The sequence below is a fragment of the Streptomyces sp. NPDC054961 genome, assembly GCF_053609145.1.
Window position 1 is genome coordinate 28,516 of sequence record NZ_JBSGWY010000026.1, and the last position, 54,450, is coordinate 82,965.

Genomic DNA, 54,450 nt, shown 5'->3' on the forward strand with positions numbered 1-54,450 from the left:
CCCCTCTGGCTGTGGTTTTTCCCTCTGCACCTCGGGTCCCCGGGTGGGGGGGGGGGGGGCCCCCGCCCCCCCCGCCGCCCCCCCCCCCCACCCGGCGGCCGTCAGCGGCCGTGGCGGCCCGGCGTCGCACGGCGGCGGGCCAGCCCGAACAGCACGGCCGCACCGACGGCCAGGGCGCCGGCCCCGGCGATGGCGATCGTCGGGGTGGCGCTGTTGCCGCCCGTCTCCGCGAGGTTCACCTCGCCCTGCGGGGTGACCGGGGACGGGGCGGCCCCGGCGTTCGTCTTCGGGTCGTTGTCCCCGTGGCCGTTGTGCTCCACGGTCGACTTGTCCGAACCGGCGGCGATCTGCTGGTCGGTGGGGGCCGAGGGCTGGTCCGACGCCTGGTCCGAAGGCTGGCCGGAGGACGGGTCCGAGGGCTGGCCGGAGGGCTTGGAACCCGGCTTCGTGGTCGGCTTGCCGTTCGCGCCGCCCGTGGTGGCGCCGCCCGCGGCCGCGCCGCCCGTGCTGCCCGTACCGCCCGTACCCGTACCGGCGCCGCTCCCGCCGTTGTCCTTGCCGAAGACCACGTCCGAGCAGGTGTAGAACGCCTCCGGGCTGTCCGAGCGCTGCCAGACGCTGTAGATCAGGTGCCGGCCGGTCTTGTTCGGGACGGTGCCGGAGAACACGTAGTCGCCGTTCTGCATCCCCGGGTCGGAGACCTTCACGAACGGCGCCGGCTCCAGGTCCGACCACTTCAGCGGCTTCGAGGGGTCGTAGCCGTCCTTCGTCACGTACAGCTCGAAGGAGCCCTTGTGCGGGGCGGTCCCCTTGTAGCGGAAGGTGTGCGCGCCCGGGGCCAGCGGGCTCGCCGGCCAGTCGGCGCGCGCCAGGTCCAGCCCCTTGTACTTGCTGTTGCCCGCCGAGCAGAGCTGTCCGTCGGGGATCAGGGACTTGCTCTGTCCTGCGGCGTTGGCGATGTTCACCGCGTTCCAGTCGTAGAACGCCTGCGTCCCGCTGGCCGCGACCGCCGCCTTGCAGGCCGCCGACTTCGGGGCCTCGGGGCCCTCCGCGTAGCACGCCGCCACCCGGCTGACCGGGTCCGTCATCGAACCGTGGGCGGCCGCGGGCGAGACGGCGTACGCGGCCACCGCGAGCGGGGCGAGCCCGATGGCGACACGGCCGGCGATACGGGCGGCGGTACGGCGTGCGGGCATGGTGGATCTCCTCTGGGGCACGGCACAGGGCAGCGCGAGTCGGGGGTGCACCGGGGGGCCGGGGCGGTGCGGCGCCGCCCCTCACGGGTTCGCGGCGCCGCCTCCGGCCCTCCCTGGCTCAGCCAAACTAACCGCCCCCACCCCGCGTTTCGCCGGCTCGGGGCCCCCGGAGCCGATCCTTAGGGCCCCGTTAAGGACGAGGTAAGCGGGGGCTCAGGAAGCGGGCCCACGGGGGGCCCTTCCCGCCCGAGGGCCCCTTCCGTGGGCGCCGCACGCCGCGCCCCGGCAGAAAGAATCGGGGGGCCCTCTGGCCGCCGGACCCGGCGGACTCGTAGGGTCCCCAGCCATGGAATGGACTTCGTTGGCCGCGACGGCGCTCGGTGCGGTCATCGGGGTGGGCAGCACGCTCACCACGGACCGGGTGCGATGGCGCCGGGACACGGGCGAGCGTGACAGGGAGACCCTGCGCACGGTGTCCGCCCAGTTCCTGGAGGCGCTGACCGAGGCGCGCGACGCGATAAGTGACGCCAGCCGCTCGGGGCACCTGCCCGTGGACGAGCGGGCTCGGCTCGCCCGCGCCAGCATCCTGGACCACGGCGTGCACGCCAAGCAGTACCAACTGGAGCTGCTGGCCACGCCGGAGGTCGCCCGGTTGGCCGGCGAAGCGGCCCACGAACTGCTCCGCTACCGGGACGCGGTGGTCGCGGGCCACACGCGCGACGATCCTGAGTGCGCGCAGGTACGACGCGCCTTCCGGGAGGTGCGCCAGAAGCTGATGGCCGCCCTTCGGGCGGCACTGGCACGGGACTGAGAGCGGCTCCCCCTCTGGCTCCCCTTCTGGCCCGCCTCTGGCTCCCCCCGCGGCTCACCGTGCCGGCGAGCCGCAGACGGGCCGGCCGCGCGCACCGGCGGACCGGTCAGGTCAGCAGCGTGCCTAGTCCCGCCGTCGAACGGGCCCGGGCCTCCAGGAAGTCCAGCGCCCGTACGGCCTCGGCGGCCGCCCCGGGGTCGGCGGCGGCGAGGCCGCTCTCGGCGAACTCGTCCTCGTCCAGGCGCAGCACCGCGGAGCCGTCCCCGGACACCCACAGGTCCAGGTCCAGGTCCTCGACCAGGATCGCGCCGTCCGTCACCACGGCGGGCCGGGTCACGTCGCAGTACCAGCCCTTGAGGACGCCGTCGCCGGTCCGCACCTCCTTGACCGCGTACCAGCGGTCGCGCCAGTAGTGCTCGGTGAACACGTCGCCCGGCTCGAAGCGCACGAACCCGAAGTCCCGTACGTCCTCGGCCGCCCAGGGCGCCCGTACGGTGATCCGGGTGCCGGTGTCGGCCACGAGTCCGGCCGGATACGTGATCTTGGTGCGTCCCGCCTTGGTGAGGGTGACGGTGACTCGGTCGGTCATCGGGGTGTGTCCGCTTCTCTCAGTCGTCGGATGGGGCGAACCGCTTGGTGAAGCGGGTCTCGGTGGCGCAGACCGCGTACCCGAACCAGGTGTTGACGGCGAGCATCGGAGCGTTGCCGGTGTCGTTGCCGGTGAACGCCTCCGTGTAGCCGGCCGCGCGGGCCCGGAGCAGCGAGTCGGTCTTGGCGAGCTTGGCCAGTCCCCGGCCGCGGAACGCGCGCAGGGTGCCGGTCATGCCGGAGGAGTAGCGGGCCGCGCCGTCGGTGTGGGCGGCGGTGAAGGCGGCCACCTCGCCGTTCACGAGCACGACGGTGGTGAGCTCCCGGTCGAGGTACGGATGGTTCCAGGTGTGCCGCAGCCAGTCCTCGTAGTCGTCGAACTCGGTCGGCACGTCACCGGGTTCGTCCAGCGTGGCCGCCGCGTCGGCCTCGAAGAGCGGCCGCGGATCGGCGGCGAAGACGTCGCCGGGGAGCAGCTCGACGCCGGCCGGCAGGGTCGCGGGGAGCGCGGGCAGCGCGGCCGAGGCCAGGTCGAGGCGCAGGAAGTGCGCGGAGCGGGAGGCGCGGTACCCGTGCCGCTCGGCGAAGGCGCGGTGGGGCGGCTCGTCGAGCACCCAGGTGTACGAGTCCTTCGCGCCCTCGGCGGCGAGGTGCTCCTCGGCGGCGCGCACCAGGGCGCTCCCGGCGCCGAGCCCGCGCCGCGCGGGGTCCACGTAGGCGTTGACGAAGCCCTGGCCGGGCACGGGACTGTCGTGGACGATGCCCACCTGCGCGGTGCCGATGACCTGGCCGTCGGCGGTTTCCGCGACGAGGTGGCGGTAGCGCTTGCCGGGGTGTGCGGAGGCCAGCTCGAAGCCGACTCCCCGAGCGGTGCTGATCATGAAGGGCAGGGCGGCGCGGCGCACCCTCACGACGGACTCGGCGTCGGCCGGGTCGTTCGGGCGCAGGTCGCGAATGCGGGGGCTCATGTGCGTGACGGTAGGCGCGGACGGGGGGTGCGCGCCTTCGAATTTCGCCGCGGCTGCCGTCGGCGACGGGGCGTTCGCGGGCCGGTGGGGGACAATCGGCCGCGTGACCTCGACTTCCACGAACCTGAAGATCCGGATCGACGGCGCGCCCGGCGCGGCCGCCCCGTACGAGCAGTTGCGCGCCCAGATCGCGGAGGGGGCGCGGGCGGGACGGCTGCCGGCCGGCTTCAAACTGCCCACGGTGCGCGGACTCGCCGAGGAGCTCGGGCTGGCGGCGAACACGGTCGCGAAGGCCTACCGGGCGCTGGAGTCGGACGGGGTGATCGAGACGCGGGGCCGGGGCGGCAGCTTCGTCGCCGCGGCGGGCGACGGGGCGGCCCGGGAAGCGGCCGCCTCCGCGCAGGCCTATGCCGAGCGGGCGCGGCGGCTGGGCCTGACCTTCGACGAGGCGGTGGCGGCGGCGCTGGACGCGCTGCGGGCACGGTACGCCGGCTGACGCCCGCCCGGCCGGGGCCGCGTCCGCAGGCGTCCGCCGGGTCAGCCCTCGCGCCGCAGCAGCCGGGCCCGCAGGTGGTGGTGCATGGGCTGTCCCACCGCGGCCATGTCCTGCACGATCGTCAGCTCGCCGTCCTGGAGGGCGTACCGGCGCCGCATGCCGGTCACCACCTTGGCCCGGGGGGTCATCGCCACGGTCTCCGTCTTCATCTCGACCTCCGTGCCGGACACCCGGCCGACGTACGTCTCGACGATTCCCGTCGGGTGGGCGAGCGTGGCCTCGATGGAGGCGTCCGGCAGGATCCGCCACCACCCGGTCTCCCGCCCCGCCGGGCGCAGCGCCTTCCCGGACCCGTCGACGAGCCAGGCGCGCGAGGTGTAGCAGAGGAAGGGCCTGCCGTCGTGGCTGAAGGTGATCTCCTGCTCGTACCGGAAGTCGTGCTCCAGGGTCGGGTACTCCCCGCTTCCCCGCCCGTGCCAGCGCCCGATGAGGCCCAGCACCGGCTGGAGTTGCGGATGCGGCTCGGGACCCTCACCGAGGACGTGGCTGTCGGGGTAGGGGTTCTCCTGCGCCGGTTCGAGCACGGTGCGTTCTCCTGTTCGTGGGCCCCGCGGGTGTACACGGCCGACGGGGCGGGCCTCCGGCCGCGCCCCCATTGTCGTCGCCGTGCGCGCGCCCCGCGCCCGCGCCCCGCATGCCCCCCACGACGGGGTTCCCGCCGGCCCTCCGGGAGGCCTACAGGTACAGCCCCGCCTCGGTGTCGTGGCCCTGCGGCGGCAGCAGGGCCGCGGGGCCGGTCGCGCCGCGGCGCAGGGCGTAGAGCTCCGCCAGCGTCGCGCCGTCGCGGGAGACGCCCTCGTCGGTGCCGAGCCAGTCCACCGCCTCACGGTGCGTCAGCCGGCCGACCTCGATCCGGGCCAGGCAGCGGCCCGGCCGGACCACCGCCGGGTGGAGCCGCTCCAGGTCCTCGTTGGTCGTCACGCCCACCAGTACGTTGCGCCCCTGGCCGAGCAGCCCGTCCGTGAGGTTGAGCAGCCGCGACAGCGCCTGCCCGGCGGTGTGCCGGGCCTCGCCGCGGATCAGCTCGTCGCAGTCCTCCAGGAGCAGCAGCCGCCAGCGGCCCTTCGCCGTGCCCTCGTCCTCGCCGATCGCGATGTCCATCAGGTAGCCGACGTCGTTGAACAGCCGCTCCGGGTCCAGTACGCAGTCCACCTGGCACCAGTCCCGCCAGGACCGGGCGAGCGTCCGCAGCGCCGAGGTCTTGCCCGTGCCCGGAGGCCCGTGCAGCAGGAGCAGCCGGCCCGCGATGTCGTCCGGGGTGACCTTCATCAGCCGGTCCATCGCCCCGGCCACCGGAGCCGTGTAGTTGGGCCGCACCTCCGCCCAGGTCCCGGCCGCGATCTGCCGGGTCGTGCGGTACGGGCCGCGGCGCGGGGAGACGTACCAGAACCCCATGGTGACGTTCTCCGGCTGCGGTTCGGGCTCGTCCTGCACCCCTTCCGTGGCTTCCCCGAGCACCCCGGCGGCGAGTTCGTCGCTGATCGCCGTGACCGTGATGTCGGCGCCCCGGCTCCAGCGGGAGACGAGCATGGTCCAGCCCTCGCCCTCGGCGAGCGTCGCACTGCGGTCGGTGTCGCGCGCCGAGCGCAACACGGTGGCCTTGGGGGGCAGCAGGGTCGCGCCGGCCTTCACCCGCTCGATCGAGACGCTGTGCGAGTAGGGCTGCTCGCCGGACGCGAAGCGGCCGAGGAACAGCGCGTCGACGACGTCCGACGGGGAGTCGCTGTCGTCGACGTTGAGCCGGATCGGCAGTGCGTCCTGCGGGTTGGCTGGCATGGCGCCCATGATCCGGCACGAACTCCGCTCATGCACACGTGTTTCGCCGGAACGAGTGGCGGAGTTCCCTCTTCAAACGCAGTGCGGGTGAAGATTCGGACCACATGTCCACTCCGAATATTCTTGACATGAACACTTACAGCGAGGCTCCGCTCCTTGTATCACGGACTGAGAAGTAACCCCCACAAGGAGCCGCATACATGAGCATGAGAATGCCGCGCTTCGCAGCCCTCGCCTCCGCCCTGTTACTCGCCGCGGGCGCCGCCCTCTTCGGCGCGGGACAGGCCTCCGCCGCGGCCGACTTCGGCTATGTCGCCCTCGGCGACTCGTACTCGTCCGGAGTCGGCGCCGGCAACTACGACAGTTCCAGCGGCAACTGCAAGCGCACCACGCGCGCCTACCCAGCGCTCTGGGCCGCCGCCCACGCCCCGCAGACCTTCTCCTTCGCCGCCTGCTCGGGCGCCCGTACGGGTGATGTGATGAGCGGCCAGCTCACCCCGCTGAACTCCGGCACCGATCTGGTCAGCATCACCATCGGCGGCAACGACGCCGGATTCTCCGACGTCATGACGACCTGTGTGCTCCAGTCCGAGTCCACCTGCGTCAGCCGCGTCAACCAGGCCAAGGCGTACGTGGACGCCACCCTCCCCGGCCAGCTCGACACGGTCTACGACGCCATCCACAGCCGGTCCCCGGGCGCCCACGTGGTCGTCCTCGGCTATCCCCGCTTCTACAAGCTGAACGGAAACTGCATCGCCGGACTGACCGAGGGCGAACGCACGGCCATCAACGGAGCCTCCGACTACCTCAACGCCGCCATCGCCAAACGCGCCGCCAACCACGGCTTCACCTTCGCCTCGGTGGCGGGCACCTTCACGGGCCACGAGATCTGCTCCGGCAGCGAGTGGCTGCACAGCCTCAACTGGCTCAACATCGGCGAGTCGTACCACCCGACCGCCGCCGGACAGTCCGGCGGCTACCTGCCCGTGCTCACCAACGCGGCCTGAGGGACCGACGGCCCGGCCGTCCGGCGGCCCCGGGCCGCCGGAGGGCCGGGCACGCTCAAGGGCTGACGGTCGGTCCCGGCTCCGCAGACGGGGAGCCGCTCGGTCCGGAGGCCCCGGGGGAGGGGGCCCCGCTCGTCGGGGTCTCCTCCACGCACGTCACGGAGTACTCGAGCCAGGCCGAGGCCGCCTCCCCGGGGGTCCGGATCTCCAGCCGCACCGCGTCCTCGAAGGTCGCGTCCGGATAGGACGTCAGCTCCGTGTGGTCCAGCCGCACGCTCCCCGGCCCGCCCGCCGGGTACGTGACGGACTGCCAGCCGGGACCGGAGGTCTCCCCGCTGCGCGTGGCCCAGCGGTACTCCAGCACGGCCGGGGTCCGGTCCACCGCGACGGTGGCGGTGAAGGCGGGCGCTTCGGCGGCGGGCGCCGGGCAGGTGCCGCGGTAGCCGTCGCGGACGGCCTGGACCGCGGACAGGGTGAACTGGGCCGCGGGAGGGGCCGAAGGGGGCGCGGACGGGCTCTCGGGCGGGCTCTCGGGCGGGCTCGGGGAGGGGCTGCCCGGCGAAGGCGGGGCAGCGGCGCTCGTGGCGGGAGTCGCGGGAGGCGCGGGGTCGTCCCCGCCGTCGCCCCCGGTGGTGCGCAGGTCCTTCCACAGCAGCCAGCCCAGCAGGACCACCACGACCACCAGCAGCACGATCCCGCCGGTCAGGACCGCCCCCGCGCGGCCCGGCCGCCGCGGTCCGCCGGGCGCGGGGACGGGATGCGTCGCGGGCGTCGGGCCCGGCGGGGCGTGCGGGCCGCGGCGGCGCCGCGCCATGGAAGCGGGCGTGTCCGGACCCACCGTCGGCCCCGACGCGGCCCCCGCGGGAAGCGCCATGGTCGGCCCGGACGCGGTCCCGCCGAAGGCCCGTACGGTGCCGCCCGCACCGATGATCCGCAGCATCCTGGCCACCTCCACCGCGGGCAGCCGCTGCTCGGGATCCTTGACCAGCAGCCCCTCCAGTACCGGAGCCAGCGCCCCGGCCCGCGCGGGCGGCGGGAAGTCCTCGTCCACGATGGCCCGCAGCGTGGCCACCGAGGTGTCCCGGCGGAACGGCGAGACCCCCTCGACGGCCGTGTACAGCATCACCCCGAGCGCCCACAGGTCCGTGGCGGGGCTCGGATCGTGCCCCGACGCGCGTTCCGGCGACAGGAATTCGGGGGAGCCGACCACCTCGCCCGTCAGGGTGATGGCGGTGGAGCCCTCCAGGCTCGCGATCCCGAAGTCGCCGAGCACCACGCGGCCGTCGTTGGCGATCAGCACGTTGCCCGGCTTCACGTCCCGGTGCAGCACCCCCGCCTCGTGCGCGGAGCGCAGCGCGGACAGCACCTGCTCGCCGATGTGCGCGGTCCGCTGCGGGGTGAGCGGCCCGTCACACTCCAGGACCTCCGCGAGCGAGAGCCCCCGTACGATCTCCATCACGATCCACGGCCGGCCGTCGTCGGTGGCCACGTCGTAGACGGTGACGACGCCCCGGTGCGAGACGCGGGCCGCGGCCCAGGCCTCGCGTTCCAGGCGCCGGTACATGCGGTCCACCTCGGAGGGGTCCATGCCGACCGGTGCCCGCACCTCCTTGACGGCGACCTCGCGGCCCAGCACCTCGTCGCGGGCCCGCCACACCGTCCCCATCCCGCCCTGCCCGAGCGGGCCCAGCAGGCGGTAGCGTCCGGCGACCCTCTTCTCCGGGACGTCGTCCGGTGGGATCCCCGGGGCGTTCCCGTCATCGTTCGACGCGGACTCAGTCACCGCAGGCCTCATTCACGTGCGCTCCCGGCAGAGTTACCGGGCGATCACTCCAAGTTAGCGCAGTGCGCGCGGTGTGGCTCCCGTCACGCCGTGGGCGGGAGTGACGGCTCCGTGCGTTCCGCGCGAGCGGCCCGCGCGGAGGTGTGGAGGGCCGCGGGAGGCCCCAGGGCCCGGGGGCGGCCCTCTCGAGGCCCGCGCAGGGCCGCCGACTTGTGCGGAGAGTGACGGTCGACTCCACTGAGTAATCGTCAACTCCCGCTCGCCGCACGGGCAATTCACACCACCGGGATACCCGAGCGCGACGCGGGGGCGGTAGGGTTAACCTGCCCGGTGGGCCGGGTGCCCTCGTACGGGTGGGGAGAGACATGGAACAGATAGCAATGCGCAGCAGGCCGCCTCGCGTGCCTGCCATCACCTGCGGTAGCGGCGCGGCCAGTTCGCGCCTCGACCGCCACCTCGCCGTGCTGGGCGGTCCCGCCGTCCCGCACCGCGAGGCAGCCGAGGCGACGCTGCTCATGCGTGAGCTCACCTCGCGCGACCACACGCACCGCCTGCGGAGCCGGAGCGCGCGCGTCTCGCTCTTCGCGCCGCTGCGCCGCCTGCGTCGCACGCTCTTCGGCAGCCGCCGTTCGTAACCGTCCCGTTCCAGCAGCCACGCCGCTTCGCTCCCGGCCCGGCCGGCGGCCCGATCGACCCTGCCCAGTCAGCGAACCACGCCGTCCCGGCGCAATGCCGAGATCTGTTCGCCCGTCATCCCCAGGGCGCGCAGAAGGGCTTCGGTGTGCTCGCCGAGCGCGGGCACCGCACCCATGTGCGCTGCCTCGCCGCCGGGGAGCCCGATCGGCGGCAGCAGGGCCCGCAGCGGTCCCGCGGGCGAGTCCACCTCCCGCCAGCGGTCCCGGGCCGCCAGTTGCGGGTGCGCCGCGAGCTGGGCCACCGAGTTCAGCCGCGCACAGGCGAGGCCCGCCTCCTCCAGGCGCCCGAGGGCCTCGGCCGCGCCGAGCCGGCCCAGCGCGTCGGCCACCACCGCGTCGGTCTTCTCCCGGTTCGCGGTGCGCGCGGCGTTCGTCGCGAAACCCGGATCCTCGGCCAACTCGGGCCGCTCCAGGACCTGTTCCGCGAGCCGACGCCATTCCCGGTCGTTCTGCACCGACAGCAGCACCTGGTCCCCGTCCGCCGTCGGGTAGGCGTCGTAGGGCGCGATCACGGCGTGCGCCAGGCCGGTCCGCACCGGCTGCTCCCCGCCGTGCATCGTGTGGTGCAGCGGATGCCCCATCCACTCGGCGAGCGCGTCCAGCATCGACACCTCCACCCTCCCCCCGCGCCCGGTGGTCCCGCGCCGCAGCAGGGCCGCGAGCACGCCCGAGAAGGCGTACATGGCGGCCGCGATGTCCGCGGCCGGGATGCCGGCCTTGACGGGCCGCTCGGGCGTACCGGTCACCGAGACCAGGCCGGCCTCGCACTGGACGAGCATGTCGTAGGCGCGCTTGTGGGCGTACGGGCCTTCGGGTCCGTAGCCGGAGACGTCCACGGCGATCAGCCGGGGGTAGCGCGCGCAGAGCGCGGCCGAGTCGAGCCCGAGCCGGGCGGCGGCGCCCTGCGCGAGGTTCTGCACGAAGACGTCGGCCCCGTCGAGCAGCCCGTGCAGGAGCTCACGGCCGCGCGGGTCCTTGAGGTCGAGCGCGATCGACTCCTTGCCCCGGTTGGCCCACACGAAATGGGAGGCGAGACCGTGGGCGGCGGTGTCGTAGCCGCGCGCGAAGTCGCCGCCGTCGGGCCGTTCGACCTTGATGACCCGCGCGCCGAGGTCGGCGAGCTGGCGGGTGGCGAAGGGGGCCGAGACGGCCTGCTCCACGGCGACGACGGTGATCCCGTCGAGCGGGAGCGGCTCGGTGGCGTGCGTATCGGGTTGCATGGCCCTCTGCCTACCGGCCCGGAGGCGATCTGTCACCCTCCGGGCCCGCCCGCCGCCGTCGGGCCCGGCCCAGTTCCCGCTCCCGTTCCCGTTCCCGCTCCCACTTCCGCTTCCGTTCAGTCGCGGCCGCGTGCGTACAGGCGGGTGGCCGCCGGTACGAAGAGGACCAGCAGGACCGACGACCAGAGCAGCGCCCCGGCGACCGGGTGGGCGACCGGCCAGGCGGCGCCCGCCGCCGCCTCGTCACCCGCGATCCCGCACAGCGTGCGCACGGCGGTCGCCACGGCGCTGATCGGGTTCCATTCGGCGACCGTGCGCAGCCACCCGGGCAGGCCGGCCGTCGGCAGGTACGCGGCGGAGAGCATCGGCAGGACGAAGGTGGCGCTCCCGAGCTGGCCCGCCGCCTCCTCGCTCTTGCTCAGCAGGCCGAGGTACGTCCCCACCCACGCGGTGGCGAAGCGGAAGAGCAGCAGGACGCCGAGGGCTCCGAGCGCCCCCGCGGGGCCGTTCTCGACCCGCCAGCCCATCGCCAGCCCCACGAGCATCAGCGGAACCATCGAGGCGGCGGTGGTCAGCAGGTCGGCGGCCGTCTGCCCCAGCGGAACGGCGGTCCGGCTCATCGGCAGGGTCCGGAAGCGGTCCGTCACCCCGCGGTGCGCGTCCTGCGCGGCCGTGAACATCCCCGTCATCAGGCCGTTCGCGGCCGTGGCGGCGAGCATTCCGGGGACCAGGAACTGCCGGTACTCCTGGCCGGGCATGGCGAGCGCGCTGCCGAAGACGTAGCCGAAGAACAGCAGCATGGTCACCGGCATGGTCTGGGTGAGGATCAGCAGAGCCGGGGCGTGCCGGGCCTTCTGCAGCTGGCGGACGAGGACGGCGCCGCCGTCGGACAGCAAGGTGCTCATGCTGCCTGCTCCTTGATCTCGGTGGGGTTACCGGGGTTGCGGGGGTCGGGGCTCTGCGGGGCGGGGGCGGCCGGGGCGGCCGGGGCGGCCGGGGCGGTCCGGGAGGCGCCGGTGAGGCGCAGGAACACCTCGTCGAGGGTGGGCGGGCGCAGGCTCGCGTCGGTCACGGCGATGCCGGCGGCATCGAGCGCGCGGACGATCCGCGGCAGCGTGAGTCCGGAGTCGAGCACGGTCACGCCGACGCTGAGGCGCTCCCGGTCCAGGGCGGGCAGGCCCCCCGTCAGCTGGTCGAGTACGCCGGCCGCGCCCCCGAGCGCCTCGGGCTCGCCGACGGTGACCTCGGCGTAGGAGCCGATCCGCGCCTTGAGTTCGGACGGGGTGCCGGTGGCGGCGGTCCGGCCGTGGTCGACGACCACGATGTCGTCGGCGAGCCGGTCGGCCTCCTCCAGGTACTGGGTGGTGAGCAGCACGCTCGTCCCCTCCCGCGCGAGGTCCCGTACGGCGGTCCAGATCTGTTCGCGGGCCGCCGGATCGAGGCCGGTGGTGGGTTCGTCGAGGAACAGCACCCGGGGTCGGGTGACCAGCCCGGCGGCCAGGTCGAGGCGCCGGCGCATGCCGCCCGACCAGGTGCCCGCCACCCGGTCGGCGGCCTCGGCGAGGCCGAAGTGGTCCAGCAGCTCGTCGGCGCGGGCCCGGGCGGCCCGGCCGCGCAGTCCGGCGAGCCGGGCGAACAGCCGCAGGTTCTCGCGGCCGGTCAAGTCCCCGTCGACGGAGGCGTACTGACCGGTGACCCCGATGGCCCGGCGGACGGCGGCCGGGTCGCGCACGACGTCGTGGCCGGCGACGAGGGCGCGGCCCGCGGTGGGCGCCGTCAGGGTGGCGAGGATCCGGACCGCGGTGGTCTTGCCCGCGCCGTTGGGGCCGAGGAGGCCGCAGACCGTGCCCTCGGGGACGGTGAGATCGAGGCCGCGCAGGGCGTGCACCTCGCCGTAATTCTTCTCGAGGCCCTCACTAAGTACAGCGTACGTAGTAGTCATGCGGTGCACCCTACCCCACTACGTACGGTGTACGTAACTACGATGGTGAGCGATGGACGAGGTGATGAGCGATGACACCCAGCGGCCGCTCCGCTGAACCCGAAGTGATCTGGGCCCGCCCGCAGCGGGCCGGCCGCGGCCCCCGGCCCGCGCACAGCCGCGACTCGATCGCCGCCGAGGCGGTGCGGATCGCCGACGGAGAGGGGATCGAAGCCGTCTCCATGCGGCGCGTGGCCGCCGGTGTCGGCGCCGGGACGATGTCCCTCTACAACTACGTGCCGCGCAAGGAGGACCTGTACGAGGTGATGGTCGACGCGGTCAGCGGGGAGTACGAGCTGGCGCCCCCGACCGGCGACTGGCGGGCCGACCAGCTCGCACTGGCCCGCCAGACCCGGGAGATCATGCACCGGCACCCGTGGCTGCCCCGGCTGCTGAGCCCGGCCTACGGACTGGGCCCCAACGCCCTGCGGTACCTGGAGCACAGCCTGGCCTGCCTGGCGCCGCTCCGGGCCACGGGCGGGGAGAAGCTGGAGCTGATCGCCGCGATCAACGGGACGGTCGCCACGTTCGTCGCGAGCGAACTGGCCCTGGCCGAGCGGGCCCGCCAGCTCCCCTGGAGCGAGGCCGCCGAGCAGGGCGTGCGGGCGGCCTGGCTCGGCTCCCGGCTGGCGACGGGCGAGTACCCGCTCCTGGCGGGCGTCCTCGCGGCCGCGCCGGGCGTCCCGGGCGAACTGCCCGAACCGGCCGAGGTGTTCGACCGGTCGATGGTCCGGCTGCTGGGGGCCTGGGGGGACTAGACCGGCCGCGGTGGTGCGCCCCGGCCGCCCGCAGCCGGTCCGGCGCGGCTCACAGGAGCGCGAACTGCCCTCCCGGGCCCTCCTCCTGGTGGTCCAGTACTGAAGCCGGGCGCCGGGCCCAGGAAGGCGGGGGCAGGACCCCGGCCGCGCGCGGCCCGGTGGCGTCCAGCAGCGGTCCGGGCTCGAACGCGGCCCGCTCCGGCGCCAGGTCCGCCAGCAGCGCCAGGGTCGTCACCAGGGCCAGCAGCTCCGAGGTCCAGTCCTGCGGCCACTCGGCCGGGCCCAGCGCCTCCAGCCCGTCGGCCTGCGGATCCCGGTGGGCGAGCCGGGCGCCGAACCACGCCTCGAGGACCCGGACGCCCTGGACCTCGTACTCCCACGCCCCGGCGGGCACGGGGGAGACGGTCCCCCCGCCGATGCTCAGGGTCTCGCTCGGCGGGTCGTACGCGAGCTCGCGCGGCCAGGCCGGCAGCGCCGAGCGGACGTAGGGCCGGCGCCCGCCGGGCAGCCGGGGCGGCTCGCCGCCGCGCGCCCCGCGCAGCTGGACCGCGAGCAGCCGGTGGCCCAGCTCCAGCCCGGCCCGCCAGCGCTCCGGGTCGGCGGTGAGCGGGACCTCGTACCCCTGCGGACCCGGGCGCCCGGCGGCGAGGATCCAGCACAGCACGTCCTCGGGGGTGACCCAGGTGCCGTAGTGGTCGCCGAGCAGCGGCAGCAGGCCGGGCGCGAGATTGGGCTCGGCGCCGCCCGGGCGCCGGTGCAGGGGGCGGATCCGGCCGAGCCGGCCGGCCGGGAGGCGGGCGGTGACCAGCAGCCCGGCCGTCTGCGGGGCCTCCACGGTGAACAGCTGGTGCTCGTCCAGCACCCGCCACAGCTCCGGGCGGGCCCGGTCGATGAGCCGCTGGTCGGGCAGCAGCCACTGCTCGTCGAAGGGCTCGCGCAGCACCCGTACGGGGTCGGGGCAGGGTCCCGGCGTGTCCGCGAAACGGGCGGTGGAGCCCGCGCGCTGGCCCGGCAGCGCGGCGGCCCCGGCGGCGGGGGTCCGGGCCCGGGTCGGGCGGAAGAGCCGTTCCCGCTCCGGACCTGTGGCGCCCGCCAGCGTGGCCCAGCGGGCGCGCAGGATCGCCGGGTCGGGGGCCGCCACCCAGGCCCGGCCCAGGCTCAGGGAGCCCACGGCCCAGGGCATCAGATCGTCCAGCAGCGGATTCCGTGGAGGTGCGTCAGCGCTCACCCGGCCGATGGTAGCGATGCCGTCCGGTGGCCGGGCCGCGTCCAGGCCGGAGCGTTAGGCTCCTTGTGTAGGGATCCGCGCCGACCCGGGAGGCCGTGCGGACCCGCGAGAACGAGGAGGCGGTCATGAGCCAGTACGACGAGTACTCGACACCGTCCCAGGCCGAGGGGGAGCGGCTCGACGAGGACATGGACGAGGCGCAGAAGAAGCAGCGTCACGCCCAGACGTCGCGGACCACGCCGTCCCAGGCGGAGGGCGAGCGCGGTACGGACGACGAGGAGAAGTAGGAGCGGACCTCCCCGGGCGCGCCGGCATCGCACGCAGCGCGCGCGACGCCCGCGTCAGGAGGCGTCGACCGTCACCGTGAAGGAGAAGCGGTCGCCGCGGTACCGGATCCGCGCGACGTCGACCACCCGGCCGTCCTTGTCGTACGTCACCCCCGTGTAGTGCAGGATCGGGCTCAGCAGCGGTACGTGGAGCAGCTCGGCCGTCACCGGATCGGCCAGCCGCGCCTCGACGGTGTCGGTGATGCGGCTGATCTCGACCTTCGCGACGTCGCGCAGCACCTTCGTCATGGGCCAACGGACCAGATCGGCCAGGTCGATGAACTCCGCCAGCTCCGGACGGACCGCGTTCTCCGCCCAGTTGGTCGGCTCGCCGCTCTCCCGGTCGTGGCGCAGCCTGCGGTACGTGACCACCTCCGGCGTCTGCGGAAAGTGCGCCAGCAGCTCCCCGGCGACCGGCGTCCGCTCATGGCCGAGAATCGTCGTACGGTCGCCCGACTGCTGCGCCACGATCGCGTCGACCGACCCCAGCAGCCGGACCGGCGCGCCGCGCATCGCCGCCGGTTCGATGAAGGTCCCGCGCCGCCGGTGGCGGCTGATGAGGCCCTCGGTCTCGAGCTCCTTGAGCGCCTGCCGCATGGTGAGCACGCTCACCCCGTAGTGCTCGGCGAGCTGCTCCTCGGTGGGCAGCCGCAGCGAGGCGTCCGCGGTGCGCCCGAGTATCGAGGCGCGCAACGACTGGGAGACCTGGTACCAGAGGGGCAGCTTCCGGTTCAGTACCAGCGAGTCGGGGGCGAAGGCGGTCACGGGTGATTCTCCGTACGACGGGGTGGGCGTGGGAGCACTGCCGCGCCGTGACGCGGGAGCATGGTGACGCGGTCGGCCGGGCGCGGCAGTGCTCGTGATATTAGGCGCGGAAGTGCCGCTGGAGCCCCTGCCAGACGTCGTCGTATCCGCTCTGGAGGTGGTCCGCGCCGGCGGCCTGGGCGGTCGCCGTGATGGGCCAGCGGGTCTCGAACATGAAGGCCAGGCCGTCGTCGATCTTCTGCGGCTTCAGCTCGGCGGCGCTCGCCCGGTCGAAGGTCTCCCGGTCGGGTCCGTGCGCGGACATCATGTTGTGCAGCGAGCCGCCGCCGGGGACGAAGCCTTCGGCCTTGGCGTCGTAGGCGCCCTCGATCAGGCCCATGTACTCGCTCATCACGTTCCGGTGGAAGTACGGCGGGCGGAAGGTGTCCTCGCCGACCAGCCAGCGCGGGGCGAAGACCACGAAGTCCACGCCCGCCAGGCCCGGCGTGTCGGAGGGCGAGGTCAGCACGGTGAAGATCGACGGGTCGGGGTGGTCGTAGCTGATGGAGCCGAGGACGTTGAAGCTGCGCAGGTCGTAGACGTACGGGACGTGCGTGCCGTGCCAGGCGACCACATCGAGCGGCGAGTGGTCGTAGGTCGCGGTCCAGAGGTTGCCGCAGAACTTGTTGACCACCTCGGTCGGACGCTCCTCGTCCTCGTACGCGGCCACGGGCGCCCGGAAGTCCCGCGCGGAGGCGAGGCCGTTGGCGCCGATCGGGCCCAGGTCGGGCAGCTCGAAGGGGCGGCCGTAGTTCTCGCAGACGTAACCGCGCGCGTCGGCGTCCAGGAGCTCCACGCGGAAGCGGACCCCGCGGGGGATGAGGGCCATCTCGCCGGGGCGGGCGCTGAGCAGGCCGAACTCCGTGCGCAGCAGCAGGCCGCCGCGCTCGGGGACGATCAGCAGCTCGCCGTCGGAGTCGCTGAACACCCGGTCGGTCATGGGGGAGTTGGCGGCGTAGAGGTGGATGGCCATGCCGCTCCGCTGCGTGGCGTCGCCGTTGCCGCCGAGCGTCCAGAGGCCGGCCAGGAAGTCGGTGCCGGGGGCCGGGTCGGGCAGCGGGTTCCAGCGCAGCCGGTTGGGGTCCGCCGGGGCCTCGGTGAAGGGGGCGGTGCGCAGCGCGCCGTTGTCGGCCCGGGTGAAGGGCGGGTGCGCGGCGGAGGGGCGGATCCGGTACAGCCAGGACCGCCGGTTCAGGGCGCGCGGCTCGGCGAACGCGCTCCCGCTGAGCTGTTCGGCGTAGAGGCCGAGGGGGGAGCGCTGGGGCGAGTTCCGGCCGATCGGGAGCGCGCCGGGGACGGCCTCCGAGCTGTGCTCGTTGCCGAACCCGGTGAGGTAGGCCAGCGCCTCCGCCGTCTTGCGGGCCTGTTCGCTGCCGCCACCGTTGATGCTGCCGCCGCCACTCATTGCACGCTCCCGGTCTGCCGAAGGAATCCTATGGCTGACAGTAGGATTCCGTGGGCGGTGCGTCAACGGGAGAATCCGGTCAGGGGCAGGTCAGGGGCCGGTCAGGGGCCGGTCAGGGGCTGGTCCGGGGCCGGCCAGGGCTGGGCCCAGCCGGTGAGGGGGCCGGTCAGGGGCCGGTCACGGGCCGGTCGGGGGTCGATGGGGGGCCGGTCGGGGCTGCCCCGCGCCGCCGGGCGGGCTGCGAGGGGCGAGGCCCCGGTGAGGGTCGCGGTCGGTCCGTGCCCGGAACGGCGCGCGGTGGTTCGTCCGGTCGGCCCGGCTTCCGGATCGGGGTGGAACAGCCGGTATGGGGCGGGTTGTCGCGGCCCGGACGGCGGGTTCGGGGCGTCGAGTCGCCCGGGCCGACGCCGATTCGCGCGAGAGGGGATCCTAAAAGATGAACAATGCTCTACTCTCACGCGCATGTCGTGGACCCGCAGGTTCCCTGCCGTACCGGCGGCGCTCCTCGCCGCCCTCCTAGCCCTTCTGTCCCTCTTCGCCGCCGCGCCCGTCGCGAGCGCGCACGAAGAGCGCCCCATCGAGCTGCCCGACGGCACCGGATCGGTGCCCCAGTACCGCGAGGGCGAGCCTGACCTCATCGTCTGCAAGACGGACCGGCCTGCCTTCGAGCGCCGGATATCCGCCTTCCCCGACGCGCTCAAGCAGCGCAACCTCGCCCTCTACGAGCGCTGCGAGACGAGCGGCTACCGCGACCTCCAGGCCGCCGTCGACGCCGTCGACCGTCCGGGGATGAACATCGCGATCCTCCCCGGTCTCTACGAGGAGGAGCCCTCGCTCCCCAAGCCGACGGGGGAGTGCGCCTCGCTCAAGGCGTCCAATTCCTCGCTCGGCTACCAGATCCTGACCTACGAGCAGCAGGTGGCCTGCCGCCACAACCAGAACCTCGTCGCCATCCTCGGCAAGACCGACCTGCAGATCGAGGGCACCGGAGCCTCCCGGCAGGACGTGGTCATCGACGCCAAGTACCAGAAGCTGAACGCGATCCGCGCCGACAAGTCCAACGGCATCTACTTCCGCAACTTCACCGCGCAGCGCACGACCTTCAACTCGCTGTACGTGCTCGCGGGCGACGGCTTCGTCATCGACGACGTCCTGACCCGCTGGAACGACGAGTACGGCTTCCTGACCTTCGCCAGCGACCACGGCCTCTACAAGAACTGCGAGTCGTACGGAAACGGCGACTCCGGCATCTACCCGGGCAGCGCCTCGAACATCAACGACGGCCGCGGCTACGACGTCCCCCGCTACTCCATCGAGATCACCGGCTGCCGCAGCCACCACAACATGGTCGGCTACTCCGGCACCGCGGGCGACTCGGTGTGGGTGCACGACAACGAGTTCGACCAGAACATGGGCGGCGCCTCGATGGACAGCGCCTTCCCCGGTCACCCCGGACTCCCGCAGAACCACGCCCACTTCGAGCGCAACCTGATCCACGACAACAACGCCGACTACTACCACTTCGTCGCCGACGGCACCTGCGCCAAGCCTCCGATCGAGCGCGGCTACGAACAGGGAACGGTCTGCCCGCAGATCTCCATGCCCCCCGGCACCGGCATCATCACCGCAGGCGGCAACTGGAACCTCTACGAGAACAACTGGGTGTACGGGCACCAGCGCGCGGGCTTCTTCCTCTCGGCCGTGCCCGCCTTCATCCGCGGTGAGGAGAAGTGGTCCAAGCAGACGGACACCTCCCACCACAACCGCTACGCCGGCAACATCCTCGGCAAGGACAAGGCCGGCGCCTCGCGCCCCAACGGCATGGACGTGTGGTGGGACGGCCAGGGCCGCGGCAACTGCTGGCAGCAGGGTCCCGACGGCTCCACCCCGGGCACGCTCCCGGAGTGCGGTGAGCGCCGCGGCTCCGTCTCCGGCGGCTCCGCCCGCCTGGCCGGCGAACCGGCCAAGCTCGCCCAGCTCCTCGTCTGCGCCGACTACAGCGTCCAGGCCCGCAAACTCCCGGCCGGCTGCGACTGGTACGGGGCCCGCGGCCTCCAGCGGGTGGAGGCGCAGATCGCCCTCGCCGTCGCCGCGGTCCTGTTCCTGGTCGGCGGCCTCCTGTGGTGGCGCCGCCTGCGCACCTCCCGGCTGGCCACGGCGGCCACCCTCCTCGGCCTGGTCGGCCTGGCCCTGGACGTGGCCGGCTCCACCATGGGGCTCGTCGCGACCTTCGTTCCCGCCCTGGCGCTGCTCTGCCTCGGCCTGTGGTGGACCGGCATCGGCCTCGCCCTGCGCCCCGACCGCCCCTGGCTGGCCCGCCTCACCCTGCTCCTCGCCGCGCTCACCCTCCTCGACGCCTTCGACAAGGCCGTCCTGATGATCCCCTGGATCCCCCTCAGCCCCGCCTGGATACGGGCCCTCGTCGCCGTGCTCTGGACCCTGTGGGCCGTCATCGCCGCCGCCCGGCCGGGCCCGCGGGGCGCCGAGCCTGCCCGCCCGACGGGACCGGGCGGCGACGAGGCGGGCGACCGCGTCCCCGTCCCGGCGGGCCCGGACGCGGCCTCGGGTGCGGAGGCCGTCACGGAGCCGGAGACCGGTTCGGCCGGCGGGGAGCGACCGTGACCGTGTACGAGACCGAGCGTCCCGCGAGCCGCGTCCGCTGCGACGCCTGCGGCCCGACCGGCCTGCCGCGCAGGCCCCGGCGGACAGGCCGGACCGCCGCGCTGCTCGCCCTGGCCCTGCTCCTGGCCGGCGGCGCGGTCGCCGGCTGCGGCGGGAGGGCCACCACCCACCACAAGCCGGGCACCAGCCACGAGCAGGCCTCCGGGAACGCGGGCACCCTGCTCACGGCCGACGACGGCGCCGGCCACCGGCTCCGCGAGGTCCCGGCCGAGGGCGCGCCGGAGGTCCAGCTCACCGCCCGGCCGGACTCCGAGGACGGCTGGAACCTCCAGCTGGCGGTGAAGAACTTCCGGTTCACCCCCGACAGCACCGGTGGCGCCGCCCTCCTGGGCGCCGGGCACGCGCACCTGGAACTGGACGGCCGCAAACTGGCCCGCGTGTACGGCCCGTGGTTCCACCTGCCGGCCGCGCAGGTGCCCGAGGGCGCGCACACCCTGACCGTCCGCCTCTACGCGGACGACCACACCGCCTGGGCCGTCTCCGGCAAACCGGTCGAGGGCACCGTCCAGCTCACCGCCACCCCCGGCCAGACCGGCCACACCCACGCCTCCACGCCGCCGCCCACGTCCCCGTCCCCGTCTCCGTCCCCGGAGGCGGCGCAGGCCGACCGCACGGTCACCATCACCGTCCGGGACGGCAAGGTCACCCCCGCCCCGGGCCGCGTCGAGCTGGCGCGCGGCGAACGCGTGGCCCTGCGCGTCACCAGCGACCGCGCGGACACCCTGCACGTCCACGGCTTCGACAAGGAACTCGCCCTGCCGGCGGGCCAGGAGGCCACCCTGGTCCTGACGGCCGACCGCACGGGCCTCTTCGAGGTCGAGACCCACGAGTCCGACCTCGTCCTGACCCAACTCCTCGTCCGGTGAAGCCCCCGCCCCGGCACACGCCGAAGCGCACCCGCCCGGGCCCGGACATGGGCCCGGCCATGGGCCCGGGCGGGGTCCGCGACCGAAGCCCACGCCTGGTCCCGGACCGAAGCCCACACCTGAGCCCGACTCCGGGGCGGGGCCCGCGCCGGAGCGGGGCCCCGGGTGCCCCGTGGTGACCCCGGCCGTCGTGGCGGCGGCGCCATCGGCCTGGCCGGTGGTGACCCCCCCCGCGCCGGGCGCCCCCGTGCCCCTGCCGTCCGGCGGCGGCTACGGCCAGGGCGTGGTCCCACACCCGGCCGATGCGCTCACCGTGCTCGCGCACGGCATCGGGTCCCAGCACGATCTGCCCATCTCTCCCTTCTACGCCTTCGCCGGCGCCTTCACCGCGCTCTTCGTCTCCTTCCTCGCACTCGCCCTCCTCTGGTCCGCCTCCCGCTTCCGCGGCGACCGCTCCGGCATCGCCCTGCCCGCCGGGTTCCAGCGGGTGGCCGACGCGCCGGCCACCCGCACCACCCTGCGCGGGCTCGGCCTCGCGGCCGCGCTCGCCGTCCTCCTGTACCTCCTCCTCGGTCCCGACGATCCCGCCCGGAACCCCGCTCCCGGCGCCGTCTACGTACTCCTCTGGGTCGGCCTCGTCCCCGTCTCCCTCCTCCTCGGACCCGCCTGGCGCCTCCTCAGCCCGCTCCGCGCCCTGTACCGCCTGCTCTCCCGGATCGGGCACCCGGTGGCCCGCCCCCTCCCCGTCCGGCTCGGGCAATGGCCCGCCGCCGCCGGGCTGTTCGCCTTCACCTGGCTCGAACTCGTTTCTCCCGACCCCGCCTCCACCACCGCCCTCCTGATCGCCCTGACCGGCTACGCCGCCGTCCAGCTCCTGCTCGCCGCCCGCTTCGGCGAGCGCTGGTTCGCCGTCGGAGACGCCTTCGAGGTGTACTCCGCCCTCCTGGCCGCTCTCTCCCCCCTCGGCCGCCGCAGCGACGGCCGCCTCGTACTCCGCAACCCCTTCCACGGACTCGACGCGACGCCCGAGCGGCCCGGACTCGTCGCCACCGTCTGCGTCCTGCTCGGATCCACCGCCTACGACGGCTTCTCCGACAACCCCTCGTGGATCAACGCGATCCAGACCTCCCCCCTCGGCCGCACCCCCGCGGCCACCCTCGGACTCCTCGGTTCCATCGCCCTCGTCGCCGCCCTCTACTGCCTCTGCGCGGCGGTCACCCGCCTCGTCTGCGGCCCGCACCCCGGCCCGCTGACCGCCTTCGCGCACTCACTCGTGCCGATCGCCCTCGGCTATCTCGTCGCCCACTACTTCTCCCTCCTGGTAGTCGAAGGACCACGCACAGTCATCATGGCACTGGGCACTGACAACGCCCCGGAACCCTTGTCCCCACTGGATCCGGGCGGCCTCGCGGCCCTCCAGGTCATCGCCGTCGTCACCGGCCACGTGCTCGGCGTGATCGCCGCGCACGACCGCTCCGTCCGCCTCTTCCCGCCCGCCAGGGCCATCGCCGGACAGCTGCCGATGCTCGCGCTGATGATCACGTACACGGTCGGCGGACTCAGCCTCCTGCTGAACTGAGGCACCCGCCGAGGTCCCGAACCTGCGCCGCCGACGTCCCGAACCGGCGCCGTCGAAGTCCCGAACCGACACCGCCGCGGAACCGGACGTCCAGGAGCGGCATGATGGTCCCCGTGCCCCCAGCCCATCCACTGCGCCGTACGCCGATCCAGCAGCGCAGCGCCGACCGGCTCGCCCGGATCCTCGACGCCTGCGCCGAACTCCTCGACGAGACCGGGTACGAGAACCTCAGCACCCGGTCCGTCGCCCTGCGCGCCGGCGTGCCCATCGGCTCGGTCTACCGGTTCTTCGGCAACAAGCGGGCCATGGCCATCGCCCTCGCCCACCGCAACCTCGACCAGTACGCCGACGGCATCGAGCAGCGGCTCGCCGATCTCCCCGGGACGGAGTGGCGGCCGGTCGTGGACGCGGTGCTGGACGAGTACCTCGCCATGAAACGCAGCGTCCCCGGCTTCGCGCTCGTCGACTTCGGGGTCCCCGCGCCGCCGTCCGAGGGGCCGGCCTCCGACCCCAACCACCTCGTCGCCGTGCGGCTCACCGAGCTCCTCGGCGTCCACCTGGCCCTCACCCCGGACGCCGCCCTGGAGCGGGCCGTCCTGGTCGCGGTGGAAGCCACCGACGCCCTGGTCAAGCTGGCCTTCCGCAGCGATGCCGACGGCGACCCCGACATCGTCGCCGAGACCCGCGCGATGATGCACGCCTACCTCGCGCGCGTTCTGGACGACGCCGGGCGGCCCGTGATCCCGGGCCGCCCGTAGGGCCCGCCCGCGCGCGGATGCCATCTGCGGGGCCCTGCCCGCGCGCGAATGCCGTCTGCCGGGCTCTGCCCGCACGCGAAGACCCGGGCCCGGCCGGACCCCCAGGTGCTCGAGTACCCGGTCCGCCGGCCCCGTCCGGGGCGCGAGGCCGCGGGCCGGCGGCTCCGCGGGCCGTTCGGGTGCCGCAGACCCCTCCCCAGCCTCCCTACCGGTCGGTATGCTCGGTGCCCCCGCGTGCCGAACGGCCGCGCGCCCGTGCCGCAGCCTGCCGCCCTGGAGGGCCCATGCCCCGCACCGCCCTGCGCATCTGCCCCCTCTGTGAAGCCACGTGCGGCCTCACCCTCACCATCGAGGGCAGCGCCGTCACCGGTGCCCGGGGCGACCGCGAAGACGTGTTCAGCCGTGGCTTCATCTGTCCCAAGGGGGCCGCCTTCGGCGCCCTCGACGCCGACCCCGACCGGCTCCGGAGCCCCCTGGTCCGGCGCGGCGGACGGCTCGAGGAGGCCACCTGGGAAGAGGCCTTCGAGGCCATCGCCGCAGCCGTACCCGCCCTCGCGCGGGAGTACGGAGCCCAGTCGGTCGGAGTCGTCCTCGGCAACCCGAACGTCCACACCATGGCCGGCCAGCTCTACCCGCCGCTGCTCCTCAAGGCCCTCGGGACCCGCAACCTCTTCACCGCCAGCACCCTCGACCAGATGCCCAAGCACGTCTCCAGCGGCCTGCTCTTCGGCGACCCCTTCGCCGTCCCGGTCCCGGACCTCGACCGCACCGACTTCCTGCTCCTCCTGGGCGCCAACCCGCTCGAGTCCAACGGCTCCCTGTGCACCGCCCCCGACTTCCCCGGCCGGCTCAAGGCGCTGCGCGCCCGCGGCGGCACCCTCGTCGTCGTGGACCCCCGTCGCACCCGCACCGCCCGGCTCGCCGACCGCCACCTCGCACCGCGCCCCGGCAGCGACGCGCTGCTGCTCGCCGCCCTCGCCCACACGCTGATCGCGGAGAAGCTGACCGACCTCGGGGAACTCGCCGAACACACCGAGGGATTCGGGGAACTCTCCGTCGCGCTCGCCCGTTTCACTCCTGAGGCCGTCGCCCCCGCCTGCGACCTCCCGGCCGAAGAGATCCGCGACCTCGCCCGTGCTCTCGCGGCCGCGCCCACGGCCGCCGTCTACGGACGGATCGGCAGCAGCACCGTCGAGTACGGCACGCCGGCCAGTTGGCTGGTCGACGTACTGAACGTCCTGACCGGCAACCTCGACCGGCCGGGCGGATCCCTCTTCCCGCTCTCCGCGACCGACCGCGCACCCCGGCCGGCCGGTCCCGGCAAGGGTTTCGGCCTCGGCCGCTGGCACAGCAGGGTCAGCGGCCATCCCGAGGCCAAGGCCGAACTCCCCATGGCCGCCCTGGCGGAGGAGATCGAGACCCCGGGGGAGGGGCGGATCCGCGTCCTCGTCTCGATCGCGGCGAACCCCGTGCTGTCCGCCCCCGACGGCCGCCGGCTCGACGCGGCCCTGGCCGGGCTCGACTTCATGATCAGCGTCGACCCGTACCTCAACGAGACCTCACGCCACGCCCACGTCGTCCTGCCCCCGCCGCCGCCCTCGCAGAGCGCCCACTTCGACTTCTCCTTCAACGGCTTCGCCATCCACAACCAAGTCCGCTACTCGCCGCCCGCCGTCCCGCTGGAGGAGGGGCGGATGGACGAGTGCGAGATCCACGCGCGGCTCGTCCTCGCGGTCTCCGGCATGCACGGAGCCGAGCCGGCCGCCGTGGACGACCTGGCGATCCGGACCACCCTCGCCCGCGAGACCGCCGACCCGTACTCCCCGCTGCACGGGCAGGATCCGGCCCGCCTCGCCGGACTCCTCACCGGCGCCAACGGCCCCGAGCGACGGCTCGACCTGATGCTCCGGACCGGGCCGTACGGCGACCGCTTCGGCCTGCCCGCCGGCCTGCCCGCAGACCGGGCCGCCGTTCTGCCCGCCGAGGCCGGAGCCGGCGCCGACGCGCCCGCCTCCGCCGACTTCCCGGGCGACGCCGAGGCTCCTGCCTCCGTCGACATCGACGCCCCCGCCTCCGTCGGCTTCCCGGGCGACGCGGACGCCGGGGCCGGCCCGGGCCTCGGTCTGGAGCGGTTGCTCGCCCACCCGCACGGAATCGACCTGGGCCCGCTGCGGCCCCGGCTCCCGGGTCTGCTCAAGACGCGCAGCGGCAGGATCGAGCTGCTGCCGGGCCCGATCGCGGCCGAACTTCCCAGGCTCCGCGCGGCCCTCGCCGACCGGCCCGCCGCCCTGGTGCTCGTGGGCCGCCGCCACCTGCGGTCCAACAACAGCTGGCTGCACAACGTCCCGGCCCTCACCGGAGGTTCCAACCGCTGCACCCTGCACGTCCACCCGGACGACGCCGCCCGGCTCGGCCTCACCGACGGCGGCCTCGCCCGTGTCACCGCCGACGGCGGCAGCCTGGAGGTTCCGGTCGAGATCACCGACTCCGTCCGGACCGGGGTCGTCAGCCTCCCGCACGGCTGGGGCCACGACCGTTCCGGGACCCGCCTCTCGGTGGCTTCCGCCACGCCCGGGGTCAACGTCAATCAGCTCCTCGACGGCACCCGGCTCGACCCGCTCTCCGGCACGGCCGTGCTCAACGGGTTCCCCGTCGAACTGACACCCATCCCCTGAGCTGGGGTTTTGCTCGTATTGCTCACGCGCGGACGTCTTGTTGGCCCCGGGAGGCGGCACCTAGGTTCCCCCCATGCTGACCTTCCTCGGCTTCGCCATGATCGCGACCTTCCTGGTCCTGATCATGCTGAAGAAAATGTCGCCCATCGCGGCGCTCGTCCTCATCCCCGCGCTCTTCTGCGTGTTCGCCGGACAGGGCGCGCAGCTCGGCGGCTACGTCATCGACGGGGTCGGCAAGCTCGCGCCGACCGCCGCCATGCTCATGTTCGCCATCGTCTACTTCGGCGTGATGATCGACGTAGGACTCTTCGACCCGGTGGTGCGGGGCATCCTGCGCTTCTGCAAGGCCGACCCGATGCGCGTCGTGGTCGGCACCGCGGTCCTCGCGGCCATCGTCTCGCTCGACGGCGACGGCTCGACCACCTTCATGATCACCGTCTCGGCGATGTACCCGCTCTACAAGCGGCTCGGCATGAGCCTCGTGGTGATGACCGGTGTCGCGGCCACCGCCAACGGCGTCATGAACACCCTTCCCTGGGGCGGCCCCACGGCCCGCGCCGCCACCGCCCTCAAGCTCGACGCCGCCGACATCTTCGTGCCGATGATCCCCGCGCTCGCGGCGGGCCTCGTGTTCGTCCTCGTCCTCTCCTACGCCCTCGGCCTCAAGGAGCGCCGCCGCCTCGGTCCGCTGTCGCTCCCCTCGGACGCCCGGACGGCCGCCGTGGAGACCGGTGACGTCCTGGTCGCCGCCGGTACGGGCCAGGCCGCCGGAGGCTCCCGTACCCCGTCCGACCCCTCCGACCCCTCCGACCCCTCCGCCCCCTCCGCCGCGTCCACCCCCTCCGCCCCGTCGACCACGTCCCCCGCCCCCGCCCCCGGAACGGGCGCCGGCACGGCCACCGGCGCGGGGTCCCCGGCCGCCCCCGACGAGGACGGGTTCCAGGGGCTCGACCCGCGTCGTGCGACCCTGCGTCCCCGCCTCTACTGGTTCAACGCCGCCCTCACCGTGGCCCTGCTCACCGCCATGATCATGGAGCTGCTCCCGATCCCGGTGCTCTTCCTCCTCGGCGCCGCCCTCGCCCTCACCGTCAACTTCCCCCACATGCCCGACCAGAAGGCGCGCATCGCCGCCCACGCCGACAACGTCCTGAACGTCGCCGGCATGGTCTTCGCCGCCGCCGTCTTCACCGGCGTCCTCACCGGCACCGGCATGGTCAAGCACATGGCCGACTGGCTCGTCGGCGCCATCCCCGAGGGCATGGGCCCGCACATGGCGCTGGTCACCGGGCTGCTCAGCCTGCCGCTCACCTACTTCATGTCGAACGACGGCTTCTACTTCGGCGTCCTGCCGGTCCTCGCCGAGGCCGGCGCCGCCCACGGGGTCTCCCCGCTCGAGATCGCCCGCGCCTCCCTGGTCGGCCAGGCCCTCCACATGTCGAGCCCGCTGGTTCCGGCCGTGTACGTCCTCGTCGGCATGGCCAAGGTCGAGTTCGGCGACCACACCCGGTTCACCGTGAAATGGGCGGCTCTGACCTCCCTCGTGGTGCTCGGGGCAGGGATGCTTTTCGGCATCATCTGACCCGGCCCGCCCCTGGCGCCCGCAAAACTACCGGCGCTAGTTTGTAGGCTGTCGGCGACGTCAGGTCCACAGGTCCACAGGTCCACAGGTCCACGCGCTCGTGCGTGCTCGGGAGGAATGCCATGAAGGCCCACGACGGGATGTACATCGGCGGCGCGTGGCGGGCAGCCGTCGGACGCGGCCACATCGAGGTCGTCAACCCCGCCGACGAGCAGCCCATCGCCTCGGTCCCGGCCGGTACGGATGAGGACGTGGACGCGGCCGTACGGGCGGCCCGCGCGGCCTTCCCGGCCTGGGCGGCCACCCCTCCGGCCGAGCGGGCTGCCCTGATCGGGGCCCTGCGCGACGTACTCGTCGCCCGCAAGGGCGAAATAGCCGAGACGATCACCGCCGAACTCGGCTCCCCGCTGGGCTTCTCGGAGATGGTGCACGTCGGGGCGCCGATCGCGGTGGCCTCCTCGTTCGCCGAGCTCGGGGCCTCGTACGCCTTCGAGGAGCGGATCGGGAACTCCACCGTGCTGCTGGAACCGGTCGGCGTGGTCGGGGCGATCACGCCCTGGAACTACCCGCTGCACCAGATCGTTGCCAAGGTGGCGCCCGCTCTCGCCGCCGGCTGCACCCTCGTCCTCAAGCCCGCCGAGGACACTCCGCTGACCGCACAGCTCTTCGCCGAGGCCGTGCACGAGGCGGGGATCCCGGCCGGGGTCTTCAACCTGGTGACCGGCACCGGCCCGGTCGCCGGCCAGGCCCTGGCCGCGCACGAGGGAGTCGACCTCGTCTCCTTCACCGGATCCACCGCCGTCGGCAAGCAGATCGGCGCCACGGCAGGCGCCGCCGTGAAGCGGGTCGCCCTGGAACTGGGCGGCAAATCGGCCAATGTCATCCTGCCCGGAGCCGACCTGGCCAAGGCCGTCGCGGCAGGCGTGGGTCACGTGATGAACAACGCCGGCCAGAGCTGCAACGCGCTCACCCGGATGCTCGTCCACCGGGACGCGTACGAGGAGGCGGTCTCGCTCGCGGCCGCCGCCGTCGCCAAGTACCCCTCCGGTGACCCCCGCGACCCGGGCACTCGCCTGGGCCCGGTCGTCAACGCCAAGCAGCGCGACCGCGTGCGCGGCTTCATCGCCAAGGGCGTGGAGGAAGGCGCGCGCCTGGTCGCGGGCGGCACGGAGGCGCCGCACGAGCAGGGGTACTTCATCGCCCCGACCGTGTTCGCCGACGTCACCCCCGGGATGACCATCGCGCAGGAGGAGATCTTCGGCCCGGTGCTGTCGATCCTTCCGTACGAGGACCAGGACGAGGCCCTGGCCATCGCGAACGGCACCGACTACGGGCTGGGCGGGGCGGTCTGGGCGGCGGACGAGGAGACGGCGGTGGCCTTCGCCCGCCAGATGGACACCGGCCAGGTGGACATCAACGGCGGCCGCTTCAACCCGCTCGCGCCCTTCGGCGGGTACAAGAAGTCGGGCGTCGGCCGCGAGCTGGGCCCGCACGGCCTCGCGGAGTACCTGCAGACCAAGTCCCTGCAGTTCTGAACCCGCACATCCGGCAACGGCACGCCCGACACCCGCACACACACCCACCGGCACACCCGTACACCCGACACCCGTACACCCGACACCCGCACCCACGGAGACGACGACCATGGTCCGCGCCGCCATCCTGCCCGCCGTCGGAGCACCGCTCGAGATCCGGGACATCGTGCTGCCCGAACCCGGCCCCGGGCAGGTCCGGGTACGGCTCGCCGCCGCCGGGGTCTGCCACTCGGACCTCTCCCTCACCAACGGCACCATGCGGGTCCCCGTGCCCGCCGTCCTCGGCCACGAGGGCGCGGGCACGGTCCTCGCCGTCGGGGAAGGGGTCACCCACGTGGCGCCCGGCGACGGGGTGGTGCTCAACTGGGCCCCGTCCTGCGGGACGTGCCACCACTGCTCCATGGGCGAGGTCTGGCTCTGCGTCAAGGCCCTCGCCGGGGTCGGGGACGTCTACGCCCACGACGCCCGGGGAGTCGAGCTGCACCCCGGGCTGAACGTGGCCGCCTTCGCCGAGGAGACGGTCGTCGCGGCCCACTGCGTCCTGCCCGCGCCCGCCGGGATTCCGCTCACCGAGGCGGCCCTGCTCGGCTGCGCCGTCCTCACCGGCTACGGAGCCGTCCACCACAGCGCCCAGGTCCGCCCGGGCGAATCGGTGGCCGTCTTCGGAGTCGGCGGAGTGGGGCTCGCCGCGCTCCAGGCGGCCCGCATCGCCATGGCGGGCCCGATCGTGGCCGTGGACGTCTCCCCGGCCAAGGAAGAACTGGCCCGGGCGGCCGGGGCCACGGAGTTCGTCCTCGCCTCCGCCACCACCGCCAAGGAGATCCGCGCGCTGACCGGCGGGCACGGCGCGGACGTCGCCGTCGAGTGCGTCGGCCGGGCCGAGACCATCCGCGGCGCCTGGGAGTCCACCCGCCGCGGCGGCCGTACGACGGTCGTCGGCATCGGCGGCAAGGAGCAGCAGGTCACGTTCCACGCGCTGGAGATCTTCCACTTCGCCCGCACCCTCACCGGCTGCGTCTACGGCAACAGCGACCCGGCCCGCGACCTCCCGGTGATCGCCGCCCACGTCCGCGCCGGCCGGCTCGACCTCGGCGCCCTGGTCACCGACCACATCACCCTCGACGACATCCCCGCCGCCTTCGACGCGATGCTCGCGGGCAAGGGCGGCCGCTCGCTCATCGTCTTCTAGCGCCCGGGCCGCGCGGGTCGTCCGGCAACGGTGACCCGCGCGCGTCGGCGGGCACCGGCCCGCCCCCGGTCGGCCACGCCGATGCCCGGGCCGCCGCCCGTCGCCCCCGCCGCCCGGGGGCTGCCGCCCGCCCGCCCCGCCCGCCGCGGCGGAGCCGGGACGGGCGTCCGTCACACGGCCTCCTCCGGAGACTTCGACTCCGGCGCCTGCAACTCCGAGGCCTGCAACTCCGGCGCCCGCAAGGCCTCGTACTGCAGGGCGAGTCCGTCCAGCAGGGCCGCCAGGCCCGTTTCGAAGGCGCCCTCGTCCACCTCCTGCTGCCGCTCCGCCAGCAGGTGGGCCTGGCCCAGGTGCGGGTAGTCCGACGGGTCGTACGCCGTCCGGTCGTCCACGAAACCCCGGGCGAAGGAGGCCACCGCCGAGCCCAGGATGAAGTACCGCATCAGCGCGCCGATCCGGGTGGCCTGACCGGCGGGCCAGCCCGCCGCGGTCATCGCGCCGAACACGGCGTCCGCCACCCGCAGGCCGGCCGGCCGGCGGCCCGGACCACGCGCCAGTACCGGCACGATGTTCGGATGGTCGGACAGGGCGGCCCGGTACGAGTGCGCCCAGTCATGCAGCGCGGTCCGCCATTCCCGCCCGTCGCCGGGTTCGAACATCGACAAGTCGACCCGCGCGCTCACCGCGTCCGCGACCGCGTCCAGGATCTCGTCCTTCGTGCGGAAGTGGTTGTAGAGGGAGGGTCCGCTGACCCCGAGCGCCGCCGCCAGCCGCCGGGTCGAGACGGCCTCCAGACCCTCCGCGTCGACCAGCGCACCCGCCGCCCCGACGATGAGGTCTCTGCTGAGGAGGGGCTTGCGCGGTCTGGCCATGCGCCACATAGTAGGGCCTGCCCGCCAAAAACTACCGGTGCTAGTTAACGCCCTCGTTGATCCCGCGCCGCTCGACCGGAGGTGCCTGGTGAACCTGGAGCTCAGTGCGGAGCAGTCCGCCGTCCGCGATCTCGCCCGCGCGTTCGCCGAGCGCGAGATCACCCCGTACGCGGCCGGGTGGGACCGCGCCGAAAGCGTGGACCGGGCCATCGTCAAGAAGCTCGGCGACGTCGGCTTCCTGGGTCTGACCGTCCCCGAGGAGTACGGCGGCTCCGGCGGCGACCACCTCTCCTACGTCCTGGTCACCGAGGAGCTCGGCCGCGCGGACTCCGCCGTGCGCGGCATCGTCTCGGTCTCCCTCGGCCTGGTCGCCAAGACCATCGCCGCCTGGGGTGACGAGGAGCAGAAGCGGTCCTGGCTGCCCCGCCTCTGCGCGGGTGACGCGCTCGGCTGCTTCGGCCTCACCGAGCCCGGCACCGGCTCCGACGCCGGCAGTCTCACCACCCGCGCCGTGCGCGAGGGGGACGCGTACGTCATCAGCGGCGGCAAGACGTTCATCACCAACGGGACCTGGGCCGACGTGGTCCTGCTCTTCGCCCGTACCAACGAGCTGCCCGGCCACCGCGGGATCTCCGCCTTCCTCGTCCCGGCCGACGCCCCCGGCCTGACCCGCCGCGAGATCCACGGCAAACTCGGCCTGCGCGGCCAGGCCACCGCCGAACTCGCCCTCGACGGCGTCCGCGTGCCCGCTTCCGCGATGCTCGGCCCCGAGGGCAAGGGCTTCTCCGTCGCCATGTCGGCCCTCGCCAAGGGCAGGATGTCGGTCGCCGCGGGCTGTGTCGGCATCGCGCAGGCGGCGCTCGACGCGGCCGTCGCCTACGCCGCCCAGCGCGAGCAGTTCGGCAAGCCCATCGCCGGGCACCAGCTGGTCCAGGAGCTGATCGCCGACATCTCCGTCGACGTGGACGCGGCGCGCCTGCTGACCTGGCGGGTCGCCGACCTGATCGACCGCGGCCGGCCCTTCGCCACCGAATCCTCCACGGCCAAGCTCTTCGCCTCCGAGGCCGCCGTCCGCGCGGCGGGGAACGCCCTCCAGGTGCACGGCGGTTACGGCTACGTCGATGAGTACCCGGCCGGCAAACTCCTGCGCGACGCCCGCGTGATGACCCTGTACGAGGGCACCAGTCAGATCCAGAAGCTGCTGATCGGCCGTGCCCGTACGGGAGTTTCGGCGTTCTGACGCGGCGCGCCGACGCGGGATGAGTACGTGCGTGAGTACGAGCGCGGATGTGACCGGGGCGGCCCCGGCGCGACGCTGGACCCATGAACGAGACACCGGTCAAGCAGCAGAACACGGGGGCTTACTACGGCCAGGCCGTCGCCTCCTTCGGCGTGGCCATCGCCGCCGTGGCCCTGGGGATCTACAACATGGACGCCGACGGCTGGGTGCGCGCCTTCCTCGGCATCGCGGTCCTGTACCTCACCACCTCGGCCTTCACCCTCGCCAAGGTGGTCCGCGACCGGCAGGAGGTCACCCAGATCGTCAGCCGTGTCGACCAGGCCCGGATGGAGAAGATGATGGCGGAGTACGACCCCTACGCGCCGAAGGCGCACGGCGGCCAGCCGGCCTAGGGCGCGGAGCGGCCCGGAGGGCGGAGCGCCCCGGAAAGCCTAAGCGCTTGCTCACCCTCCGGTAAGCTGTCCCTTCCCATCGGGGCATCAGTGCGCCGGGGTGCCACGGGGCAGCGTTCGCGAAGAGGGTGAGACGGCGATGGACAGCGCGCAGGAGACGGCCGACGGCTATCAGCCGTGGTCGAAGGTGACTCCCGACGCCGCGCGGCGGCTGCTCGTCGCGGCCGTCGAGGCCTTCGCGGAGCGTGGGTACCACGCCACCACCACGCGTGACATCGCCGGGCGGGCCGGCATGAGCCCGGCCGCGCTCTACATCCACTACAAGACCAAGGAAGAGCTGCTCCACCGGATCAGCCGGATCGGCCACGACAAGGCCCTGGAGATCCTGGACACCGCCGCCTCGGGCCCCGGAACCGCCGCCGAGCGGCTCACCGAGGCCGTACGGTCCTTCGTGCGGTGGCACGCGGCCCATCACACCACCGCGCGCGTGGTCCAGTACGAGCTCGATGCTCTCGGTCCGGAGCACCGCTCCGAAATCGTGGCGCTGCGGCGGCAGAGCGACGCCGCCGTCCGCCGCATCGTCGCGGACGGGGTCGCCTCGGGCGAGTTCGCCGTCCCCGACGTCCCCGGCACCACCCTCGCCGTCCTCTCGCTCTGCATCGACGTCGCCCGCTGGTTCAGCACGGACGGCCGCCGCACGCCCGAGGAGGTCGGCGCGCTCTACGCCGACCTCGTGCTCCGGATGGTGGGCGCCCGCCCCGGCGGGGACCCCCGGAACTGACCCGGGAACCGTCGCGAGCCGTCGAGAGTCCTCGGGGGCTGTTCGGGAGCCCCTCCGGGAGCCCTCCGGGAGCCCTCCGGGGCCCTCCTGGGGCCGTTCGGAAGAGCGGCTCAGAAGTAGTAGCGGGACACCGACGCCGCCACGCACACCGGCTTCTCGCCGCCCTCGCGCTCGACCGTGACGGTCGCCGACACCTGGACGCCGCCGCCCGCCTCCACGACCTCCGTGATCAGCGCGGTCGCGCGCAGTCGTGAGCCGACCGGCACCGGCGCCGGGAAGCGCACCTTGTCGACCCCGTAGTTGATGCCCATCCTCATGCCCTCGACCCGCATGATCTGCGGCACGAGGCTCGGCAGCAGCGACAGCGTGAGGTATCCGTGCGCGATGGTGGAACCGAAGGGCCCGCTCGCGGCCCGCTCCGGGTCCACGTGGATCCACTGGTGGTCGCCGGTGGCGTCCGCGAAGAGGTCGATCCGCTTCTGGTCCACCTCCAGCCAGTCGCTCGGGCCGAGCGGTTCGCCGACCCCGGCGGTCAGCTCCTCGGCGGACGTGAAGATCCTCGGCTCGGACATGCCCGTACCTCTTCCTGGCTAATAAGCGCTTGCTCAGCGGGCCCAGCATGCGGGGACCGCATGTATCTGTCAACGACGGGCCCGTCCACCGATGTCGGCCCGGCCGACTACGCTCGGCGGTGTGCCGCAGATTCCCGAGAAAGTCCACGAGCTCACCGTCGGCCAGCTGTCCGCGCGCAGCGGCGCGGCCGTCTCCGCGCTGCACTTCTACGAGACCAAGGGCCTGATCACCAGCCGGCGCACCACCGGCAACCAGCGGCGCTACAGCCGTGACGCGCTGCGCCGCGTGGCCTTCGTGCGCGCCGCCCAGCGCGTCGGGATCCCCCTCGCCAGCATCCGCGACGCCCTCGCCCAGCTCCCCGAAGGCCGCACCCCCACCCGCGAGGACTGGGCCCGCCTCTCCGTCAGCTGGCGCGCCGAGCTCGACCACCGCATCACGCAACTGGGCCGCCTGCGGGACCACTTGACCGACTGCATCGGCTGCGGCTGCCTCTCCCTGGAGAACTGCGCGCTGTCCAACCCGGACGACGTCTTCGGCGACAGCCTCACCGGCTCCCGGCTGTAGCGGCCCACCCCCGGGCGGCGTGGGGAGGGCCGGCCCGCCCGCAGGGCCCCGCGCACCGTTCGGCGACCGGTTGGGCTCAGGCCGCCCCGGCCAGGCCGGGACCGCCCGCCAGGGACTCCGCGAGCGCCGGTCTGGGCACCACGATCCCGCAGCCCGCGCACACCGGCCCGTCCCACGCCCACACCGCGGTCGCGGACGCCGAGGCCGTCGGCCAGCGCAGCTCCCGCGTCCCGCAGACCGGGCACACCGTCCCCGGCTCCGATTCCAGTGCCGTCACCAGCCGCCGCAGCACCTCGCCCAGCGCCCCCTGCGGCCGGATCCCCGGGTCGGCGCACCGCACCACCGCGTCCCCGCTCCCGCCCCAGGCCCACTCGGGCCGGCGCAGCCCGTCGTGCTTCTCCCGCCGCCGGCGCTCCGCGAACTGGCGCTCGTACTCCAGCCAGACCGCCCGCGCCTCCTCCAGCTCCTCCAGCGCGGCCACCAGCCGCGACGGGTCGGCGGCCCGGTCCTCCGGGCCGATCCCGTGCCGGTCGCACAGGTGCCACCAGGTCGCGCGGTGTCCGTAGGGGGCGAACCGCTCCAGGCAGCGGCGCAGCGAGTGGCGCCGCAGGGCACGGTCGTTGCGCGCATCGCGCACCTGGTGGGCCAGACTCCGAAAACCCGCCATCACACCTTCACCTCCGCCGCGCACCGCGTACCGCGCATCGATCTGCTCCCGTGTGCCCAACATGCCCTGACTGGTGTGGGCGCATGCGGGGGCGGTCGAGGCGTACGGGTGGCACATGGCCGGAAGTCAGCGCCCCATGCGCCCCGCGGCGACCACCAGCCGGGCCAGCTCCTCGTGGCAGATGTCGCTGTGCGCCCCCGAGGGGGCCCCGCCGCGGCGGACCACCGAACCCGCGTCCACGCTGACGCAGCCCGCCGCCGGCAGCCCGCCGCGCAGGGCCGCGTCGAGGGTCAGCCGCGGCGCTCCCGGCACGCCCCGCACCCCGTCGTGCCCGATCGCGCCCCACCGTTCGTCGAAACCGAGGAGACCGGCCGAATCGCCGGCCATCCGGGAGGCCAGCGGATAGAACACCTTGAGGGAGGAGTCGTAGTCGGAGTGGCAGGCCGACACCGGGCCGTCGACCCTGGCCTGCAGTCCGCGCAGCGCGCCGCCGCGGCCGGGATCGTGGGGCAGGCTGTCGGTGAACGCGTAGTGGGAGAAGGCTCCTTGGAGGAGCGTCACGGACTTCACGTTCCGTGCCCCGCCCGGCAGCGCGCGCAGCGCGAAGGACACCACCCGGCCGCCGAAGCTGTGGCCGATGAGGTGGACCCGCAGGGCGGGCCGGCGGCCGGACAGCTCCGCCAGTACCGGGCCGAGGCCGTGCTCGCCGACCACCCCGGCCCGCGCCTTCATCTGGTAGTACGTCGCCTGGCGCAGCACCTCCTTGGCGCCGTTCCACAGCGTCCGCAGCCCGCCGCCGACCGAGAATCCGGGGTCGGGGCCATCGGAGGGGCGCCCGGCGGAGTCCTCCCGCCGGCCGGCGCCGGCGCGGGCCAGCGCCTCGGTGAAGGTCCGGCACACCTCGATGACGTCCTCCGTGAGGAAGGCGGGGACCTCGCGCGGAGCGAAGGCCGCCGCCAGGTCGTCGCCCGAGCCGACTCCGTCGACCCCGGCCAGCTCCCGGACCAGCGCCCCGAACTCGGTGAACGCCGCTTCCCGCGCGGGACGCTGCGCCAGCAGCTCGGTGATCCGGTCCAGCTCCGCCGCCCGGCCCGGCCAGAACGCGCCGAGGGCCTGCCGGGTGGCCGGGTCCAGGGCCGCCCCGTCGCCCGGCGCCGCGGTGCCCCACGGATCGCCGGCCGCACCGGCCGCCCCGCCGACCGCGGCTGCGGCCGCCCCGCCGACCCCGCCGCCGACCGCCCTGCCGACCGCCCTGCCGACCGCCCCGCCAGGGCCGTCGAAGTCGGGGATCGGCTCGTCCGAGAAGCGGATCGAGGGCCACACGACCCCCACGTATCCCAGCCGCACCCCGGTCCCCACCAGGTCCGCGAAGGGGGCGTAGAAGCGGTCGAAGAGCCGGACCGCCGTGGACCGGTCGGAGTTCCATCCGTGGGCGAAGACCAGCAGATCCGTGGCCTCGATCCCGAAGACCGCCTCCCGCGCGCCGGGGGCCACGTCACCCTCGGAGTCGAAGGTCAGCTCCACGTACGGGCGGACCCCGATCCCCGCCGCCCCCGTAGCCAGTGCGCCGATGCCCACCATGACGTTCCCCCTCCACGCCGCGTACCTCTCCGACAGCATCCTGCGGACGCGCCCGCCCGGCCAGACCCCTCGCGGCCCCTCTCGGATCCCGCGGCGGGAGCGGGAGCGGGAGCTCCGTGGGGCGACCCGCCGGAGGCCGCCCCCTCAGGGATAGAGCAGGTACTTCTCCCGCACCGCGGCGAACCGCGCCAGCCCCGCCGCCCAGTCGCCGGCGATCTCCTCGACCCCCGCCCCCGCGTCGGCCATCAGCCGCACCCGGTCGGAGCCCGTCAGCCGGTCGATCCAGTGGTCCGGCCGCCACGCGAAGCCGCTCCACGTCCGCCGCGCGGTCACCAGCAGCCCGATGCCGGCCCGTACCGGGTCGAAGGCCTCCCGGTCGTGCACGAGCAGCCGGACCCCGCCGCACGCCTTCCCGGAGAACTTGGAGAAGGAAGGCGTGAAATAGGCCTCGCGGAACCACACCCCGGGCAGTTCCAGCGCGTTCGCCGCCTCCGCCCACCGCCGGTCCAGGCCCTCCGCGCCGAGCAGTTCGAAGGGGGTGGTCGTACCGCGCCCTTCGGACAGGTTCGTCCCCTCGAACAGGCAGGTGCCCGCGTAGGCGAGGGCCGTGCCCGGGGTCGGCATGTTCGGGCTCGGCGGCACCCAGGGCAGCCCGGTCGCGTCGAAGAACGACCCGCGCCGCCACCCGGTCATCGGCACCACGCGCAGCCACGGGGCCCGCGCGGCGCGGCCGCTCCCGGTGAGGAACTCGCCCGCGAAGAGACCGGCCAGCTCGCCCGCCGTCATCCCGTGGGCGAGCGCGATCGGCTCCCGGCCCACGAAGCTCGCGTACGGGCGCTGCAGGACGGGCCCGGCCGCCCGCCGGCCCCCGACCGGGTTGGGCCGGTCCAGCACCACCACCGCCTTGCCGGCGAGGGCGGCCGCGCGCATGCAGTCGTAGAGGGTCCACATGTAGGTGTAGAAGCGGGCGCCGACGTCCTGGACGTCGAAGACGACGGTGTCGATCCCGGCCGCCGTGAAGACGTCGGCGAGGCGCTGGCCGCTCTTGTCGTACGTGTCGTACACGGGCAGCCCGGTCGCCGGATCCCGCCCGGCCCCCTCCGAACCGCCCGCCTGGGCGGTGCCGCGGAAGCCGTGCTCGGGGCCGAACACGGCGACCAGGTCCACGCGCTCGTCGGCGTGCAGGACGTCGACGAGGTGGCGGGCGTCGGCGGTGATCCCGGTGGGGTTGGTGACCACGCCGACCCGCTGACCGGCCAGTACGGCGTACCCGTCCGCGGCGAGGCACTCGAACCCGGTCCGCACGCGGTCGGGCGCCGGGGCGGGAGCCGGGGCCGCGCCCCGACCGGCGGCCGCGGTACCGGCCGCGGCATTCGCAGGGGTCCGCGCGGTCCCGGCAGCCCCCGCGGTCCCCGTGCGCTCCGTGGCTGTGGCCACGGACACTCCGGCGGCCTGGGCGGCCCCCAGGCCCCCCGCGGCTCCGGCCAGACCCAGCAACCCTCGTCGCGACAGCGTCATCGCGCCAAACTAGGGCGCGGCCCCCTTCCGTACCGACATACCGACTGGTTAGTCTGCCGGTGATCCGGCATCGGCAGCAGGCCACGAAGGGTGGACCCGTGAACGCGTTCCAGGACCAGCGAGTCGTCGTCACCGGAGCGGGCGGCGGCATCGGAGCCGCCCTCGCCCGCCGTTTCGCCGCCGAGGGAGCCACCGTCGCGGTCAACGACCTCGACCCCGCCAAGGCCGCGTCCGTCGCGGACGAGATCGGCGCCCGCGCCGTCGCCGTGCCCGGCGACGCCTCCGCGGTCGTCGCGCAGGCCCGCGAGGCGCTCGGCGGCACGGTGGACGTGTACTGCGCCAACGCCGGACTGGCCTCCGGGGGTGACGCCTTCGCCGAGGAGGCCGTCTGGGAAGCGGCCTGGGACACCAACGTCATGGCCCACGTCCGCGCCGCCCGGCTGCTGCTGCCCGACTGGCTGGAGCGCGAGAGCGGCCGTTTCGTGTCCACGGTCTCGGCCGCAGGGCTGCTGACCATGATCGGAGCGGCCCCGTACAGTGTCACCAAGCACGGCGCGCTCGCCTTCGCGGAATGGCTCTCGCTGACCTACCGCCACCGCGGCGTCCAGGTCCACGCGATCTGCCCGCAGGGGGTCCGGACCGACATGCTCACCGCGGCGGGATCGGCGGGCGAGCTGGTCCTCGCGCCGACCGCGATCGAGCCGGAAGCGGTCGCGGACGCCCTGTTCGACGGCATGGAGAAGGGGCGGTTCCTGATCCTTCCGCACCCCGAGGTCGCGGACTTCTACGCGGCCCGCGCCACCGAGCCGGACCGCTGGCTCAGCGGGATGAACCGCCTCCAACGCACATGGGAGACCCGATGACCCAGGCCGGGCCGACCCGGGGCACGCCGACGCCCGGCACCCCCCTCCCGCCCGCTCCGGCCCCGGCCGGCGAGCCTGCGGCGGCCGGGCTCCCGGCCGCTCCGGCTCCGGCCCCGGCCGCTCCGGTCCCGGCCGCCAGGCCTTCGGCCGCCTCCTCCTACGCCGCCAAGCCCTGGCTCGCCCGCCTCACCGCGGTCCAGCGGGCCCCGGTCGAGCCCGCGCCCAGCGTGCTGCACGCCTTCCGCGCCGCCGTCGCCCGCGCCCCCGGGCGCACCGCGCTCGCCTACTTCGACGGCCGCGTCGGCTACGCCGAGGCCGACGCCCTCTCCGATTCCCTCGCCGGCCACCTCGCCGCCCGCGGCATCCGCCGCGGGGACCGGGTCGCGGTCATGCTCCAGAACACCCCGCACTTCGTGCTCGCCGTCCTGGCCGCCTGGAAGGCCGGGGCGGTCGTGGTCCCGCTCAACCCGATGTACAAGGCGGGCGAGATGGGCCACATCCTGCGCGACTCCGGGGCCGCCGCGCTGGTGTGCGACGTACGCGCCTGGCCGGCGTACCTGCGCGAGGCCGCGCGCGGGACCGGCGTGCGGACCGTCCTGACCGCCTGCGACCTGGACTTCCAGACCCGCGACGACATACGCGTCCTCGCGCCGCGCCGCCCGGACCGGCCGGCCGGCACCGCCGCCGCGGCCGGTGAGCCAGCGACCGGACCGGCAGCCGAACCCGCGACCGAACCGGCCACCGAACCGGCCACCGAACAGACCACCGAACCGGCCACCGGCGCCCCTGACCTGCCCGCCGACCTCGCCACCGTGGCCCGCCAGGGCCACCCCGCCCCGCCGGATCCGGGACTCACCGCCACCGACACCGCCCTCATCAGCTACACCTCCGGCACCAGCGGCACCCCCAAGGGCGCCATGAACCCGCACGGCGCGCTCACCCACAACGCCACCCGGCAGGTCACCGGCCACCCCCTCCCCGAGGGCGCCGGCTACTTCGCCCTCGCGCCGCTCTTCCACATCACCGGCATGGTCTGCGAGCTCGCCGCCTGCTTCACCAACGCGGGCACCCTCGTCCTCGCCCACCGCTTCGACGCCGGGGTGGTCCTCGACGCGTTCCTCGAGCACCGCCCCGCCTACACCGTCGGCCCGGCCACCGCCTTCATGGCGCTCGCCGCCCACCCCGGCGTCACCCCCGGCCACTTCGCCTCGTTCCAGGTGGTCTCCTCCGGCGGAGCCCCGCTGCCGCCCGCCCTCGTCGAACGCCTCCGCGCCGCCTTCGGCTTCTACCTGCGCAACGGCTACGGCCTCACCGAGTGCACCGCCCCCTGCGCCACCGTGCCCGCGCACCTCGAGGCCCCGGTGGACCCCGTCTCCGGAACCCTCTCCGTGGGCGTGCCCGGCGCCGACACCGTCGTACGCATCCTCGACGAGGGCGGGGCCGAGGTCCCCTTCGGCGAGACCGGCGAGATAGCCGTCCGCGGACCCCAGGTCGTCCCGGGCTACTGGGGACTGCCCGCCGACACCGCGAAGGCCTTCCCGGACGGCGAACTGCGCACCGGAGACGTCGGGTTCATGGACGCGGACGGCTGGCTCTACGTCGTCGACCGCAAGAAGGACATGATCAACGCGTCCGGTTTCAAGGTCTGGCCGCGCGAGGTCGAGGACGTGCTGTACACCCACCCCGCCGTGCGCGAGGCGGCCGTCGTCGGCATCCCGGACCCCTACCGCGGCGAGAGCGTGAAGGCCTACGTCAGCCTGCGCCCCGGGACCACGGCCGAGCCCGCGGAACTGTCCGCGTACTGCGCCGAGCGCATCGCCGCGTACAAATACCCGCGCCAGGTGGAGATCCTGCCTGTCCTTCCGAAGACGACCAGTGGCAAGATCCTGCGACGGGAACTGCGCGACCGGGACCTCGGCTGAAAAGAGCCGTCGGCGGGGTCGACGCGAGGGATCACGAAAGGAAGGCGAGCGCCATGGCCGCCAAGATCACGACGGAGACCGTCGGCGCACACGAGGCCCCGGTACCGCAGCGGCTGCTGGCCGTCGCGACCAGGCTGTTCGCCGAGCGCGGCTACGACCGGACCTCGGTGCAGGAGATCGTCGAGGCGGCCGGGGTCACCAAGGGCGCGCTCTACCACTACTTCGGTTCCAAGGACGATCTGCTCCACGAGGTGTACGCGCGCATGCTGCGGCTCCAGCAGCAGCGGCTGGACGCGGTGGCCGAATCCGACGCACCCGTCGAGGAGCGGCTGCGTGCCGCGGCCGCCGACGTGGTCGTCACCACCATCGAGAACCTCGACGACGCGGCGATCTTCTTCCGGTCGATGCACCAGCTGAGCCCGGAGAAGTTCAAGCAGGTGCGGTCGGAGCGCCGGCGCTATCACGAGCGGTTCCGGGCGCTGGTCGAGGAGGGCCAGCGCGCCGGGGTCTTCTCGACCGCGACCCCGGCCGACCTGGTGGTGGACTACCACTTCGGATCCGTCCACCACCTGTCGACCTGGTACCGCGAGGACGGCCCGCTCACCCCGCAGCAGGTCGCCGACCACCTCGCGGACCTGCTGCTGCGCGCGCTGCGCCCGTAGCGGCCGGTCACCGCCGAGGCCGCTCACACCGACGCGTTCGCGAGCGCCGGGTAGTCGTTGTACCCCTCCGCCCCCTGTACGTGCATCAGGAACTCGGGGCGGAGCTCGTTGAGGGGGGCGCCCGTCCGCAGCCGCTCCACGAAGTCGGGATTGGCGAGGAAGCCCCGGCCCAGCGAGACCAGGTCGGCGCCCTCCGCCAGGAGCCCCGCGGCGACGCTCTTGCCGCCGTCAGCCTCGAACTGCTCCCGGGAGAGCAGCTGGTTGGCGATCAGCGTGCCCGGCCAGGCCTTGCGGTGCTCCCGGAGCCGGGGCCGTTCCTGGCCGGTGTAGAGGACGTGGAGGTAGACCGGGCCGATCTCCGCCAGGGCCGCCAGCAGCGCCGGGTAGATCTCCTCCGTATCGCCCTCGTCGATGCCGTTGACGTCCACTCCGGGCGAGATCCGTACGCCGACCCGCTCCGGCCCGATGGCCTCGGCGACGGCCCGGACCACCTCGACGGCGAACCGGATCCGGTGGGCCACCGGGCCGCCCCATCCATCGGTCCGCAGGTTGGTGTTCTTCGCCAGGAACTGGTGGGGCAGGAAACCGTTGGCGGCGTGCACTTCCACCCCCGCGAAACCGGCCTCCACGGCGTTGCGGGCGGCGGCCGCGAAGTCGGCGACGGCGGACCGGATGTCCTCGGCCGTCATCGCGCGCGGGACGACGCCGTCCCGCAGCCCGCCGGGGGTGTGCAGCTGCTCGGGGAGCCGTACGGCGGACGGCGCGAGCGGGACGTGCCCGCTGGTGTCGGGGTGGCCGACCCGACCACCGTGCTCGAGCTGGAGGAACATCGCCGCACCGCCGCCCCGGCCGTCGGCGCCCGCGCGCACCGCGTCGGTGACCCGCCGCCAGCCGGAGATCTGTTCCGCGGTGTGGATGCCGGGGATGTTCGGGTACGCCTGCCCCACGGCGCTCGGCGCGGTGCCCTCGGCGATGATCAGACCGGCCGTGGCGCGCTGCGCGTAGTGCACGGCCATCAGCTCCCCGGGGACCCCGTCGGCGTTCGCGCGATGGCGGGTCAGAGGGGCCATCACGAGGCGGTTGGGGAGCGCCAGGGAGCCGAGGGCGGCGGACTCGAAGAGGCGGGAGACGGGGGGAAGGAGCTGCTGTGTGTGCGTCATGCCCGTAACGTAAAACCTGACATCAGTGTCAGATTCAAGTCCTAGACGGCAGGGGTGGGGCATGCGGATCGGTGAACTGGCGGCGCGCACCGGAGTCAGCGAGCGCTCGCTGCGCTACTACGAGACCCAGGGGCTGCTCGTGTCCGACCGGACGCCCGGCGGCCACCGCGATTTCGCGGAGCGGGCGGTGGACCGGGTGATCCGGATCCAGGAGCTCTACGCGGCGGGTCTGCACAGCTCGAAGATCAGGATGATCCTGCCGTGCATGCGCGACGCGGACGGCGGGCCGAACATACGGGCCACCCCGGCGCTCGTCGCGGAGCTGAAGACGGAACGGGACCGGATCGACCGGCTGATCGCCGATCTGCTCCGGTCCCGGGACGTGCTGGACGAGGTCATCGACACGGCGGCGGGTCGCGCCCCCACCGGGCCGGCGGCCGTCGCGCGGTCGCGGCACTAGCGGCCGAGCGGGACCACGTCGCGGCCCCAGGTCTCCTTGGCCACCACGGCGAAGGAGATGTACCAGGCGACGAGCGCGGTGAAGAGGCCGAGGAAGCCGCCGGTGTGGCCGAGGGCCGTGCTCTGCGCCAGGTCGCCGAGGGCGAGGAAGAGGAAGGTCAGCGCCAGCGAGACGAAGAGCACCCGGTGCGCGACGTCCAGCTTCATGGCCGCGATCGACATGTACGCGGTGAAGAGGAACCAGGCCACGAGGAACCAGCCGGTGGCCACGTGCGCCTGGTCGGCGGGCAGCGTCGGCACGACGAACTTCACGTAGGCCGCGAAGGACATCCAGAACGCGCCGTACGAGACGAACGCCGTGGTCCCGAAGGTGTTGCCGCGGCGGAACTCCATCAGGCCCGCGGCGAACTGCGCGAGGCCGCCGTAGAACAGTGCCAGCGGCAGGACGACGGCGCTGAGTGCGGCGTTGGAGATCAGCCCCGAGTTGAAGAGGCTGAGCACGAAGGTGGTGAGGGCGAACGCCGCCAGGCCGAGCGGGCCGGGATGGGCCAGCCCGGCCGCCGGGGCCACGGGTGCGGGTGCGGTGGCGGCGACGGCCGGGGCCGCCGGCGCCGGGGTCAGGGTGGAGCTGGGCATGGCGGTGTCCGCTTTCAGTTCGGGTGCATACCGAATATATCGGACCTTCCTGGTGGTCTGGACCAATCTGGCGTATCTGTGGGTCGGCGGCGTGCGGGTCAGCGGTACTGCTTGAGCTCCCGGTGCGCGAGCGACCGCTGGTGCACCTCGTCCGGCCCGTCCGCCAGCCGCAGCGTCCGCGCCGCCGCCCACAGTTCCGCCAGCGGGAAGTCCTGGCTGACTCCGCCCGCGCCGTGCAGCTGCACCGCCTGGTCGAGGATCCCGACGACCGCCCGTGGGGTCGCGATCTTGATGGCCTGGATCTCCGTGTGCGCGCCCCGATTCCCGACCGTGTCCATCAGCCAGGCCGTCTTCAGCACCAGCAGCCGCAGCTGCTCGACCGTCACCCTGGCGTCCGCGATCCAGTTCTGTACGACGCCCTGGGCGGCCAGCTCCTTGCCGAAGGCGCTGCGGCCGATCGCGCGGCGGCACATCAGCTCGATGGCGCGCTCCGCCATCCCGATGAGCCGCATGCAGTGGTGGATCCGGCCCGGCCCCAGCCGGGCCTGGGCGATGGCGAAGCCGCCGCCCTCCTCGCCGATCAGGTTCGCCGCCGGGACGCGGGCCCCGTCGAAGACCACCTCGGCGTGGCCGCCGTGGTCGTGGTCCTCGTACCCGTACACCGTCATCGCGCGCCGGACCTCGACGCCCGGGGTGTCCCGGGGGACCAGGATCATGGACTGCTGGCGGCGCGGGTCGGACCCGTCGGGGTCGGTCTTGCCCATGACGATGAAGACCTTGCAGTCCGGGTTCATGGCGCCGGAGATGTACCACTTGCGCCCGGTGACCACGTACGCGTCACCCTCGCGTTCGATCCGGGTCTCGATGTTCGTCGCGTCCGAGGAGGCCACCTCGGGCTCGGTCATCGCGAAGGCCGACCGGATCTCCCCGGCCAGCAGCGGCTCCAGCCACTGCTTCTTCTGCCCCTTGCTCGCGAACTGCGCGAGCAGTTCCATGTTCCCGGTGTCCGGGGCCGCGCAGTTCGTCGCCATCGGCGCCAGGTGCGGGCTGCGGCCGGTGATCTCGGCGAGCGGGGCGTACTGCAGGTTGGTCAGCCCGGCGCCGTGCTCCGCGTCGGACGGGCCGTGCTGGTCGACGAAGAACAGGTTCCAGAGCCCCTGGCGGCGCGCCTCGGCCTTCAGTTCGCCGAACACGGCCGGGGTGTCCCAGGGCGAGGCCAGCCGTGCGCGCTGCTCGGCGGCGACCGGTTCCGCCGGGTAGACGTACTCGTCCATGAACGCGAGCAGCCGCCCGCGCAGTTCCTCGGTCCGGGCGTCGAATGCGAAATCCATCGGGGGCTCCTCAGCCTTCCTGGAGGGTGGTCAGACCGTGCTCGATGAAGACCGGGACCAGCTCGCCGATCCGGTCGAAGCCCGCGCCGACGGTCTGCCCGAGCGTGAACCGGTAGTGGATGCCCTCGAGGATCACCGCGAGCTTGAACCACGCGAAGGCCGTGTACCAGGCGATCCGCGAGGCGTCCCGGCCCGAGCGCGCCGCGTACCGCTCGATCAGCTCGGCGGGCGAGGGGTGCCCGGGAGCTCCGCTGGTCGTGCTGACCGGGGAGTCGGTCAGACCCAGGTCGGAGCTGTACATCACCAGCAGCCCGAGGTCGGTCAGCGGATCGCCGAGCGTGGACATCTCCCAGTCCAGCACCGCCCGGATCGCGTCCGTGCCGGACGGGGACCCGTCGATCAGCACGTTGTCCAGGCGGAAGTCCCCGTGGACGACCGTGGGCGCGGGGGAGTCGGGCAGGGCCCGGCCGAGCGCGCCGTGCAGTTCGTCGATCCCGGCCAGCTCCCGCCCCCGGGAGGCCGCGAGCTGCTTGCCCCAGCGGCGCAGCTGGCGGTCCAGGAAGCCCTCGGGCCGGCCGAAGTCGTCCAGACCCACCGCTCGCGGATCCACCGCGTGCAGGTCGACCAGGGTGTCCACGAGGCCCAGGACCGCCCGCCGGGTCCGCTCGGGGCCGAGCGCGGCCAGCTGGCCGGCCGTACGGAACGGCACCCCGTCCACGTACTCCATGACGTAGAACGGCGCGCCGAGCACCGTCTCGTCCTCGCAGAGCAGCAGCGGCTCCGGCACCGGGACCGCCGTGCCGTGCAGGGCCGCGATGACCCGGTGCTCGCGCCGCATGTCGTGCGCGGTCGCCAGGACGTGGCCCAGCGGCGGCCTGCGCACCACCCAGCGGGAACGGCCGTCGCCGACCTCGTACGTCAGGTTCGACCGGCCGCCCTCGATCAGCCGCCCGGTCAGCGGCCCGGCCGCGAGGCCCGGCCGCACGCGGTCGAGATGGCCCCGCAGCCGCTCCAGATCGAGGCCCCGGGGGCCGGATGGGGCCGATGGCGCTGCCGGCACTGAGGACATGGTGCGCACCTCCGTACGGAGTGGACGGTGACGGAACGGACGCGACCCATCATGCCGACCAGTCGGTATGCCGTCCAGGGTGCGGGCCGAAGAAACACCTCCGGACCGCCCGCCCGGATCAGGCGTGGCAGAGGATCGGCGTCCCGCCGTTCATCACCGTCATGTCCCGCAGCACCGCCAGGATGTCCAGCGGGACCCCTTCCGGCTCCCCGGCCAGCTCCGCGTACGCCCGGTGCAGGTTGGCCACCAGCCGCTCGCTCTCCCGCCAGGCCGCGAACTCGCCGAGATCGGCCTGCCGTGCCGCCTCCAGCGGGGTCAGCCCCTTCGCGCGCCCCTCCCGGGCGAGTTCGGCCACGTACCGCAGGTAGCGCTCGGTGGCCTCGTAGGCGCCGGCGTCGGTCAGCGGGCCGTGGCCCGGTACGACGGTCTCCGCGCCCAGCGAGCGCAGCAGCTCCAGCGCCCGCAGCGACCCGGCCAGCGAGCCCATCGCCAGGAACGGCGTGCCCTGCGCGAAGACCAGGTCCCCGGTGAACACGATCCGCTGCTCGGGCAGCCACACGATCGAGTCGCCCGTGGTGTGCGCGACGCCCGGGTGGATGACCCGCACCTCGGTCTCCCCGACGTGCAGCGTCATCCGGTGGCTGTACGTCAGATCGGGCGCGGTGATGGCTATGTCGCCGAAATCGGTCGCCGGCCAGATCATCTCCAGCTGGTGCCCGGCCGCGAGCTGCTCGGACCGCGCGTTGTCGTGCCCCACGATCAGCGCCTCGGGGGCGAACACGCCGTTGCCGTAGGTGTGGTCGCCGTGGTGGTGGGTGTTGACCACGGTGCGGGGGAGGGGCGCCCCGGCGGACTCCACCGCGGCGCGCAGGGCCAGCGCCCGCCGCTCGGTGGCGGCGGTGTCCACGAGCAGGGTCCGGCCGCCGCCGGTCACGAAGCCGGCGTTGTTCAGGCACCAGCCGCCGTCGGGCTGCACGTAGGCGTACACCCCGGCCGCGGGCTGGACGAGGTACGGCTCTTCCACGGGCATCTGCGCTCTCCCCAGGTCGCGGTGACGGGCTGTCGGCATCCTGCCAGTCGCGGCGCCGCGGGGGGAGGGCGGGGTTCACCCGCGGGCTTCGGCCGCCGCCGGCCGGACGGCGCCAGTGGCGGGACGCCGTCGGCGGCCGGACGGCGTCAGGGCCGGACGGCGTCAGTGGTCGTCGTAGTGGCCGTCGTGCTCGGCGTGGCGGTGGCCGTCGTGCACGTAGTCGACGTGGTCCCCGTGCCGGACGGACGCGTGCCCGCAGTCCGGGCCGTGCGTGTGCGCGTGGCTCCCGTGTGCGGTGTGCCCGGCCGGCTCGCATTCGTCCCAGTGGCCGGAGTGCTCGCGGTGCAGGTGTCCGTCGTGGGCGTAGTCGACGTGGTCGCCGTGCTCGACCCGCGGGTGGCCGCAGTCCGGGCCGTGCGCGTGCGCGTGCTCGTCCGCCGGGTGCTCTCGGTGCATGGTCGTCATGGCGCCGAGGCTAGTGCGCATAGTTCCGAATATCCCGTTGTGTCCCGCTACGCGCCGCGGTGGCGCGAAAAGGCGGACCGTCGGGTCGTCGGGTCGTCGGGTGGTCGGGTGGTCGGGTCAGACGATGACCGCCATGGCGAAGACGGCGAACGCCACCGTGCACGCCGTCGCCGCGAGGACCGCACGCGGCGACGGGGCGCCGGGCGCCGCCGCCAGCTCCCGCATCCGCCGGTGCGCCACCCACAGGAACGCCAGCCAGAGCAGCGCGATCACCGCCACCCCCACCAGTGCCACGGGTGAGCCGCTGGTGCGCAGGGCCTGGCGCAGCGCCAGTACGGCCGTCACCGAGCACGTGAGCGTCGTACGCCGCCACGCGAGCCGGGTCCGCTCCGGCTGCAGCCCCGCGTCACGGCCGCCGTCCCCGACCGGGGTGCTCATCGCCCGGTGGTCCAGCCCAGCAGCACGACCACCATCATCGTCACCGCCACCAGCCCCACGCCCAGGCTCAGCACCACCGGGAACCGGGACAGCGGAAGGTCCTCGCCGCGCCGCATCGCCCGCTCGCACCGCACCCAGTGGTTCACCGCCCGCAGCGCGCAGGCCGCGCCCACCGCGAGCAGCGCGAGCGCCATCCCGACGCGCACCGCCCACCGCAGGTCGGGCAGGAACTGGTCCACGGCGAACCCGCCGCCGACCAGGGCCAGGGCGGTCCGGATCCAGGCCAGGAAGGTCCGCTCGTTGGCCAGCGAGAACCGGTAGTCGGGGGTCTCGCCCTCCTCCTTCACCCGCTCGGGGGCGAACCAGAGCCGTACGTCCTTGCCGAAGTCGATCACCCGGCCAATCTACTGGCGCCCCGCCTCAGCGGCGCCCCGACGGAGAGCCGGGCAGAGCCCGGAACTCCCGGAGCCGCCGGTACGCCTCCAGTCCGTCCGGCACCCACGGCCAGGATCCGTCCCCGGCCCGCTCCGCCACCTCCTCCTCCGGGAGCCACGCGTGCCAGGCCACCTCCGAGGCCTGCGGCCGGACCGGCGGCTCGCAGCGGACCTCGTGCACGTACGACCACCAGGCCCCGCCCGGGCCCTCGTACAGGAACTTGAACAGCGGTTCCGGCTGCGCGAGCCCCGCCACCCCGAGCTCCTCCTCGGCCTCCCGCAGCGCGGCCCCCGCGTAGCTCTCGCCCGCGCCGAGCACTCCGCCCACGAACATGTCGTAGTGCGAGGGGAACACCAGCTTCGACGCGGTCCGCCGGTGCACGAAGATCCGCCCCTGCCCGTCCCGGGCCAGGACGAACACGCACCGGTGGAGGAGCCCGGCCGCGTACACGTCCCCGCGCCGCGCCCGTCCCGTCACCCGGTCCTGCCGGTCCACCACGTCCAGTACCTCGTCGGCCGCGCTCATGGCTTCGTCCTCCCGCTGCTGTTGACTGGTTACCGCTCCGTAGCAAAGGATCGCCCCACCACCGACGGAGGACGGGTTTCGCATGACGTACGACGCAGACGTGATCGTGATCGGGGCCGGGCTCGCGGGCCTGGTGGCCACCGCCGAGCTCGTCGACGCCGGCCGCAAGGTCATCCTGCTGGACCAGGAGCCGGAACGGTCGATCGGCGGCCAGGCGCACTGGTCCTTCGGCGGCCTGTTCTTCGTCGACTCGCCCGAGCAGCGCCGCATGCGCATCAAGGACACCCGCGAGCTGGCCCTCCAGGACTGGCACGGCACCGCCGGCTTCGACCGCGAGGAGGACGCCTGGCCGCGCCGCTGGGCCGAGGCCTACGTGGACTTCGCGGCCGGCGAGAAGCGCCCCTGGCTGCACGCGCAGGGCGTCCGCTTCTTCCCCGTCGTCGGCTGGGCGGAACGCGGCGGCTACGACGCGAACGGCCACGGCAACTCCGTCCCCCGCTTCCACATCACCTGGGGCACCGGCCCCGGGCTGGTGGAGCCCTTCGAGCGCCGCGTACGGGCCGGCGTGGCCCGCGGCCTGGTCCAGCTGAGGTTCCGCCACCGGGTCACCGGGCTCTCCCGCACGGCGGGCACGCTCGACACCGTGACCGGCGAGGTCCTGGCGCCCTCCGACGCCGTACGGGGCGCCGCGAGCGGACGCGAGGCCACCGGGGAGTTCTCCCTGCGGGCCCAGGCCGTGATCGTGACCAGCGGCGGCATCGGCGGCAACCACGACCTCGTGCGCAAGCAGTGGCCGGCCCGGCTCGGCACCCCGCCCGAGCGGATGCTCTCCGGGGTTCCGGCGCACGTGGACGGCCTGATGCTCGGCATCGCGGAGGACGCGGGCGCCAGCCACATCAACAAGGACCGGATGTGGCACTACACGGAGGGCATCGAGAACTGGGACCCGATCTGGGCCCGGCACGGCATCCGCATCCTGCCCGGCCCGTCCTCGCTCTGGCTGGATGCCACCGGCAAGCGGCTGCCCGTACCGCTGTTCCCGGGCTTCGACACCCTCGGCACGCTCGACCACATCATGAAGACCGGCCACGACCACACCTGGTTCGTCCTCAACCAGCGGGTCATCGGCAAGGAGTTCGGGCTCTCGGGATCCGAGCAGAACCCCGACCTCACGGGCAAGTCGGTCCGCGGGGTCATCGACCGGGCGCGGCAGGCCGTCCCCGGGCCGGTGAAGGCCTTCATGGACAACGGCGTCGACTTCGTCGTGGAGAAGGACCTCTCCGCCCTCGTGCGCGGCATGAACGCGATCACGAAGGAAGGGCTCCTGGACGAGGAGACGGTCCGCCGTGAAATCGTCGCCCGGGACCGGGAGATCGCCAACCCCTTCACCAAGGACCTCCAGGTCACCGCGATCCACGGAGCCCGCAAGTACCTCGGCGACAAGCTGATCCGCACCGCCGCCCCGCACCGGATCCTGGACCCGGCGGCGGGCCCGCTGATCGCCGTCCGGCTCTCGATCCTGACCCGCAAGTCGCTGGGCGGGCTACAGACCGACCTCTCCTCCCGCGTCCTCACGGACACGGGCGAACCGCTGCCCGGGCTCTACGCGGCGGGCGAGGCCGCCGGCTTCGGCGGCGGCGGGGTCCACGGCTACCGCGCCCTGGAAGGCACCTTCCTCGGCGGCTGCATCTTCTCGGGCCGCGCGGCGGGCCGCGCCGCGGCCCGGGCGGTGGGCTGAGGCGGACGCGGCCCGGCCCCCGCCCGGTCCGCGGCTCCCGTCGGCCGGGGTGCGGGCGGACGTGCGGGTGCCGGTGACGTGCTCTAGTGTCGGAAGGGCGAGGGCGACCGCTGCGCGAGCCGTCGCCCCTCGGAGTGCCCGCTCCGCGCCGCCCCCGCCCGTGGTCCGGCGCACTCGCGGATCGCGTGACCGACCGAGAGAGCAGGTGCATCCGCATGCGTCCGTCGGCCCGTATCCCCAGCATCCTCGCCGGCCTGGTCCTGGCCGCCGGCGGCGCCCTCTTCGCCGCCCCGGCCGCCACCGCCGCCCCCACCAGCATCCAGGATTGCGAGCAGTACCTCGTACAGCACGGCAAGAAGGTCACGGACGCCGTCGGACAGGCCTGCTACCAGGGCGAGATCGGCAACCAGACCAGCTGCGTCGCCAGCCTCCAGGCGGCCGGCATCTCCGCGACGGACGCGAACGGGGCCTGCCGCGCGGCCCACTAGTGCCGCGTCGGGCAAGGTTTGCCCCTTGAGGAGCGGGAAACGCGCCATTCGGCCACGGACGTGTCCCCTTCGCCCTCGTCCACGGCATGCCGGAGGTCCACCTCCGCGAGCGGCAGGACGCGCACGTCCGTCACTTCCAGGACAGCCACCGGACGCTCCGCGGCGTCCGTGACCGCCATCCGCCCGCCCACCACCGGGCTCCAATGAGCGTCATGTGCATACCAGTTGAAACTGGCCACCCAGTGGACTGGACCTTGACGCGGAGCTGTGCGTACCGCTTTGCTGTGTGTGATCATCCGGCCACACAGTCCAACCGCCCGCGTCCTGGAGGGAATCCGCGGATGTCTCCGCCTCCGCCGCCCCTCGGCCGCGCCCGCAAGCGGGACGCCCAGCTCTTCGACCCGGCGCTCTGCGACCACGAACTGGTCGACGTGCGCGCCCAGTTCACCCAGGGCCGCTGGGCGAAGGCGCGCTCCCTCCTCGTCACCACCGGCGACGACTGGGACCGCCGCGGCCACCGGCTCGTCGTCCTCGCCGAGACCCCGGCCGCGACCGCCTGGGCCCGCGAATGGCTCCTCGCCGAACCGGAGAGCGCCGACGCCGTCACCCTCCTCGCCTGTGCGGCCGTCTTCAACGCCCTGCGCCGCAAAGGCACCCCCGAAGCGGCCGAGGAAGCCTGCCGCCGGGCCGCCGCCCTGTTCCCGGCCGACCCCACCCCCTGGCTCGGCCTGCTCCTCCTCACCCGCGCCTTCGGCACCGAAGAAGAGTTCAGCCGCCACTTCGACCAGGTGCGGGCCCGCCACCGCGAGCACCACCACGCCCACCACCTGATGGTCTCCAAGCTGGCGGAGCGCGCCCCCGCCGCCGGCCACGACCCGCTCCACGAGGTCTACGACTTCGCCGCCTGGGCCGCCGAGGAGTCCCCGGCCGACTCCCCGCTCGCCGTGCTCCCCGTCATCGCCCACGCCGAGCGCTACCGGGTCCTCGCCTCGGTCCACGGGCACACCCCCAGCCGCATCGCCGAGCACTGGTCCGGTCGCCGCGCCCGGCAGGTGCTGCGCGCCGCCTTCGACTGGTGGCTGGAGTGGGAGCGCGAGGACCACCCCCGCAACCGCGTGGACCTCAACTTCCTGGCGCACGCCAAGCTCTGCGAGGGCCGACCCGCCGAAGCCGCCGCCCTCTTCCACCGCATCGGCAGCCACGCCACCCGCGCCCCGTGGTCCTACCCCGACCTCGACCCGCACAAGGCGTTCCTCGCCGCGCGCAGCGCCGCGCTCGGCAGCGCCTGACCGAAGCCCAGCCCCGCTCAGCCCCGCTCAGTCCCGCTCAGTCCCCGCCCCCGAAAGGATGACCCCCATGCCGACGGGCAGACCCTCCACGCTCACCGACCCGGCAGGCTCCGCCGGCCCGGCCGAGATCCGGACGTACAAGGGCCAGGACCGCGCCCTGCGCGCCGACCGCCTCGGCACCGCCGGCCTGCTGCTCTCCGTCCTCGCGGCGAGCGCGCCCCTGATGGTGGTCGCGGGTGTCATGCCCACCACCTTCGGCGTCATGGGCATCGTCGGACAGCCCCTCCTGTTCGTCATCCTCGGCGCCGTCCTCGCGCTCTTCAGCATCGGCTACGCCGAGATGAGCCGGCACGTCCACAACGCCGGCGCCTTCTACGCGTACATCGCGCGCGGGCTCGGTCCCACCGCCGGCGCGGGCGCCTCGCTCGTCGCCCTCGTCGCGTACAGCGCGATGCAGGTCGGCGTCTACGGCATCCTCGGCTTCGAGGTCTCCGGCCTCTTCGCGACCTACTTCGACGTCGAACTCGCCTGGTGGATACCGGCCCTGGCCGCCGTCGTCCTGACCGGCGCCCTCGGCTGGCTGAAGATCGACCTCAACGCCAAGGTCATCGGCGTCCTCCTGCTCATCGAGGTCGTCCTGGTCGTCGTCTTCGACCTCGCCGCCCTCGGCAAGCCGGGCCCCGACGGCCTCTCGCTGCACGCCTTCAACCCCGAGACCCTCGGCGGCGCCGGACTGGGCACCGCCCTGTGCTTCTGCATCGCCGCCTTCGTCGGCTTCGAGCAGTCCCCGGTGTACGCCGAGGAGACCAGCAAGCCGCACATCATCGTCTCCCGCGTGATGTTCCTGGCCGTCGGCTTCGTCGCCCTCTTCTTCGCGCTCAGCGCCTGGGCCCTGACCGTCGCCACCGGCCCCGGTGAGGTGGTCAAGGCCTCCGCCGAAGCCGGCCCCGGACTGCTCTTCCAGCTCACCGAGAGCCGCCTGGGCGGCGCCTTCACCGACGTCCTGCACGTCCTGTTCCTGACCGGCATGTTCGCGGCGATGCTCAGCTTCCACAACGTCGTCGCCCGCTACGCCTTCGCGATGGGCCGCGAGGGCCTGCTCCCGGCCTCCTTCGGACGCACCAACGCCGGTACCGGCGCCCCCGGTACCGGCTCGCTCCTGCAGACCGTGGTCTCCGTGGTCGTCGTCCTCGCCTTCGCGTTCACCGACGACCTGCCGACCGGCGACCCCACCACGCCCGTCCTTCACCTGTTCACCTGGATGGGCAGCGTCGGAGCCCTCGGCGTGACCCTGCTGATGGCCGCCGCCTCCTTCGCCGTCATCGCCTTCTTCGTCCGCCGCGGCACGGCCGGCGCCCAGGTCTGGCGCCTGGTCGCGGCCGGGCTCGCCGGCCTCGCGCTGCTCGGCATCGCCTTCTGGACCGTCAAGGACTTCGGCGTCCTGGTCGGCGCCGAGAAGGGCTCCGCCCTCAGCTGGGTGCTGCCCGGGATCATCGCCGCCGCCGCCGTCGTGGGGCTGGCGTACGGCCTGGTCCTGCGCTCCCGCCGCCCCGAGGTCCACGCCCGCATCGGCCTGGGCAACGAGGCCTTCCGCCTCGACCAGGCCGCGGAGTCCGTGGACCAGGCGCCGTAGGCCCCGAACGCCCCGCGCGGCTGACCGGCACGCGCAAGACGACGAAGGGGGGGGCCCCCCCCGGCCGGGGGGCCCCCACGGCGTGGGCGGGCCCCCCGGGGGGCGCGGGCGGCGGGTTGTGCACCCGGGTCGGGGACTGGGGGGGGGCGCAGGC

General features: G+C 74.0%; 52 protein-coding genes and 1 pseudogene. 26 read left to right on the top strand and 27 right to left on the bottom strand.

Annotated features, from left to right (window positions below; all coding sequences use genetic code 11):
• Positions 1–101: 101 nt before the first annotated feature.
• On the bottom strand, positions 102–1,196 hold the full coding sequence (locus ACWF9Z_RS22730; RefSeq protein WP_453604646.1) for a lytic polysaccharide monooxygenase auxiliary activity family 9 protein: 1,095 nt from the start codon (positions 1,194–1,196) through the stop codon (positions 102–104).
• Positions 1,197–1,542: 346 nt separating this feature from the next.
• On the opposite strand from ACWF9Z_RS22730, the gene ACWF9Z_RS22735 reads away from it, so the two are divergent.
• Positions 1,543–2,007 carry a hypothetical protein gene (locus ACWF9Z_RS22735; RefSeq protein WP_453604647.1) on the top strand — a complete coding sequence of 155 codons (465 nt, stop codon included), beginning with the start codon at positions 1,543–1,545 and terminating at the stop codon, positions 2,005–2,007.
• Between the two features lie 106 nt (positions 2,008–2,113).
• On the opposite strand, the gene ACWF9Z_RS22740 is transcribed toward ACWF9Z_RS22735, so the two are convergent.
• Positions 2,114–2,596, bottom strand: coding sequence for a DUF402 domain-containing protein (locus tag ACWF9Z_RS22740; protein ID WP_453604649.1), 483 nt, complete (start codon positions 2,594–2,596; stop codon positions 2,114–2,116).
• A 19-nt stretch (positions 2,597–2,615) separates the two neighbouring features.
• Positions 2,616–3,563: a GNAT family N-acetyltransferase gene (locus ACWF9Z_RS22745; RefSeq protein ID WP_453604651.1), complete on the bottom strand. Its 948-nt coding sequence runs from the start codon at positions 3,561–3,563 to the stop codon at positions 2,616–2,618.
• Positions 3,564–3,666: 103 nt separating this feature from the next.
• On the opposite strand from ACWF9Z_RS22745, the gene ACWF9Z_RS22750 reads away from it, so the two are divergent.
• On the top strand, positions 3,667–4,059 hold the full coding sequence (locus tag ACWF9Z_RS22750) for a GntR family transcriptional regulator (RefSeq protein ID WP_453604653.1): 393 nt from the start codon (positions 3,667–3,669) through the stop codon (positions 4,057–4,059).
• Positions 4,060–4,100: 41 nt separating this feature from the next.
• Here ACWF9Z_RS22750 and ACWF9Z_RS22755 read toward each other — a convergent pair whose 3' ends face one another.
• Positions 4,101–4,643 (bottom strand): FABP family protein, encoded by a 543-nt coding sequence (locus ACWF9Z_RS22755; protein WP_453604654.1) that lies wholly within the window; start codon positions 4,641–4,643, stop codon positions 4,101–4,103.
• A 151-nt stretch (positions 4,644–4,794) separates the two neighbouring features.
• Positions 4,795–5,895 carry a DUF5925 domain-containing protein gene (locus ACWF9Z_RS22760; protein WP_453604655.1) on the bottom strand — a complete coding sequence of 367 codons (1,101 nt, stop codon included), beginning with the start codon at positions 5,893–5,895 and terminating at the stop codon, positions 4,795–4,797.
• A 206-nt stretch (positions 5,896–6,101) separates the two neighbouring features.
• Here ACWF9Z_RS22760 and ACWF9Z_RS22765 point away from each other — a divergent pair, with 206 nt between their 5' ends.
• Complete coding sequence (locus ACWF9Z_RS22765) at positions 6,102–6,902, top strand: SGNH/GDSL hydrolase family protein (protein ID WP_453604759.1); 801 nt, start codon at positions 6,102–6,104, stop codon at positions 6,900–6,902.
• Between the two features lie 55 nt (positions 6,903–6,957).
• On the opposite strand, the gene ACWF9Z_RS22770 is transcribed toward ACWF9Z_RS22765, so the two are convergent.
• Positions 6,958–8,568 carry a serine/threonine-protein kinase gene (locus tag ACWF9Z_RS22770; RefSeq protein WP_453604761.1) on the bottom strand — a complete coding sequence of 537 codons (1,611 nt, stop codon included), beginning with the start codon at positions 8,566–8,568 and terminating at the stop codon, positions 6,958–6,960.
• A 482-nt stretch (positions 8,569–9,050) separates the two neighbouring features.
• On the opposite strand from ACWF9Z_RS22770, the gene ACWF9Z_RS22775 reads away from it, so the two are divergent.
• Positions 9,051–9,320: a hypothetical protein gene (locus tag ACWF9Z_RS22775; RefSeq protein WP_112451750.1), complete on the top strand. Its 270-nt coding sequence runs from the start codon at positions 9,051–9,053 to the stop codon at positions 9,318–9,320.
• 68 nt (positions 9,321–9,388) lie between these two features.
• Here ACWF9Z_RS22775 and ACWF9Z_RS22780 read toward each other — a convergent pair whose 3' ends face one another.
• From ACWF9Z_RS22780 to ACWF9Z_RS22790, 3 genes are all read right to left on the bottom strand, one after another.
• The gene (locus ACWF9Z_RS22780) at positions 9,389–10,600 is read right to left on the bottom strand and encodes a CaiB/BaiF CoA transferase family protein (RefSeq protein ID WP_453604657.1); all 1,212 of its coding nucleotides are present in this window, start codon (positions 10,598–10,600) and stop codon (positions 9,389–9,391) included.
• A 116-nt stretch (positions 10,601–10,716) separates the two neighbouring features.
• Positions 10,717–11,505, bottom strand: coding sequence for an ABC transporter permease (locus ACWF9Z_RS22785; protein ID WP_453604659.1), 789 nt, complete (start codon positions 11,503–11,505; stop codon positions 10,717–10,719).
• A complete protein-coding gene (locus ACWF9Z_RS22790) occupies positions 11,502–12,542 on the bottom strand; it encodes an ATP-binding cassette domain-containing protein (protein ID WP_453604661.1) in 1,041 nt (346 codons plus the stop codon). The genes ACWF9Z_RS22785 and ACWF9Z_RS22790 overlap by 4 nt, the downstream gene beginning before the upstream one ends.
• A gap of 71 nt (positions 12,543–12,613) precedes the next feature.
• On the opposite strand from ACWF9Z_RS22790, the gene ACWF9Z_RS22795 reads away from it, so the two are divergent.
• Positions 12,614–13,339, top strand: a complete 726-nt coding sequence (locus tag ACWF9Z_RS22795) for a TetR/AcrR family transcriptional regulator (RefSeq protein ID WP_453604663.1) — start codon at positions 12,614–12,616, stop codon at positions 13,337–13,339.
• Positions 13,340–13,388: 49 nt separating this feature from the next.
• Here ACWF9Z_RS22795 and ACWF9Z_RS22800 read toward each other — a convergent pair whose 3' ends face one another.
• Positions 13,389–14,522: a type ISP restriction/modification enzyme gene (locus ACWF9Z_RS22800; RefSeq protein ID WP_453604763.1), complete on the bottom strand. Its 1,134-nt coding sequence runs from the start codon at positions 14,520–14,522 to the stop codon at positions 13,389–13,391.
• 170 nt (positions 14,523–14,692) lie between these two features.
• Here ACWF9Z_RS22800 and ACWF9Z_RS22805 point away from each other — a divergent pair, with 170 nt between their 5' ends.
• Positions 14,693–14,854: a hypothetical protein gene (locus tag ACWF9Z_RS22805; protein ID WP_453604665.1), complete on the top strand. Its 162-nt coding sequence runs from the start codon at positions 14,693–14,695 to the stop codon at positions 14,852–14,854.
• 54 nt (positions 14,855–14,908) lie between these two features.
• On the opposite strand, the gene ACWF9Z_RS22810 is transcribed toward ACWF9Z_RS22805, so the two are convergent.
• Together ACWF9Z_RS22810 and hmgA are read right to left on the bottom strand one after the other, a co-directional pair.
• Complete coding sequence (locus ACWF9Z_RS22810) at positions 14,909–15,658, bottom strand: GntR family transcriptional regulator (RefSeq protein ID WP_453604667.1); 750 nt, start codon at positions 15,656–15,658, stop codon at positions 14,909–14,911.
• Positions 15,659–15,758: 100 nt separating this feature from the next.
• Positions 15,759–17,102, bottom strand: a complete 1,344-nt coding sequence (gene hmgA, locus ACWF9Z_RS22815; RefSeq protein ID WP_453604669.1) for a homogentisate 1,2-dioxygenase — start codon at positions 17,100–17,102, stop codon at positions 15,759–15,761.
• A 462-nt stretch (positions 17,103–17,564) separates the two neighbouring features.
• Here hmgA and ACWF9Z_RS22820 point away from each other — a divergent pair, with 462 nt between their 5' ends.
• From ACWF9Z_RS22820 to ACWF9Z_RS22855, 8 genes are all read left to right on the top strand, one after another.
• Positions 17,565–19,724, top strand: coding sequence for a right-handed parallel beta-helix repeat-containing protein (locus ACWF9Z_RS22820; RefSeq protein WP_453604670.1), 2,160 nt, complete (start codon positions 17,565–17,567; stop codon positions 19,722–19,724).
• Positions 19,725–19,786: 62 nt separating this feature from the next.
• Positions 19,787–20,650, top strand: a complete 864-nt coding sequence (locus ACWF9Z_RS22825) for a hypothetical protein (protein ID WP_453604764.1) — start codon at positions 19,787–19,789, stop codon at positions 20,648–20,650.
• Between the two features lie 283 nt (positions 20,651–20,933).
• Positions 20,934–22,229: a hypothetical protein gene (locus ACWF9Z_RS22830; protein ID WP_453604766.1), complete on the top strand. Its 1,296-nt coding sequence runs from the start codon at positions 20,934–20,936 to the stop codon at positions 22,227–22,229.
• Positions 22,230–22,333: 104 nt separating this feature from the next.
• Positions 22,334–22,987: a TetR family transcriptional regulator gene (locus ACWF9Z_RS22835; RefSeq protein WP_453604768.1), complete on the top strand. Its 654-nt coding sequence runs from the start codon at positions 22,334–22,336 to the stop codon at positions 22,985–22,987.
• Positions 22,988–23,271: 284 nt separating this feature from the next.
• On the top strand, positions 23,272–25,662 hold the full coding sequence (locus ACWF9Z_RS22840) for a molybdopterin oxidoreductase family protein (protein WP_453604672.1): 2,391 nt from the start codon (positions 23,272–23,274) through the stop codon (positions 25,660–25,662).
• Positions 25,663–25,735: 73 nt separating this feature from the next.
• Positions 25,736–27,241 (top strand): CitMHS family transporter, encoded by a 1,506-nt coding sequence (locus ACWF9Z_RS22845; RefSeq protein ID WP_453604673.1) that lies wholly within the window; start codon positions 25,736–25,738, stop codon positions 27,239–27,241.
• A 122-nt stretch (positions 27,242–27,363) separates the two neighbouring features.
• Positions 27,364–28,776, top strand: a complete 1,413-nt coding sequence (locus ACWF9Z_RS22850) for an aldehyde dehydrogenase family protein (protein ID WP_453604675.1) — start codon at positions 27,364–27,366, stop codon at positions 28,774–28,776.
• A 109-nt stretch (positions 28,777–28,885) separates the two neighbouring features.
• Complete coding sequence (locus ACWF9Z_RS22855) at positions 28,886–29,965, top strand: Zn-dependent alcohol dehydrogenase (protein WP_453604676.1); 1,080 nt, start codon at positions 28,886–28,888, stop codon at positions 29,963–29,965.
• A gap of 170 nt (positions 29,966–30,135) precedes the next feature.
• Here ACWF9Z_RS22855 and ACWF9Z_RS22860 read toward each other — a convergent pair whose 3' ends face one another.
• Positions 30,136–30,837: a TetR/AcrR family transcriptional regulator gene (locus ACWF9Z_RS22860; protein WP_453604678.1), complete on the bottom strand. Its 702-nt coding sequence runs from the start codon at positions 30,835–30,837 to the stop codon at positions 30,136–30,138.
• Positions 30,838–30,925: 88 nt separating this feature from the next.
• Between ACWF9Z_RS22860 and ACWF9Z_RS22865 the strand changes: the two genes are divergently transcribed.
• From ACWF9Z_RS22865 to ACWF9Z_RS22875, 3 genes are all read left to right on the top strand, one after another.
• Positions 30,926–32,077 carry an acyl-CoA dehydrogenase family protein gene (locus ACWF9Z_RS22865; protein WP_453604680.1) on the top strand — a complete coding sequence of 384 codons (1,152 nt, stop codon included), beginning with the start codon at positions 30,926–30,928 and terminating at the stop codon, positions 32,075–32,077.
• Positions 32,078–32,160: 83 nt separating this feature from the next.
• Complete coding sequence (locus tag ACWF9Z_RS22870) at positions 32,161–32,469, top strand: YiaA/YiaB family inner membrane protein (RefSeq protein WP_453604682.1); 309 nt, start codon at positions 32,161–32,163, stop codon at positions 32,467–32,469.
• Positions 32,470–32,608: 139 nt separating this feature from the next.
• Positions 32,609–33,250, top strand: coding sequence for a TetR/AcrR family transcriptional regulator (locus ACWF9Z_RS22875; RefSeq protein ID WP_453604683.1), 642 nt, complete (start codon positions 32,609–32,611; stop codon positions 33,248–33,250).
• Between the two features lie 110 nt (positions 33,251–33,360).
• Here the strand turns inward: ACWF9Z_RS22875 and ACWF9Z_RS22880 are convergent, their stop codons facing one another.
• On the bottom strand, positions 33,361–33,822 hold the full coding sequence (locus tag ACWF9Z_RS22880) for a MaoC family dehydratase (protein ID WP_453604684.1): 462 nt from the start codon (positions 33,820–33,822) through the stop codon (positions 33,361–33,363).
• Between the two features lie 121 nt (positions 33,823–33,943).
• Between ACWF9Z_RS22880 and soxR the strand changes: the two genes are divergently transcribed.
• A complete protein-coding gene (gene soxR, locus ACWF9Z_RS22885) occupies positions 33,944–34,387 on the top strand; it encodes a redox-sensitive transcriptional activator SoxR (protein ID WP_453604686.1) in 444 nt (147 codons plus the stop codon).
• A 76-nt stretch (positions 34,388–34,463) separates the two neighbouring features.
• Here soxR and ACWF9Z_RS22890 read toward each other — a convergent pair whose 3' ends face one another.
• From ACWF9Z_RS22890 to ACWF9Z_RS22900, 3 genes are all read right to left on the bottom strand, one after another.
• Positions 34,464–35,054 carry a hypothetical protein gene (locus tag ACWF9Z_RS22890; RefSeq protein ID WP_453604687.1) on the bottom strand — a complete coding sequence of 197 codons (591 nt, stop codon included), beginning with the start codon at positions 35,052–35,054 and terminating at the stop codon, positions 34,464–34,466.
• A gap of 126 nt (positions 35,055–35,180) precedes the next feature.
• Positions 35,181–36,635 (bottom strand): serine-threonine protein kinase, encoded by a 1,455-nt coding sequence (locus tag ACWF9Z_RS22895; protein ID WP_453604689.1) that lies wholly within the window; start codon positions 36,633–36,635, stop codon positions 35,181–35,183.
• Between the two features lie 144 nt (positions 36,636–36,779).
• On the bottom strand, positions 36,780–38,153 hold the full coding sequence (locus ACWF9Z_RS22900; RefSeq protein ID WP_453604690.1) for an exo-beta-N-acetylmuramidase NamZ family protein: 1,374 nt from the start codon (positions 38,151–38,153) through the stop codon (positions 36,780–36,782).
• A 98-nt stretch (positions 38,154–38,251) separates the two neighbouring features.
• Between ACWF9Z_RS22900 and ACWF9Z_RS22905 the strand changes: the two genes are divergently transcribed.
• The 3 genes from ACWF9Z_RS22905 to ACWF9Z_RS22915 are packed head-to-tail and all read left to right on the top strand — an operon-like array spanning position 38,252 to position 41,600.
• Positions 38,252–39,016, top strand: a complete 765-nt coding sequence (locus ACWF9Z_RS22905; protein WP_453604692.1) for an SDR family oxidoreductase — start codon at positions 38,252–38,254, stop codon at positions 39,014–39,016.
• Positions 39,013–40,938: an AMP-binding protein gene (locus tag ACWF9Z_RS22910; protein ID WP_453604694.1), complete on the top strand. Its 1,926-nt coding sequence runs from the start codon at positions 39,013–39,015 to the stop codon at positions 40,936–40,938. The genes ACWF9Z_RS22905 and ACWF9Z_RS22910 overlap by 4 nt, the downstream gene beginning before the upstream one ends.
• Positions 40,939–40,991: 53 nt before the next feature.
• Positions 40,992–41,600, top strand: coding sequence for a TetR/AcrR family transcriptional regulator (locus tag ACWF9Z_RS22915; RefSeq protein ID WP_453604695.1), 609 nt, complete (start codon positions 40,992–40,994; stop codon positions 41,598–41,600).
• 23 nt (positions 41,601–41,623) lie between these two features.
• Here the strand turns inward: ACWF9Z_RS22915 and ACWF9Z_RS22920 are convergent, their stop codons facing one another.
• Positions 41,624–42,760 (bottom strand): alkene reductase, encoded by a 1,137-nt coding sequence (locus ACWF9Z_RS22920; RefSeq protein ID WP_453604697.1) that lies wholly within the window; start codon positions 42,758–42,760, stop codon positions 41,624–41,626.
• A gap of 61 nt (positions 42,761–42,821) precedes the next feature.
• Between ACWF9Z_RS22920 and ACWF9Z_RS22925 the strand changes: the two genes are divergently transcribed.
• Positions 42,822–43,220 (top strand): MerR family transcriptional regulator, encoded by a 399-nt coding sequence (locus ACWF9Z_RS22925; protein ID WP_453604698.1) that lies wholly within the window; start codon positions 42,822–42,824, stop codon positions 43,218–43,220.
• Here the strand turns inward: ACWF9Z_RS22925 and ACWF9Z_RS22930 are convergent.
• From ACWF9Z_RS22930 to ACWF9Z_RS22965, 8 genes are all read right to left on the bottom strand, one after another.
• Complete coding sequence (locus tag ACWF9Z_RS22930; protein WP_453604700.1) at positions 43,217–43,855, bottom strand: acetate uptake transporter; 639 nt, start codon at positions 43,853–43,855, stop codon at positions 43,217–43,219. The genes ACWF9Z_RS22925 and ACWF9Z_RS22930 overlap by 4 nt on opposite strands.
• A gap of 98 nt (positions 43,856–43,953) precedes the next feature.
• The gene (locus ACWF9Z_RS22935) at positions 43,954–45,186 is read right to left on the bottom strand and encodes an acyl-CoA dehydrogenase family protein (protein ID WP_453604702.1); all 1,233 of its coding nucleotides are present in this window, start codon (positions 45,184–45,186) and stop codon (positions 43,954–43,956) included.
• Between the two features lie 10 nt (positions 45,187–45,196).
• Complete coding sequence (locus ACWF9Z_RS22940; protein ID WP_453604704.1) at positions 45,197–46,255, bottom strand: phosphotransferase family protein; 1,059 nt, start codon at positions 46,253–46,255, stop codon at positions 45,197–45,199.
• Positions 46,256–46,373: 118 nt separating this feature from the next.
• Complete coding sequence (locus tag ACWF9Z_RS22945; protein WP_453604705.1) at positions 46,374–47,285, bottom strand: MBL fold metallo-hydrolase; 912 nt, start codon at positions 47,283–47,285, stop codon at positions 46,374–46,376.
• 162 nt (positions 47,286–47,447) lie between these two features.
• Complete coding sequence (locus tag ACWF9Z_RS22950) at positions 47,448–47,750, bottom strand: hypothetical protein (RefSeq protein ID WP_453604707.1); 303 nt, start codon at positions 47,748–47,750, stop codon at positions 47,448–47,450.
• Positions 47,751–47,867: 117 nt separating this feature from the next.
• Complete coding sequence (locus ACWF9Z_RS22955) at positions 47,868–48,188, bottom strand: DUF202 domain-containing protein (RefSeq protein ID WP_453604709.1); 321 nt, start codon at positions 48,186–48,188, stop codon at positions 47,868–47,870.
• Complete coding sequence (locus ACWF9Z_RS22960; protein ID WP_453604711.1) at positions 48,185–48,583, bottom strand: YidH family protein; 399 nt, start codon at positions 48,581–48,583, stop codon at positions 48,185–48,187. The genes ACWF9Z_RS22955 and ACWF9Z_RS22960 overlap by 4 nt, the downstream gene beginning before the upstream one ends.
• Before the next feature lie 25 nt (positions 48,584–48,608).
• Positions 48,609–49,148: an NUDIX hydrolase gene (locus ACWF9Z_RS22965; protein ID WP_453604713.1), complete on the bottom strand. Its 540-nt coding sequence runs from the start codon at positions 49,146–49,148 to the stop codon at positions 48,609–48,611.
• Between the two features lie 82 nt (positions 49,149–49,230).
• Here ACWF9Z_RS22965 and ACWF9Z_RS22970 point away from each other — a divergent pair, with 82 nt between their 5' ends.
• Together ACWF9Z_RS22970 and ACWF9Z_RS22975 are read left to right on the top strand one after the other, a co-directional pair.
• Positions 49,231–50,886: an FAD-binding dehydrogenase gene (locus ACWF9Z_RS22970; RefSeq protein ID WP_453604714.1), complete on the top strand. Its 1,656-nt coding sequence runs from the start codon at positions 49,231–49,233 to the stop codon at positions 50,884–50,886.
• Between the two features lie 215 nt (positions 50,887–51,101).
• On the top strand, positions 51,102–51,374 hold the full coding sequence (locus tag ACWF9Z_RS22975; RefSeq protein WP_453604716.1) for a hypothetical protein: 273 nt from the start codon (positions 51,102–51,104) through the stop codon (positions 51,372–51,374).
• Between the two features lie 41 nt (positions 51,375–51,415).
• Here ACWF9Z_RS22975 and ACWF9Z_RS22980 read toward each other — a convergent pair.
• A pseudogene (locus tag ACWF9Z_RS22980) lies at positions 51,416–51,571 on the bottom strand (ASCH domain-containing protein); the annotation flags it as partial.
• A gap of 144 nt (positions 51,572–51,715) precedes the next feature.
• On the opposite strand from ACWF9Z_RS22980, the gene ACWF9Z_RS22985 reads away from it, so the two are divergent.
• A complete protein-coding gene (locus tag ACWF9Z_RS22985) occupies positions 51,716–52,663 on the top strand; it encodes a hypothetical protein (RefSeq protein WP_453604718.1) in 948 nt (315 codons plus the stop codon).
• Positions 52,664–52,730: 67 nt separating this feature from the next.
• A complete protein-coding gene (locus tag ACWF9Z_RS22990) occupies positions 52,731–54,296 on the top strand; it encodes an APC family permease (protein ID WP_453604719.1) in 1,566 nt (521 codons plus the stop codon).
• Positions 54,297–54,450 lie beyond the last annotated feature (154 nt).

Coding starts and splice junctions, on each gene's coding strand:
- ACWF9Z_RS22730 (WP_453604646.1), bottom strand. CDS start 1,196: ATGCCCGCACGCCGTACCGCCGCCCGTATCGCCGGCCGTGTCGCCATC.
- ACWF9Z_RS22735 (WP_453604647.1), top strand. CDS start 1,543: ATGGAATGGACTTCGTTGGCCGCGACGGCGCTCGGTGCGGTCATCGGG.
- ACWF9Z_RS22740 (WP_453604649.1), bottom strand. CDS start 2,596: ATGACCGACCGAGTCACCGTCACCCTCACCAAGGCGGGACGCACCAAG.
- ACWF9Z_RS22745 (WP_453604651.1), bottom strand. CDS start 3,563: ATGAGCCCCCGCATTCGCGACCTGCGCCCGAACGACCCGGCCGACGCC.
- ACWF9Z_RS22760 (WP_453604655.1), bottom strand. CDS start 5,895: ATGCCAGCCAACCCGCAGGACGCACTGCCGATCCGGCTCAACGTCGAC.
- ACWF9Z_RS22765 (WP_453604759.1), top strand. CDS start 6,102: ATGAGAATGCCGCGCTTCGCAGCCCTCGCCTCCGCCCTGTTACTCGCC.
- ACWF9Z_RS22770 (WP_453604761.1), bottom strand. CDS start 8,568: ATGGGGACGGTGTGGCGGGCCCGCGACGAGGTGCTGGGCCGCGAGGTC.
- ACWF9Z_RS22775 (WP_112451750.1), top strand. CDS start 9,051: ATGGAACAGATAGCAATGCGCAGCAGGCCGCCTCGCGTGCCTGCCATC.
- ACWF9Z_RS22780 (WP_453604657.1), bottom strand. CDS start 10,600: ATGCAACCCGATACGCACGCCACCGAGCCGCTCCCGCTCGACGGGATC.
- ACWF9Z_RS22785 (WP_453604659.1), bottom strand. CDS start 11,505: ATGAGCACCTTGCTGTCCGACGGCGGCGCCGTCCTCGTCCGCCAGCTG.
- ACWF9Z_RS22790 (WP_453604661.1), bottom strand. CDS start 12,542: ATGACTACTACGTACGCTGTACTTAGTGAGGGCCTCGAGAAGAATTAC.
- ACWF9Z_RS22795 (WP_453604663.1), top strand. CDS start 12,614: ATGACACCCAGCGGCCGCTCCGCTGAACCCGAAGTGATCTGGGCCCGC.
- ACWF9Z_RS22800 (WP_453604763.1), bottom strand. CDS start 14,522: ATGCCCTGGGCCGTGGGCTCCCTGAGCCTGGGCCGGGCCTGGGTGGCG.
- ACWF9Z_RS22805 (WP_453604665.1), top strand. CDS start 14,693: ATGAGCCAGTACGACGAGTACTCGACACCGTCCCAGGCCGAGGGGGAG.
- hmgA (WP_453604669.1), bottom strand. CDS start 17,102: ATGAGTGGCGGCGGCAGCATCAACGGTGGCGGCAGCGAACAGGCCCGC.
- ACWF9Z_RS22820 (WP_453604670.1), top strand. CDS start 17,565: ATGTCGTGGACCCGCAGGTTCCCTGCCGTACCGGCGGCGCTCCTCGCC.
- ACWF9Z_RS22835 (WP_453604768.1), top strand. CDS start 22,334: ATGGTCCCCGTGCCCCCAGCCCATCCACTGCGCCGTACGCCGATCCAG.
- ACWF9Z_RS22840 (WP_453604672.1), top strand. CDS start 23,272: ATGCCCCGCACCGCCCTGCGCATCTGCCCCCTCTGTGAAGCCACGTGC.
- ACWF9Z_RS22845 (WP_453604673.1), top strand. CDS start 25,736: ATGCTGACCTTCCTCGGCTTCGCCATGATCGCGACCTTCCTGGTCCTG.
- ACWF9Z_RS22850 (WP_453604675.1), top strand. CDS start 27,364: ATGAAGGCCCACGACGGGATGTACATCGGCGGCGCGTGGCGGGCAGCC.
- ACWF9Z_RS22855 (WP_453604676.1), top strand. CDS start 28,886: ATGGTCCGCGCCGCCATCCTGCCCGCCGTCGGAGCACCGCTCGAGATC.
- ACWF9Z_RS22860 (WP_453604678.1), bottom strand. CDS start 30,837: ATGGCCAGACCGCGCAAGCCCCTCCTCAGCAGAGACCTCATCGTCGGG.
- ACWF9Z_RS22870 (WP_453604682.1), top strand. CDS start 32,161: ATGAACGAGACACCGGTCAAGCAGCAGAACACGGGGGCTTACTACGGC.
- ACWF9Z_RS22875 (WP_453604683.1), top strand. CDS start 32,609: ATGGACAGCGCGCAGGAGACGGCCGACGGCTATCAGCCGTGGTCGAAG.
- ACWF9Z_RS22880 (WP_453604684.1), bottom strand. CDS start 33,822: ATGTCCGAGCCGAGGATCTTCACGTCCGCCGAGGAGCTGACCGCCGGG.
- ACWF9Z_RS22890 (WP_453604687.1), bottom strand. CDS start 35,054: ATGGCGGGTTTTCGGAGTCTGGCCCACCAGGTGCGCGATGCGCGCAAC.
- ACWF9Z_RS22895 (WP_453604689.1), bottom strand. CDS start 36,635: ATGGTGGGCATCGGCGCACTGGCTACGGGGGCGGCGGGGATCGGGGTC.
- ACWF9Z_RS22900 (WP_453604690.1), bottom strand. CDS start 38,153: ATGACGCTGTCGCGACGAGGGTTGCTGGGTCTGGCCGGAGCCGCGGGG.
- ACWF9Z_RS22910 (WP_453604694.1), top strand. CDS start 39,013: ATGACCCAGGCCGGGCCGACCCGGGGCACGCCGACGCCCGGCACCCCC.
- ACWF9Z_RS22915 (WP_453604695.1), top strand. CDS start 40,992: ATGGCCGCCAAGATCACGACGGAGACCGTCGGCGCACACGAGGCCCCG.
- ACWF9Z_RS22920 (WP_453604697.1), bottom strand. CDS start 42,760: ATGACGCACACACAGCAGCTCCTTCCCCCCGTCTCCCGCCTCTTCGAG.
- ACWF9Z_RS22925 (WP_453604698.1), top strand. CDS start 42,822: ATGCGGATCGGTGAACTGGCGGCGCGCACCGGAGTCAGCGAGCGCTCG.
- ACWF9Z_RS22930 (WP_453604700.1), bottom strand. CDS start 43,855: ATGCCCAGCTCCACCCTGACCCCGGCGCCGGCGGCCCCGGCCGTCGCC.
- ACWF9Z_RS22935 (WP_453604702.1), bottom strand. CDS start 45,186: ATGGATTTCGCATTCGACGCCCGGACCGAGGAACTGCGCGGGCGGCTG.
- ACWF9Z_RS22940 (WP_453604704.1), bottom strand. CDS start 46,255: ATGTCCTCAGTGCCGGCAGCGCCATCGGCCCCATCCGGCCCCCGGGGC.
- ACWF9Z_RS22945 (WP_453604705.1), bottom strand. CDS start 47,285: ATGCCCGTGGAAGAGCCGTACCTCGTCCAGCCCGCGGCCGGGGTGTAC.
- ACWF9Z_RS22950 (WP_453604707.1), bottom strand. CDS start 47,750: ATGACGACCATGCACCGAGAGCACCCGGCGGACGAGCACGCGCACGCG.
- ACWF9Z_RS22955 (WP_453604709.1), bottom strand. CDS start 48,188: ATGAGCACCCCGGTCGGGGACGGCGGCCGTGACGCGGGGCTGCAGCCG.
- ACWF9Z_RS22965 (WP_453604713.1), bottom strand. CDS start 49,148: ATGAGCGCGGCCGACGAGGTACTGGACGTGGTGGACCGGCAGGACCGG.
- ACWF9Z_RS22970 (WP_453604714.1), top strand. CDS start 49,231: ATGACGTACGACGCAGACGTGATCGTGATCGGGGCCGGGCTCGCGGGC.
- ACWF9Z_RS22975 (WP_453604716.1), top strand. CDS start 51,102: ATGCGTCCGTCGGCCCGTATCCCCAGCATCCTCGCCGGCCTGGTCCTG.
- ACWF9Z_RS22985 (WP_453604718.1), top strand. CDS start 51,716: ATGTCTCCGCCTCCGCCGCCCCTCGGCCGCGCCCGCAAGCGGGACGCC.
- ACWF9Z_RS22990 (WP_453604719.1), top strand. CDS start 52,731: ATGCCGACGGGCAGACCCTCCACGCTCACCGACCCGGCAGGCTCCGCC.